Origin of the sequence: Psychrobacter sp. Sarcosine-02u-2, from assembly GCF_002836335.1 — a bacterium.
In the GTDB taxonomy this organism is placed as follows: Bacteria; Pseudomonadota; Gammaproteobacteria; order Pseudomonadales; family Moraxellaceae; genus Psychrobacter; species Psychrobacter faecalis.
Genome location: NZ_PJBX01000170.1, coordinates 1 through 46,820, shown reverse-complemented (window position 1 = coordinate 46,820; position 46,820 = coordinate 1). Strand labels below are relative to the sequence as shown.

The window sequence follows — 46,820 nt, the reverse complement described above, 5'->3', positions numbered from 1 at the left end:
AAAGGATACAGTTTTTTTTATTAGTATGAATATTAGACTCAAACTTAAACAATCTTACGATTGGTTAAAATTTTGCTCAAAGAATTCACGAGTAGCCTCAGTACAAGAAGTAGCCACTAGACCACCGTGATAGCTAGATAAAAAGCTATTGCCAGCATCGGTAACACTAGCGTTAAAGCGAGTTTGGATATTAGGAATAGTACTGTTCTGCAACCATGGATTAGCTAGGGCCGACTGACTCAAAGGTGCAATAGTAGGCACTCCTCTATCTGCCTCATCGCTATTATCAACATCTAATACCGTTATATTTAGATTAGCTGCTGAGTTATTATCGTTATATTGCTTTAAAATAGCTAACATTGACCCTGTATTTAAATCGTAATACACGGTTGGATCACGATGACCACCGCATAATAATGTTGGCACCTTAGGTTTATAACCACGAAGATCATTATCTTTTAATGCTTTACGAATATTACTTTTTGGATTGGCAGCGGGCATTCCCGTCGGTGTTGTCGACGTTAGACTATCAGGGTTTTGTAGCGCATCTGCCATGTACATAGCTCGAAAATCAGTTTTTATCAAATATTTTTCAGCAGCGAATCCTAAAAAGGCAAAAGGCAGTTCACTATCGGGTAATTGATTTAGTAAAGGGTCACTAGTAGGTTTGGCTTCAAACAAGGCAAATCTAGGAAGTTGTCCAGCTGCGACTAACTCTTCAAAACTTAGTAAACTTGGAAATTGAGTATTAGCATAATCAGCACTGAATATCTCTGATCGACTGCTATAAATATTAGGATATTTTTTCTGTAATCCTATCGCTAATAGTGGTGCAAAACGAGTTGCGCCAAGATTGACATTACCTGCAAATATAAAATCACCAAACGCTGCTAAAGCGTAAGGGCCTGATGCTGGTGCCATAGCAGTAATAGGTTTACCTTGTTGCTCTAGCTTACGTGCGGTCGCCATAGCGACGTGCCCACCTTGCGAATAGCCACTCAAAAACAGCTTACCCGAATCATCAATTTTGCTGTAATTGGCATCATTGGCGCGTTTTTTGCGTTCGATAATGCTGCGCGCGCTGTCTAGAGCATCGACCATGTCGGTTGACTGCTGCTGGGCGACCAAATAAGGATGGTAATCAAGTTTTGATTCATCGTAGCCTGCATAGTTAGGTGCGACGACGATATAACCTTGGGCGGCAAAGTTTGCGGCGATTAAGTTTGCTTCTCTTACTGCTGGGTTTTTAGCATTGCCGACTTGGGCAAAGTCGTAGCCTTTATCCGTTGTCGTGCCATGCGCGTATAATAAGACAGGACGATCACCTTTACATTCGGCCGCGTCGCCAGTCGGTAGCATCAAAGCGGCTGTAGCATTGGTATCTTCATCGGCAGCGCCTTTGGTATCATAAGTGACTTTTTCTATGGTAACACCGCACTTAGCAACAGGCGTTGCCGTACTTCCCAAACCAATACTGCTATTGATATCATTTGCCGTAAAGGTTTTTATAAATTTAGCGCTAGCAGACGGCGCTGAAACGTAATGATCATTATCATCGTCATTACAACCAACGAGCAATAAGCTACTGGCAATGGCGATCGATAATAGACCACGCGTCATGGCGGGTTTGTTTATAATGGATGAATTGGGTAAGACCATGATTGCTATCCTTAGCAGTAATAAACAGAAAATTGCCTAAAATCCTAGGCAATGGACAAGTGTAGTTTAGTTTAGATACTTTAATAAAAAACTATGCTTCAACCGTACTATTTATACGCTAAAACCCTATTAAAATCCAATAAAAAAGTTATAAAAACCATTTCAAATACCTTAGATAAGATAGAGTCCGTAATGACACAAAAAGAGAGCCAAGCAAGCAGTTCATCCATTAAGCAAGCAACTAACGAGGCAAGCAAACAAGCTATCACAGCGTCCATTGTACAATCTGATACGCGCACAGACCGCAGCTTTGACGCGATTGCCGACCACTTTGAAAAAAAGGTTTATGGCGGCTTAAAGGGTGATATTCGTCTGGCCATATTGCGCCGTGATATTTTTGTCTATTGTGCGCAGATGAGCCAAATGCTTGGGCGACCGTTACGTATTCTAGATGTCGGCGCAGGACTGGCGCAAATTGCGATTGAGCTTGCCAGTCAAGGACATAGGCTGGTTATCAATGATATTTCAGCCAATATGCTGGAGAAAGCGCAAGCAAACGCTGAAAGCGTCGAAAAGGATTTAGATATTAGGTGGTATATTTGTCCGTATCAAGAGCTTGAAGAAAAGCTCGCGAGTAACACAGAAAAGTTTGATTTGATTATGTGTCATGCGCTGCTTGAATGGTTGGCAGAACCTGCCGCGGTGATGAATTTTTTTGATAGGCACTTGAGCGCAAATGGCGCGCTATCGCTGTGCTTTTATAATCCAGCAAGTTTTGATTATCGCAATCTTATTATGGGTAATTTCAACTTATTAGATAACAGCGAGTATAAAGCAGACAATGAAAAAAGTCTCACGCCCAATCATCCGGTTGCTAAAGAAGAGGTTGAATCGTGGCTAAGGGCGCATGAGTATCAAACCATACTTGCCAGTGGCTTGCGGGTATTTCATGATTATGCGCCGCTTAAACGTGGCGGTCATAATGACCCTGATGCGGTAATACGTATGGAGCTGCGCTACTCGCAACTCGAGCCGTATAAATGGCTTGGGCGCTATTTGCATATATTGGCAACGCGTCACGCTTAACGTCTTCGTTAAACTTAAAAAGTATCCCTAAGCTTAAAACTGCTAATTATCTGATTTCTTCCACGCGCTCGGATCTATCATACTCTGACCAGGTGGTGGCATTGATGTCTTTTTCATCAAACACCACCACATGCTCGAGGATAGGCAAGATACCAATTTGCGAGCCAATCTCATGGTTATGATGACTGGCAACGAGGGACAATACGGTTTGACCGTCAGCAAGCTGTAAGCGATATAGATAGTTTGCGCCGCGAAAGACGCGTCCGACGACTAAAGCCGTCTGCGTACTTTCATCGTCATGAACGATATCATCAGGCCGTACCAAGACCTTAATCGGTGTGCCGTTTGGATAATCGTACTCGCAATATAGTGGCTGCCCTAACTCATCATAGACTTCCATACGCCGATAAATATCACCAAGTGCGGTTTCGACATGACCTTCTTTGATGATGCCATCTATCATTGCCCCCTCACCGACAAACTCAGCGACAAACGGACTGACCGGCTCATGATATAGCTCACTTGGCGTGGCCCACTGGACCAATTTACCTTTATCCATGACCCCGACTTTATCGGCCAAAGCAAAGGCTTCGTTTTGATCATGGGTGACCAAAATAGCGGTGGTATTGGTACGTTTAAGGATATCACGCACGCTCATCGCCAGTGATTCACGTAGTACCACATCTAAATTAGAAAACGGCTCATCAAGTAGCAAGAGTTTAGGCTTTGGTGCCAATGCGCGCGCCAATGCCACTCGCTGCTGCTGACCACCCGATAGCTCACTAGGACGTTTATCGGCATGTTCCGTCAATTCGACAAGTTCTAGCATTTCTTTAATACGCGCTTTTTTATCGGCCGCCGACCATTTATTAAGACCAAAAGCGATATTTTTTGCCACGCTTAAGTGTCCAAATAACGCATAATCTTGAAAGACCATGCCCATACCGCGCTTGGCTGGCGCGACCGCAAACTTGGTGCGCTCTGTCTGCTCGGTCAGACGCTGATTGCTTAAGCAAATTTTACCGCCACGACTCTGCTCCAACCCAGCAATCGCCCTTAACGCCGTGGTTTTACCGCAGCCGCTATAACCCAAAAAACAGCCTATTTCACCTTGCTTTAAATCTAACGATAAGCCATTCACGATAATCGTATCGTCATAGCCAACGATTAAGTCTTGCACGCTAAAGTAAGCGTCATCAGCACCGGTGTTGTTAGTCGATGCTTTAATAGCTTGGTTATCTTGCGATTGGCTCTGTTCTGCCGTTTCTTGATTTGAGACAGACTGATTTATAACGCTTTGATTTAAAGTGCTTTGGTTTAAAGTACTTTGTTTTGATATGCCTTGTTTTAATATATTTTGTTTTGCTGTATTTTTAGGCAAGCTTTTATCCGCTTGCAGCTTTGCTAGTTGAGCTTTGGTTAATAACGTTGTCGGTGGTTTTTTCACATGCTCCGGTCTTGGCTTGCCGCCCACCTTGACGGATTTAGACGCTGCTGGATTGGTTGAATCGTTCATCAAGTCAGTATACATAGACGGTACCAGTAAGCTGTTAGTGAATAAAACCTTTTGTTGACACGGTTTTTAATATGGCTTTTTTAATATGATTCTTTTTCAAAGAGACTGTTTAACTACTATTTAACTAGGGCTAGTTGATTAAGGCTTTTTGATTATAGCGCTTGGATTATTGTTGCTTAATGATAAATGCGCTTAACTTTGTTTATCACTTTGACGCAGCAATATCCAAACAGGAATAAGACCAACCAGTACAATCAACAAACTTGGCAAGGCAGCGCGTCCCCACATGCCTTCGCTGGTCATCTCAAACACCCTTACTGCCAGCGTATCCCAGCCTTGTCGCCGCGTCATCAAGGTAATCGGCATCTCTTTCATCACTTCGACAAAACCCATTAATAACCCAGTCAATACCCCGGGGCTAAGTACGGGTAGCATCACTTGCCGCCAGCGCTGATACGGGCTATCACTGAGTAATTTAGCTGCCGCTTCTTGATTGACGGTCAAGCGCTGTAACTGACGATCTACCGGCTGAAAGCTTACCGTCATAAAACGCGTCGATAAGGCCAGCAGCATCACAATCACACTACCGGATAAAAACTGTGCTGAAGTAATACCAAAAGCAATGAGCTGGTTATCAAGCCACGCTATCGGAATAAATATCCCAACCGCCAAGACCGTACCCGGCACCACATAGCCCAAATTGGCTAAGGTAGTCATGAGTTTGGTCGATTTATCCGGATATTGACGCTTGACCCACGCAATAATAATCGCCAAAAATGCGATAAATATGGTGGTCATACTGGCAATCATAAGACTATTGGTAACAAAATCAATATAACGCGCGTCAAAGTCTTGCTGGAAGTTTAAAGCGGTCCAATAAAGCAGCTGCAAAAATGGAATCAAAAACGCTATCAAAAATACCAGCGTACAAAGTAGCGCCATGCCCCACTTCGCAGGTTTACTGGCTTCAAAGCGCTGACTACTACCCTGCGTCACCGTATTACCACGCTTGGCTTGCCAATATTGCTCAAACAAGACGACGATAAAAACCACGCCGATTAATAACGCGGCCAACTGCGCGGCAGTGGTTAGACTAAAAAATCCAAACCATGCTTTATAAATCGCCGTCGTAAAAGTATCGACATTAAAGACCGACACCGCACCAAAATCTGCCAGCGTCTCCATGCTAGCAAGCAGCAAACCACCAATGACCCAAGGCAGCGCTTGTGGTAATGCCAGCCGAAAAAACACCTTACTACGACTTAAGCCAAGCATCTGCCCCGCTTCAATCGCGCGCCTGCCTTGCGATAAAAACGCTTGGCGTGCCAGCAAATAAACATAAGGATAAAATGCCAACGACAATACCAAGCCTGCGCCCCAGACGTTACGTACCGATGGGATAGCGGTGGTAAAACCAAACTCCCTTAACGCCGTTTGCAGGGGGCCACTAAAGTCAACGATACCGACAGTGACAAATGCTAAGACATAAGCGGGCATCGCTAATGGCAGCATCAGCGCCCAGGCAAAAAACCGCTGTCCCGGGAAGCGGTACATACTGGTCACCCACGCAAGTGCCGTGCCGATCACGCCAGAAATCAGTGTCACCATCAGCAATAAAATGACGGTATTTTTTAACACTGGCGGCAACACATATTGACGCATGTGCGTCCAAATATCAGCGACCGGCTGCGTCCATGATAATAGTACGATTAAAATCGGTACGAGCATAAACAACGAAATCAGTCCTAAGACTGATTTCGAGATAATACGTTTGCGGACGACATGGTCTTGACTGATAGACGAGCTATTATTGTCGTTATTAGCTTCATTGACAGTATTGTCTTGTTTAGCAGACGCTTCTGGCGTTGTTATCATAAGTTGTTACCGTGTCATACGCATAATGACGCGATTAGATGCTAGATGAATAAACATCTAATCGCTAAAAACCAACCGCTCAGCGACTTGTAGCTTGTTATTTATAACCCGCTTTATCCATCATTTGAATGGCTTGGGTTTGTAGCTCACCAAACTTCTGCACGCTGATACTATCTTGTTTAAACGGACCCCAAGATCTGAGTAGCTCTGACTCATCGATACCTACTTTTACAGGATACTCTTTATCAGAACTGGCATAAAGACCTTGCGCCTCATCAGAAGATAACCACTCCATCAATTTAAGCGCACCATCTGGATTGTCTGAGTTAGCGATAACCCCAGCGCCAGAGATGTTGACATGAGTACCAGTCGTGCCTTGGTTCGCCCAAAATATTTTTACAGGAAAATTTGGTTTTTCATCAAGCAGGCGACCATAGTAGTAACTATTGGCAATACCCACTTCACACTGACCAGCGGCAATCGCCTCTAACATGCTAGTATCATCACTAAAGACGTCTGTTGCTAAGTTAGCTACCCAACCACGAATAATTTCTTCTGTTTTTTCTTCGCCCAGATTTTCCATCATGCTTGCAACCAATGATTGGTTATAAACAGCTTTTGATGAACGCAGACAAAGTTTGCCTTTCCATTTTGGATCGGCCAAATCTGCATAAGTAGATAGTTGGTCGGCGCTAACTTTGCTTGGATCATAAAAAATCGTACGAGCACGTAATGACAGACCTGTCCACTGACCTTTTGGATCACGGTATTTAGCAGGAACATTGGTTTCTAAGATAGTAGAAGACACAGGTTGCAATAAGCCCTGCTCCGCTGCTTGCCATAAGTTACCCGCGTCAACGGTTAATAACATATCCGCAGGCGTGTTTTTACCTTCCGCTTGCAAACGCGCCATCAATGGACCAGTTTTATCGGTGACCAGCTCAATTTTAACACCTGTTTTTTCGGTATATTTATCCAATAACGGTTTAATCAACTGCTCATTACGTGATGAGTAAATCGTAACCGTTTGCCCACCAGCGGCCGTTGCGTCATCATTTTTCGCCACTTCTTGCTCAGCGCCAGATTGTTCAGCAGTGGTTGTAGTGTCAGCATCTACGTTTTCTTCTGGCGTCGATGAGTTACTACAGCCCGCAAGACCTAACATCATGCCAAATACAGCAATGGGTAAAGTAAGCTTACTAGAAGATAGATTTGCACTGATAGCAGTTAATGACATGGCATTCCCCATAATGGTGCTACGGATAAGTGAGATAAGGCGACATTAAAATTATTAATAAATAATTGAATAGCGGGATAACGGGATTAATAAGACCTTAATGTCTAAGACACATTATACTAATAGAAATGAGATTAATTATCAATAAATTTATCTAGCCCTGCTGTGCCGATAAACTGGTCTAATTTTTAACAAGATATCAATGATTTATGTATCTGCCTGAGCTTAATCCTGACCTTCTAGTAACCACTGCCCTAAAATGACATTGACTGCGGCTTCGGTACGTAAGATGCGTGGCCCGATATTAACTGGCGTACATCCTTGCTCAGCAAGCAACTCAATCTCATAATCAATCCAGCCACCTTCAGCACCGATAAATACCATACTTGGTAAAGTCGATTCATGAGCTGCCTTAGGTTTTGCCAGTGGTTGCTGGACGTATTGCGCAAATGACAGCGCGCTATAAGGATGAGCAACGATAGCGCGACTGGTCATTAAGCTTGCAAGCTTATCTTCTACAAAGGGTTTAAAGCGTTTTTGCAGGCTAATACGCGGCGCAATTGTGTCCACGCCTTGTTGCAGACCTTCTAACACAAACTCGTCAAGGCGAGCTAGCATTGGACTTTGCCAATAGCTTTTTTGCGTACGGTAGCTGTTGATAAGAATGATATCGTTAACGCCAAGCGCCGTCATATCCATGATTAAACGCCGCAATACCTTTGGCCTTGGCAATGCCAACACCACTATAAGGTTAAGCTTTGCTGGCGGATTGTTATTCAGCTGTATATCGCTTAGTTGAATACTATCGGAGGTAATGGTTTTAATGATAGCGCTACCGAGCTTACCGCCAAGCTGACCAATTTTTAACCTATCGCCTACTTGGGCATTTAGCACTTTATTCACATGAGCAATTTGCGCTAAATCATTGATATACGCAGACGCGTTATCATGTTGAAAGTTGGTCGCTGGCAATAATATACAGTTCATAGCGTCACTTATATCCGCTGTTAATTCACGTCTTGGCTCAGGTCTTGCTCAAAAGATGGTTTAGCGTATTGTTCAATAACACCTTCAATCATCGATAGCTGACGATGTAAGACTGCTTGCTGTTGCTCAGTCATTGCTGCACCTGCTTGCCCTGCCTGTTTTGCTAAGGTTAAATGGCTCAGCCAATACTTTAGCTGCTGATAAAGAAGATTGTCACCATCATCTGAAGAAGATTGCTTACCATCAGAGTGACGCGGCTGAGAGACTTGGCCATTCGCATTAATCGCGCTATAAAACGCATTGTTTGGCTGATATAACGCCCCGACGCTAGCAAGCTTATCAACCACGCTTTGGCAAGACTGGGTATAAGCACCCATCAATACTGGCGTTGCTACGCTTGCCGGCTCAACGGGGTTGTGCCCGCCAATATCGACCAATGAGCCGCCTACCAATGCCACATCGGCAAGCGCATACCAGCGCATCAACTCACCCATACTATCAGCGAGATAGACTTGAGTATTTGCGCTAATGGCATCTTCAGCACTACGCCGCGCCATCGCCAATCCTGATTTTTCAATCAGCTCTGCCACTTCATCAAAACGCTCTGGATGTCTTGGCACGATAATCAGCAAACTATTAGCTAACAAAGGGTTAGATAGGATTTGCTGCTGCCATGATAATACGATCTCTCCCTCACCGCTATGCGTGCTTGCTGCCACCCAAATCGGACGATCTGCTATGCCTGAATCTAAGTCCAAGTCTGCGCCATCGCTTCCTATGTCAGCTTTTTTAACATCATCATTGTCATTTTTTGGCTTTGGCGTATTGATTACCCATTTTAGCGAACCTGCCACCCGGATTTGCGCGCTATGAGCGCCCAATTGCCGAAAGCGTTTTGCCGATTCGTTATCCTGCGCAATAATCAAACTCAAATTCTTCATCATACTGGCACTGACAGCGCCAATTTTTTGATAGCTTTTAAAAGAAGACGCCGACAGCCGTCCATTGACCAAAACACTTGGGATATGATGTTCGGACAATTTGGTTAAGATATTGGCCCAAAGCTCGGTTTCTACAAACAGGGCGGCGACGGGTTGTACATGTCCTAAAAATGTCTCGATAACCGCAGGACTGTCGACTGGAACGTAACTATGGCTTAAGCGACCTTGGGCAATATCATCGGCAAAGCGGCTGGCACCGCGCGCATATCCAGTCTGCGTGGTATTGGTCAACCATATCTGATAGCCTTTTGCCAATAGCGCATCCAGCAAAGGCGCGACAGTATTGGTCTCGCCTAAAGAGACCGCATGGCACCAGATGACCTTTTTGCTATTGCACTCTCTATGATTGCCATTTTCGATGGCAGTCGCATTAGATTGAATATTTGCATTAGGTACAGGCGGCGCAGGATAGCGCTTACCAAAACGCTGCTCGACTTCTTGCTGGTAATTATCACGCTTATGCGAGCGGCGCCATACTTGCAGACGATAGAGCGGTTTTAGCAACCCAATCGTCACCTGATAATAAATAGGTGGTTTATAAACGGCTCGGCTTTGTATCGGCTGAGTCGACTTATCAAAAGAAGGTAAGGAATTATCAGAAGATGGCATGAAGAAGCCCAGATTAGTAATGGATCGGACGATAGGAGATGACGTTATAAAATGACAATAAGAAATGCCAATAAAAAACGCGCCAATTCTACCTGAATTTAATGCTAAACAATAGTTTTAAAGCACTTGCGATTAGAAACAAAGATTTAAAAATCAGAATTTAAAACTAGAGTTTTACATAAACAGCTAGACAATAATGAAGATTAATATAGCGACGACAATAATTACCGCAAACAATAACTGATAACGTTTGAGACTATACTGTTCTTGTTTTTGTGTGCTAATCAACGCCTGCGCTTGCTGCCATTGACTGACCAAACTGGCCGCTTCTACATGACCGTTTTCGGACGCTTGCTCAAGCCAATATTTGCCATTGGTCATATCTTGCGGTACGCCAAAGCCTTGATAGTAGAGCTTACTTAATAAACGCTGGGCACGGCTGTCGTTTTTGCTCGCTGCTTGCTTCACCCATTCAACGCCTGCTTCCATGCCAGCTACTTTATCCGTATTTATTCCTTCACCAAGCAGCTCATACATTGCCAAACGTAGCATCGCCGCGCTATTACCTGCATGGGCAGCGTCTTGCAATCTTGCTAGAGCTTGCTGCTTTGCTGCCAAATGCTGCTGTGAAAAGGCAACTTGCGCGCGCGGTTTCTCTTGCTTAGCAATATACTGCTCAAATTGATCCAAGACTTTACGGGCTTGCTCGTATTCTGTTTTGCCAGCGCTTTGGGCGACGTCTATTTCATCAAGCTCTATCAGCAATTGAGTAAAAAGCTCTGGAGTTGGCGCGAATTTTGTTGTTGGTTTTACTGCAACTTCTTTTAACGCTGCTTGTGAAGATACTACTGACGTAGTTTCTGCCGTTATAGTTTGTACAGGGGGGCTTTCTAATGAAGCCGTCGATAAATTAGCTTTTGCTAATACAGTATCTGCTTTAACAGGTTCAGGTGTTGATTGCAGCTCATGATGAGAATAACTATTATTAATGGCGTTTGGCACTCTTGCAGTTACTGCTTGGTATAGTCCACTTGCCACCTGACCGCCTTGCACTGCTTGAAACGCTCTATCAATATGACCAAACAGCCGCATTCCTATCGGCTCTAAAGCAAAAAATAGCGACTCAGTCGTATTAAACTGATTATTAACCTCACTATCATCGCGATAAACCACGGCCATATGCTGATAAAAGTCATCGGTCAGTAGCGGCAAGGTAGGATAGCGCTTACGTAGCTCAAACTCTCCGAACCAATGCGGCGTATACTGCCATTGCTGTGCCAATACGCGCCCGGTATAAAATGCCAAAAATACCATAAAATTACGATAGCGCTCATCTATTAATAGCGCCGCTTCATCCCAGCTGCCCGACTTAACCATGTCACGGCGTATCTGCGACAGCAAAGTATCTACGCGCTGTAAACTTGCCAACGATTCATCGAGTGTGCATCGATGCAATTCCGCTTCATAAGCCATGCCGCCGGCAACAAAACGGCCGGCTAAAAAATCTTGCCAATAGCCTGCTGCGATATAATCAAGGGGCGTTAAGGGCGATGCAGACATAAGGCGAGCCTATCCTTTAAAAATTGAGCGTTTTGAAAACAAACATTTCAAATAATAATAAAAATAAGATGGTAATAAAAATAAGTAGTTTACCTTAACCTAAAATCAAAAGCGCTACAATAAAGGACTAAATAAGCGCACTACATTATCAAATAAGCGCTCTGCTCCGTGGCGCTCTTGCCATTCTTCTAAACGTAAAAACCGACAACTCTGCAAGTAAACCTCTTGGCAATCCGCAACCTGAGCGACCATTTCTGGCGTATAAATCGCTAAGCTGACCTCCATATTTAAATAAAAACTGCGCATATCAATATTTACCGTACCAAACAGACAATAATCATCGTCAATAACCACGGTTTTAGCATGCAGCAGTCCACCTTTAAATAAAGCAATGCTCACCCCGGCTTCGAGTAGCTCTTGATAGTACGCTTGCGAGGCATGCTGCACCAAAAATGAATCCACTTTTTCGGGCACAATAACCGTCACCTCGACCCCTCGTTTGGCCGCGGTGGTCAGCGCCCCTGATAACGCTTCATCGGGGACAAAATACGGCGTGGTAATACGAATACGTTTATTGGCACGATGTATCACCGTCACCAACGTATTATAAATCACATGCGCCGTCACTTGCGGCGCCGAAGGTATTAGCTGCGCCAGCACATCCTCAACGACTGGCATACGCGGTATCACAATCGATGTCGACCCAATCTCGGGTAGCTCATCTGTATCGCTAATCTCGTCTAACACTTTAACGCGACTATTGATATCATTAATAGTCGGATTCATGACATAAAGCTTACGCGTATAGTTATTCACGCGGTGATTGAGCGCATCGAGATTGTCTTTATTTTCCGCGCCAATATCGGTGACCACCACTTTTGCCATCGCCGTGGCAATATTTATCGGTTGTTGGCTGACGCTACGTATCGCCACATCAATCCATTGACCGACATTTTTGTTTTGTTTAAAAAACTTCGGGTCAACCAAGTTAAAGCTACCGATATAGCCTATATGTTCGTCAATGACGATAATCTTGCGATGATTACGTAAATCTGAGCGTTTAAATAGCGTCTTAAACAAACCAACCGGCAGCGACTGGTGTACAAAAACCCCAGCCTCTTCTAACATGCGATGCTGTTTGCTATTAAAAAAGCTAAAACTGCCCACACTATCCGCCAAAATATGACACTCGACACCGCGCTGTACCGCTGCCATCAACGCGTCCATGACGTCGAGTATCTGACCTTTTGGATAAATGATATAGAACTCCATCAGAATAATGCGCTGAGCGGCATTAATGTCTTCAATCAAGCGCCCAAAGATAGCACTCGGCGTGGTCAATAATTGCATTTGATGATCAGGAAACACTCCAAACCCTGTCCAACGTGTGCCTATTTTACTGACACCGCGATAATTATCGGGTAGCAGCTCTTGTCCTTCATCAAACACCATTTGCTCACGCTTGGCCATATCATTCATCAGTAGCCGCGCCTGATTCATACGCGCACGATAACGCCGCCCAATCATTGGCTCACCCAATAAGATATAAGCGATAAAACCAACCAAAGGCAAAGTATAAAGCACAGCAACCCAAGCAATCGATACCCCAATATTGCGCTGCACCGAGACGATACGCAGGGTCATGACGATCATCAAAATCACGTGCAATACCAAACCCAATCCAGCAAAGTCTCCTACCGACCAGGTAGTAAAGTAGTCTTCAATAGACAGAGCTTCTATATTAAAATTATCTATGCTCACCTCCATGACCCTATATCACTCAAATCATTCATCTATTTATTAGTTATTAGCCCGCTGTTTTATTAAGTAGACGCCCTATAAGTAGACGTCTTGTTCGTTAGATGCAAAAAGCCTTATCAGTATAGTGACTTTTAGCAAGCACGCAATAGCCAGCAATATAGCGGCTATATAGTCTATCATCACCCTACTTACAGCTTAGTTTGAGCGGTAAGTAAGTTTATTAGCCATAATTTTAAAAATACTTAAAATAATATTTGACAGTCATGTGTAAATGTATATAATACACACCCACAGAGCGAGGCTTTAGTTAGTTCTCTTCTGTTGAAAGCTATTTAAAGGGTGACAGCTTTGAATGTTGAAGCTTTCAGGAAATCCTATTTAAAGGATTTCCCTTGCGAAGCTAAAATTGCAGTGCAATTTTTTAACGCTTCTCAGGGTGATTAGCTCAGTTGGTAGAGCGTCTGCCTTACACGCAGAATGTCGGCGGTTCGAATCCGTCATCACCCACCACTCATTTAGCGAGTGGGTCTTTTAGAAAACGAAATGCTAAAGACGACCTAAGCAGCGGTAGTTCAGTTGGTTAGAATACCGGCCTGTCACGCCGGGGGTCGCGGGTTCGAGTCCCGTCCGCTGCGCCATATTTAAAACTTGGTTTTTAATAAAATTATTAAGTACAAAGTTTCAACCTCAAGTATTCATTTACTTGAGGTTTTTTTGTGTTTGTTGATTTGTATTAGCTATTAATTGCTACTTAGCCTATATCATTTTATCTAAAAACTTCTCTTTAAAATCCCGTACGGAACAGCGTACCAACCACGACGAACGCCACTGAAAATAACGTCACCAGAATAATATTGATGGCAAACCCATTCAAATTATTAGCGGATAAGCGTGGTATGACCCAAAAGCGCGCATGCATCGCGACTAGTGCCGTCAGTAATAACAAACTCAGCTTTATACCAATCAAGACACTGATGTCATTATCAAAGGCAAACCACATCTCTATGTTAGGTAATATCTTATATGCCATCCATAATCCAGTGATGATTTGAATGGCTAATGCCGGCATACCAATTTTTTCAAACTGACCTTCAAATTGTAACAATGCGTCTAAATTACGTGAAGATAGCACTTTTGGCAACACCACTAATGCTAGTATTAAATGACCACCTGTCCAAATTGCAGCCCCGAGTAAATGCAAAATTAAAAGATAGTTAAACATAAAATATGACTCCAAATAATGAATCAATCATGACTTCTCGAAGCATTAAGGTATTTAATTATGAAACGCGCCAATCAATTGCAGCCGCTGTCACGCCAGCACCATCTTGGGCTTAATCTGTCTCGCCATGCCAAAGAAAGCTTGGATAAACCCGAAGAGATTGCCAAACATTGGGACAATCTTACCTCTTATATTAATGATATGGCTTACCACTTCCAAATTGAAGACAATTTAATCGCTAATGCCTTAGAGCCGTACCGCGCTACTGAATCTGAGGTGGCGTCAGTACTCGATACCCTTGATGGACAGCATAAGCAATTACATCAACTGATAAATACGGTCGAACAATCACAAAAATCTGGCAATAAAGGGGTCAGCGTGGCACAAGTTCATGAGCTTGGCACTCTATTATACGACCATATTCGCTTTGAAGAGCGCGAGTTATACCCGACGGTAGAAAAATATTTAACGGAAGCAGAATTAGATGCGGTTTATGAAGCCAGCTCTGATAGCATTAAGCGGCCTGATGAGGGTCGCTAATATACTATTAAAGGATTATCCAATAAGAGTTAATTAAAAATATCACTGAAACAAAAAGTCCGCCAAGAAACGAGCCATATCTTGGCATTCGCTTCTTTGACGGGCTTTTTATTTGTTCTTAAATGGTTATTTCTAAAGATTGATTTCTAAGACATCAATCTTTGAACATGACGTTAAGGCATCAACTTAAAGAAATGCTGACGATAATGTTTTAGTTCACGAATAGAATCGCGAATATCATCTAAGGCTAAATGGCTGCCGCCTTTTTCAAAGTTCCTTAAAATATCTGGACGCCAGCGGAAACACAGCTCTTTAATCGACGACACATCAAGGTTGCGATAATGGAAGAAGCGCTCAAGCTCGGGCATTTGGCGGGCTAAAAAGCGGCGATCTTGGCAGATTGAGTTACCACACATCGGCGACTTGCCACTATCGACCCATTTATTCAAAAACTTAATGGTTTCCGCTTCTGCTTCCGCCAAGGTCACCGTACTACGGCGCACACGGTCCACCAAGCCTGACTGCCCATGCTGCTTGGTATTCCAGTCATCCATTTTATTTAATATTTGATCGGATACTTTAATGGCAAACACTGGCCCTTCGGCAAGGACGTTTAAATCCTCATCGGTCACCACGGTCGCAATCTCGATAATCTCATCATTTAAGGTATCAAGTCCGGTCATTTCTAGGTCAATCCACACCAACCCTTTTTTACCTTGGTTTTTGATTTTAATTTTATTGGGATGGTCGTCGGTACTCATAAAATATCCTATGGTCAATAAACTTTGGCACAGCTTGTGAGCCTTGTTAATCAATTAAACTGACTCTAAATAGTCAGGCTAAAATCATATGCTTTGCACTTGGTTGGCTATAATGCCTAATAAAACGAAAACATTACAAAACCACTATCTGCTAGCGGCGCTTTAGGCTGTATGTTAGCAAATTTTCACGCTACACTTAGCAATATTTTTCTAATAGGTCACAACCCATGGCATTAATCCGGCAACGCAAACTGACTAAACAACAGATTCGTCGCATCGACAAACAACAGCTCGATAGCCAAGACAGCATCGATGACAGTTTGATGGATGGCGTGGTCATGGCGCATTATGGTAAGCAGCTAGAAGTACAAGTGACCAGCTTGCCGGCAGTAATTCCTGTGCAGCCGGAGATTGCGCCCGATGACCCTGAGCCATTTTGGCAGGAATTAACGTTAGGCGATATTTGGCGCTGTCATGTGCGTACCAATCTACCTATGCTAGCAGCGGGCGACCAAGTACGCTGGACTGCCGATCCTAATACCGGCTTTGGACGTATCGAATCAGTCAAGCCTCGCACCTCGCTCGTTTCGCGTCCTGACCGTTATCATAAGCTCAAACCCGTCGCTGCTAATGTTGATATTTTGGCCATTGTATTTGCGCCCTTGCCTGCCGCTGCGCCGACATTGATTGATCGCTATTTGGTCGTTTGTCATCATGCGGGCGTAAAGCCATTATTGGTACTTAATAAAGCCGATCTACTGGCGCAAGAAAACAGCGTCGATACCAGTGAATTATTGGCACAATACGCGGCCCTTGGTTACGAAAGCGTACTGACCTCGGTTGCATGCCCTGAAAACATCGCTGATAGCGATGAGCAAATAGGGCTTGATGAGCTAAAGCGCTACATCGATAAGAAACTGGTCATTTTTGCTGGTCAGTCAGGCGTCGGTAAAAGCAGCTTAATTAATGCCTTATTACCTGAATCAGCACAAAGCGTCAATATTATCTCTGAAAACTCAAAGCTCGGTCAACATACCACCACCACCAGTCGCTTATTACCATTTAATCCAGATGACTTAACCCAAGGCGGCATTGTCGACACCCCTGGTATTCGTGAGTACGGTATTTGGCATTTAACGCCTGATGATATTATCTCAGGCTTTATCGAGCTTGCGCCACTGGCAGGTGATTGCCAGTTCCGCGATTGTCGCCATACCCATAACAGTAAAGGCTGCGCCTTATGGCAAGCGGTTGCGGACGGCGAAGTATTGCAGCGCCGTGTTGAAAACCTTGTGACGTTAACAGAAGAGGCGGATACTAAGCCTTATTAGCAGATATGCCTAAAGGTTACTGATAAAGGAACGACGAGATAAAGTAACGACCAAGCCATCGCCCGTTTACTATAGATGACCTTATCGGTATAATAGCGCCTTGTTCACCATCGTTGGGCTGTTATCTCAGTTTGACCGAACACTTATATTTTTGGAGGTATGGTTTGGATCGTGCGCTGGAATTTGTGGGCAACCACCCGTTTTTATTTGGTATATTAGCCGTGCTTGCCGTGCTGTTTTTTGCTATTGAAAACAAACGTAGTGGCAGAAAAATATCGCCCAACACCTTGGGTATGATGGTCAACTCGCAAAATGCGCAGCTGATCGATATTCGCGCCAAAAAGAAATTTGAAACTGGTTATATCCAAGGCAGCCGCAACATACCTTTTACTGAGCTTAAAGACCGCATTGAGGAAATTCGTGCGATTGAGCAGCCAGTCATCATCGTCTGTGATATGGGTATCCAAGCAGGTGCTGCTGTCCAAATGATTGGTAAAGACAATGTCTATCGCCTAGAGGGCGGTATCGGCGGCTGGCAAGGCGCTGGTATGCCATTGGTTGGGTTAAAAGATGCTAAATCTAAAAACAAAGGTAAAGCCAAGCCAAGTTTGCATAAGTAAGACAAATCCTATTAGCTGGTCTTATTAACCAGCAGTGCCAATCAAAAAGACACCTCTTTATCAGGTGTCTTTTTTATGCGCTAATAATGCTACCGTCAGCGCTTTTTAACCAACACTGCTTGAATTTGCTATAGCCATCCCCACTTTATACGGAGGAGCAGCAAATATAGGGGTTATTTACGTATTGATAACGGATTATATTAATGACTACCCTATAATTTTTTTATCTTACTATTTATCCTATTACTTATAACAAAATTGCTCCCCCATAAATTTATAAATAAGGAATGACCATGACTGTTTCTGTACAAGTTTATACCACTCCAATGTGCCCATACTGCTCAAACGCTAAGCAATTATTACAATCTAAAGGCGTTGATTACGAAGAAATCGGCATGCACGATATCAGCCGCGAAGAGCGCCAAGCTTTGATGCAAAAGACCAATAACTATCGCACTGTGCCGCAAATTTTCATCGGTGATACCTTTGTCGGTGGTTTTGACGAGCTTAACCAAATGAACCAACAAGGCAAGCTTGACGAGCTATTAGCTGGTTAATTTGCTATTGTCCTTTTCTGTCTATTTTTATTGTGTAAAAATAGACAGCGATAAAAATCAAGCGTTGTGATAAAAAACATTTAAAAAAACTGCGTAAAAGACCTTGAGATAAATCTCAAACCTTAGTCTGCATTTATATTACAATGATATGTTGTTACAATGACAATCTGCCCCATTATTTGATTAACTTTTAGAGGAATGACCATGGCTGAAGAACAAGCACAACCACAATTGGCACTAGAACGCATTTATGTAAAAGACATGTCACTTGAAGTCCCAGGCGCCGCTGTATTTACTAAAGAGTGGAACCCTGAGCTTGATATCAATCTATCAAGCAACGCTGAAAAGCTTGATGACGATCATTATCAAGTGGTATTGACAGTCAGTGTCAACGCCAAAAACGCTGAAGAAGCGGCATTTATCGCCGAAGTGCATCAAGCGGGCATTTTCTTATTAAAAGACATTCCAGAAGATCAAATCGGTCAAATCTTGGGTGCTTATTGCCCGAACGTATTGTTCCCGTATGCGCGCGAAGTGATTAGCGACATCGTTACGCGTGGTAGCTTCCCGCAGTTATTGCTTGCACCAGTCAACTTTGACCAAGCATATGCGCAAAGCCAACAGCAAGCGCAAGTTGATGCCCAAGGTAACGCGTAAGTTTTAATCTGCTAAAGTATTAGCTAAGCTACATTTAAACAATAGTAGCTAAAAGCCGTTTACTGAATTTAAGTAAGCGGCTTTTTTATGGACGTTTTTTAGTATTTGCTTTTACGCACTAAAAAACCCTGCTGCTCGTGATTACAAATGGCAGGGTTTTGAATATAACGGTTAATCAACACGTCTATCGGCGACGTTTAAAAAGCTTTAGCCTTTTAGTGCCGATAAGATTTGCTGCTTAACGTCATCAATGCCTTGGGTGCCATCGAATTTGTCATATTTAGGGGCATCGCCGCCCTCAGCTGCTTTTTCTTGATAGTAACCAACCAAAGCAGAGGTCTGCTGTTGATAGGTCGCTAAACGATCACGAATGGTCGCTTCTTTATCGTCCTCGCGTTGAATCAACGGCTCGCCCGTCACATCATCGATACCTTCGACCTTAGGTGGATTGTGGTCGATATGATAAACACGCCCAGAACCAGCATGCTGACGACGGCCTGATAGGCGCTTAACGATTTCATCATCAGGCACACTGATTTCAATCACATGGTCAATCGCTACGTTGGCATCAGCAAGCGCTTGGGCTTGTGGAATGGTACGCGGAAAACCATCTAAAATACAGCCGTTGACACAATCAGGCTTGGCGATGCGTTCTTGCACGAGGTTAATGATAAGATCATCAGAAACCAAACCACCAGCGTTCATCACATCTTTTGCTTGTTTACCAAGTTCAGTACCTTCTTTGATGGCGGCACGTAGCATATCACCTGTTGAGATTTGCGGGATATCATACTCTTTAGAGATGAACTGGGCTTGGGTACCTTTACCGGCGCCTGGTGGACCTAGCAAAATAATACGCATCATTATACGACTCTCCTTAATAGATAGGATTTTGGGACTAATAAAACTTAGGGATTGGTGGGTTGCAGAGCTTACCTTACCTTGTGGCTTTCAAAAGCTCAAGTATTTTTAGTCTTGATGCGGCAAGTTACGATGACTTATCTGTTCATGAGATAAGATTGTGCGGATTGTGCGCCGTCAAAAATATGACGGCGCACATTTACTAAGTATTCAATTTTTACAATATATATATATCAAGGAACTTGTTGATTAATCGCCACATTGACCTGATTTTGGTCGGCGCTAATGACAACAGGATTACCGGTCAAATCACCGGATTCAGCATCGGCGGTGCCGCTATGGCTAATACGCGCAATGACAGCAAGCTGGACTTTATCGCCTCGAGCAGACGCAAGCGTACGTTCAGGCATCATGGCGTCTAAATCACTTAGGCTAATAGTCGCCTCTCCCTGTTTAATGACGCTAATCGGTAAACGTTTGGCAGCGAACGGTGGCCCACCTTTGACATCACGAATAGCGACAAACAACACGTCATCTGCTTTTACTAACGGTAGCAAACTTGCATTAATAGAGACGGTGACCTCAACGCCCTCAGATGCCTGCTGCTGCTGCGCGCTGACGTTGGCACTCAATTCATCAAGGCTTGCCAGCGCCTGGCTATGGTCGCCCGGTTTGGCGGCAATACTGGCGCGCAAACGCTTAATCCAGCCTTGTGCCTGCTCAAAGTTATTGCCACGCGCCTCGCCCATTGCCATCAGCATTTGAGCGCCTTCGTGCTTTGGATTTTTTGCTAGTACGTCTTGTAAGACGCGGCGGCTATTGGCATCGAGCTGGCCTTTATTGGCAAAAAAGCTGATTTGCGCATAAGTGGTGGCAATCTCTTCATTGCCTGGCGACAAACGATAAGCACGCGATAAAGCTTCAAGCGCTGAGTCGGTTGCTTCTAATGATAAAAACAGCTCAGACAGACGCATCCAGCGATCAGGATCATCAGCATGACGATAGACGTTGGTCTGCATAGCACTGATTAGCTGCGTACCATCTTCAATCGCCCAAGCAGGCGGCTGATCGATTTTACCAGTCAATAAGTCATCTGCCACTTGTCCGACTTTATCTTCAGCCACCCATAAGTCAAATACTGACGTACGGTCACTGATTAAAAAATAAGCCAATCCTGCCAATACCGGCACCCATATCATGATAATCAAACGACTTTTGTAACTTGGCACTACCATGGGCGTGACTGTGCGCTGCGCGTCCAGTAATTGGCGCTCAAGCTCAAGCTTTTGATTGCGGTAATGGACGTCATCGATGGTGCCACTGTCTTTGTCTGTTTTTAGCTCTGCCAGACGCTCGCGAAACACCGCCACGTTGATGTCTAGCAGTTGGTTGTCAACAGGCTTGTCGCGCAAGCGTGAGGCGCGTAGCCATGGCATGATAGCGATAACAGCCAGTAGCAGCGCAATAAACAAGCTTAGGGCAATAAATAAGCCAAAAGTAGAAAATAGGGTCATTTTTTGTCCTCTGTACTGGTGATAACAGCTTCGCTTTTAGCATTGCTATTGCTATTGCTATTGCTACGAGACAATAAACGATCAAGCTCCGCTTTTTCTGCCGCCGATAACGCTGCGGCGCTGTCTATATTAACCGCACTTTCACCGCGCGCCACGCGCTGACTACGTTTACTTTGCCAAAACCAGCCAATGATTAGCACAATCAATAATAATGGCGGAAAAAACCACAGTATCCAGGTCGATGGGCGCACAGGCGGCTTGTAAGTAATAAAGTCGCCATAACGCTCTTGCATATATGCGCGTATTTCCGCATCACTACGACCCTCTTTAATCATGTCGTACGTTTTTTGCTTTAAATCTTGTGCGATGGGCGCATCAGAACCTGCCAAATTTTGGTTTTGGCATTTGGGGCAACGCAGCTCCTCGATAAGTCCGCGATACTGCGCTTCTTGCTGCGGCGAATCGAAGTCATAAACGTCAATGGCAGCATGCGCACTGAAACTGAGGATAAAACTAAGCAAGCACGCAAGCATTAAGCCGGCTAACTTTATTATAAAATTTGCTGGTTTTATGCTTTGTGCTGACAGGCTTTTTGATGACGTGCTTTTTGATGACATCACTGTTAAAGGTATGGCGTTCATTTACACACCTCCTGAACCTGACTAGGATCGGGACTGACATTTTTCTTATCCGCTTCATTGAGCACCATCAGACAGGGCATGATGCGGCTTTGCCAGTTGCTTTCATTAATCTCACCAACAATATGCTGACGAATAATACCTTGCCCATCAACCACAAAGGTTTCAGGCGCGCCAGTTAAGCCTAAATCTAAAGCAAATTGCCCAGATAAATCCTGAATAGACATGGAGAATGGATCGCCGCCACGATTTAAATATCCTAGCGCATCACCGATGTCATCTTTGTAATTAACGCCAACCAAATTGACCCCGCGTTCCTCTAATTGCATTAAAAAAGGATGCTCAATGATACAAGTTGGACACCACGAGCCCCAAATATTCATCAAAAATGGTTGTTCGGGCAAATTGTCATTGGTCATCATACGGCTAGTATCGGACAATAATGGCAACTCAAATGACGGTACCGGCCGCTCAAGCGCAGTATTGGTGACGATATCCGTCGGCTGACCCAAACGCAGGTACAGCATAATAATAAAACCAACAAACACAATCAGCGGAATCAAAAACCATATCTTTATTTGGCTTTTTTTCATGGTCTTGGTCGTTTTGTGGTTTGCATCACCTTTATTGTCAGGCGCTTTTTGGGAAGAATTATTTGACTGACTCATGTTACTTCTCCCCTACGTGAGCTTCGGTAATAAATCCTGCTTTGTTGGCTGCCGTTTGCGTTGATGCCTTAGCCTTTTTAAAACGATAACGGCTATCGAGCATACTTAGCAGACCGCCTAAGGCCATGATAATCGCCCCAAGCCATATCCAGCGCACCAGCGGCTTGACATAAATACGTACCGCCCACTTATTACTGTCTTCTGCGATAGGCTCGCCCAGCGCTACATAGACATCACGCATGAGACTGGCATCAATTGCCGCCTCGGTCATTGGCATACCACTAATAATATAAGTACGTTTTTCCGGATACAAAGTTGTCACCGCGCGACCTTCTTTGGTCACCTCAACCTGTGCTTGCATACCATCAAAATTACTGCCCCTGACTTCATGAAAATCTTTGACCTCAAAGTCGTAGCCTTGTACGTGCACAGTTTCATTTTCACCCAATGCCACATCGCGCTCGACACTCAAGGTGCTGGTAAACGCCACCCCGATGACGGCGACGATTACGCCAATATGAGCAGTTTGCTGCCCCCAGTAGCTCAAACGTAGCTGACGTAGTCCTTTAAAGAAACTTGGGGCGTTTTTGGTTTTGTCTTTAAAATCGACTGCCATCCAAAGTAAAACCCAAAAGCTAACCGCCAGCGTCACGCCAATATTTAACATATCAGACGGGCTAACAAAGTAGGCAATAATCGCTGCTAATAATAAACTGCTGACCGCAATGACCATACCGGCGCCTAAGAGCGGACGGCTGTCTTTTTTCCAGCGAATATTAGAACCCATGCCCATCGCTACTAATAACAGCCAAGCCAAAGGTACAAATAGCGCATTAAAGTACGGAGGACCAACAGAGACCTGACCTAAATTAAAGGAGTCAGCGATGATAGGATATAGCGTACCAAGCAGTACGACTAAGGTTGAGATTAAAATAATCACGTTATTAATGACTAAAAATGATTCACGCGATATCAGCTGATACTGACTTTCAACCGTCAGACGCCAACCGCGTACGGCAAACATCAACAGCCCGCCACCGACGATAATACCCAGAATGACTAAAATAACCAGACCGCGCGTTGGGTCGGCAGCGAACGAATGCACCGAAGTAATGACGCCTGAGCGCACAAGGAAGGTGCCCAAAAGACTCAAGGCAAAAGCAAAAATGGCCAGCATAATGGTCCACGCTTTAAAGACCCCGCGCTTTTCGGTCACGGCTAATGAATGCAGTAAAGCTAAGCCAGCTAACCAAGGCATCAATGAGGCGTTCTCTACTGGATCCCAAAACCACCAACCGCCCCAGCCAAGCTCATAATAAGCCCACCAAGAACCAAGTGCGATACCAACGGTCAAAAAGCCCCATGCAGCCAGTGCCCATGGACGCGACCAGCGGGTCCAGACAGCGTCCAAACGTCCTTCCCATAATGCTGCCATACAAAATGCAAATGGCACAGCCATACCCACATAGCCCATATACAGCATCGGCGGGTGGATAACCAAACCAAAATCCTGTAGCAGAGGGTTTAAATCGGCGCCATCGACGGGTAAATTTGGTAAAGTGCGATCAAACGGTGATGAGGTAAAGATTAACATCGCCAGCATCATCACTTGCACGCCAGCCAATATTACCAGTACGCGGGCGCGCATGGTCAATGGTAAGCCACGGCTAAAGTAGGAGACCAGCGCACACCAAGTGGCCATAATGGTCATCCATAGTAGCAGCGAACCTTCATGTCCGCCCCACGTCGCCGACAATTTATAATACCAAGGTAACAAGGTATTAGAGTGCTGGGTGACATAAACCAAGCTAAAATCATTAAAATAAAAGCCTGCCATCAATGACCCAAACGAGACAATCATGGCCGCAAACTGCGCCCACGCTAAACTCGGAGCAAGGCGCTGCCAGGCAACGTGGTCGTTCATGACACCCATGGTTGGTAATACCACCTGCAAAATCGCCAATACAAAGGCGGCCAGCAAGGCAAAATAACCCAATTCTGTGATTAACATACGGTCTAACCTTGTTTACCTTAATACGGTCATTGTTTATTTTAGAAAGCAGTATTTTTAATGCGTCTGAGAATAGTCAATAGTCGTTACTTTTAGACATTACGCCGTCATTGTCATGCTTTTTTCTGCATCTGTAGCTATCAGCCATTGTAGCTTAGAAGACTTACAGCATGGTACATTAGCGTCAACTTGTCACGTTTCTGTATCCACTCTGTAGGCGATATGTGTAAAGAACATAAAAACCCTTTCTCACTGCATGGCAGGGAAAAACACCAAGACCAGATGCAACCAACCTGCCAAGAAACCTGTCAAACCGCCGAGTATAATCAGCGTCATCTCATCTTCGCGAAAAGCGGGACGCAATAGGTTTTGAAACTCATCAGGGGATAGCGCGCGAATACGATCGCGAAATAGCCCAAATATTTTACTGGCACGGCTTTCATTAAGTTCAGGGTCTCGCAGTGGCACCATAGTCGCGACGATGGATTTGTCGATAATGGTATTTTTCAATTGCCCAAACTCGCGGCGACCCAGTCCAACCCGCAATGTGGTACTAATGACCGGCGATTCTAACACTTTATACAAATGCGATTTCATCAACTCACGCGTTTCGGCGGCGCGGTCACCATACATCATCTCATTCATGATGTTTTCTAAAGTGACCAAATCTTTGACCACAATCTCAGCAAAAACCTCAGACACTTCCTCTTGGCGCTTCATAAAACCGCCTTGGAAACGGTACTGCGCGATATGCGGCAGTTGCGGCTTAATAAATGGGAAACGGCTTTGTAGCACAAAAAACTTCACATACGGAATAAAACGTGGCTCAACTGGGTTAAACACCATCCAAATCGCAATCCAGTTGGTCAAAAATCCCCAAATAGCGGCAAAAAACGGTACCGTCCAATGCTGCGGTACCACCAAAAATATAAACATTTGGATAATACCGAATACAAGGCCAATCAAAGCACTGATATGCCAGATAAAATCAATCTCTTTTTGCCCAACTTTTAAAAACATATTGACCATCAAACGCCGGTCACTTTCCATTTTATTGACAATCATTTTGCGCATATCGACCAAATCTTCGACGTGATAGGTCAAATCGGTCACCAAGGATTGCATGATATTTGGCAACTCTTGATGCGCTTGGGCATAGACGCGGCGCTTTAACGCATAAGGCAGATTGCCCCACAGCGCTGGCGAATGGTCAAGCATAATCTCATCAATCAAACTCTCAAGGTTTTCATCGACCGTATCGGTGATAAATACCGCCATCTGTTCTGGCTCCATCGCCTGAAAAAACTCATCGAGCGAACCCAGCTTTGAGAGCGTCTGATCAACAATCACGCCCGATATCTTGCCTGCCTTACGTGGCACAATCCCTTGCCAACCCAATCCCGGCAAACCAAAGAATGGAAAGTTTGGAATCCGAATACCCCAAAATTTAATCGGATAAAATAGCATCTTGAGTGCCATCCACACGTGTATCCAAGTGACAAATGCAGTCACTGGTGGAATGGTCAACATAGCAAAAAACTCGGGGTGTTCCGCTATCGTCTGCCACAATGAATTTGCATCCATGACTCTAATTATCCTTGAGGTGATGATGGTCGTTGTTAAGCAAATATCCTTAGTCGATTAAGAACGCTCAATAAAAACGCTCTATCCTCAATAACCACTAAATTAAATAACGCTATAGATGCGATAAGTGGCTAAAATAAATCGCCTGATTTTAGCATACTTGCTATTTATTAGCACATATCAAGCCTTGGCAAGTTGTGACTAGCGATGACACGTTTTGCGCCCTACTCACCACCCTAAACCTTTACTATCATTTAATGATGTTAAAAATGGCTAAAGAACACTGTCGATCATGGCAATAACGATCCTCACAAAATAGACGACTGCCTACTGCGCGCAAGTGTTTGTTCTGTTATAATTTGCGGTTGCTTAATGCTACTGGCTAGCTGAAGACGGTAAGTAAATTATTTGACCTTTTTATTGATAAATCATCGCGCTATGTTATTGAAATACTTTGTCTTATCCTTTATGCTCACCCCGCTTTAGATAAACAAAAAAATGACTGTATCTTTCTTGGCTTTATTTATCTGTGCTTAATCAACCATCACTTTATCAACGACCGTTTTACTGATCGTCTGGGTACTGACTTTATATGAACAAACCGCTCGCGTCCGATACTGAACAGGTCAATCGTATTTTTACCAGCCGCATTATTATCCTTGGACTGTTTATGTTTGTGGGCTTGTTGGGTTTGATCGCGCGGTACGGTTATCTGCAAGTGTATGCTCATGATAAGTACACTACCCAAGCCGATAACAATCGCATCAAGCTCATCTCTGCGCCGCCCAGTCGCGGTTATATTTACGACCGTAACGGTGTGATTCTCGCTGACAATCAGCCCGTATTTACCGCTATGCTCAGCCCTGACGAAGTCGAAGATCCAGAGCGCACGCTAAATCTGCTCGCGCCCATTTTTGATCTTACCGAAAAAGACATTACCGATATTTTGGCCCGCGTTAGCAAAACCAAAAATGACCCAGTGACAATCAAAATTGATTTGACCGAAGCGCAATTGGCGCAGTTTAGTGAACGTCAGCCTTTTTTTCGTGGCATCAGTATTCAGAGTAAACTCACGCGCTCGTACCCTTACGATGAGCTATTTGCCCATGTGATTGGCTATGTCGGACGTATTAACGATAAAGAATCCAAGCAAATTAATAAGGATCGCTACGCAGGTACTGATCTTATTGGTAAAATTGGTATTGAAGATTTTTATGAAGATATCTTGCTCGGACAGCCCGGTTATCAGTCAGTAGAGACCGATGCTCATGGCAATATTCTACGTCAACTTGATACCAAAGCGCCCATTGCGGGCAATGACATCACGCTTAGTCTAGATTATGGCTTGCAAACCATTGCGCAGCAGCAGCTTGATGGTCGCCGCGGCGCGATCGTCGCTATCGACCCAAAAAACGGCGATGTTTTGGCTTTTGTTAGTAACCCAAGCTACGATCCCAATCCTTTTATTTCGGGTATCTCTTTTAAGGACTACGGCGCTCTGCGTGATGATGTCGATCAACCCCTTTATAACCGCGCGCTACAAGGGACGTATCCGCCCGGCTCAACCATTAAACCTTTTGAGGGTTTGGGCGGTATTCATTACGGCCTACGAGATTGGGAAACGACCATTTATGACCCGGGTTATTTCAGTCTACCCGGCGATTCGCATCGTTTTCGCGACTGGAAACGCGGTGGTCACGGCACGGTAGATTTAAAGAAATCCATCATGATGTCGGTAGATACCTATTATTATAAGTTGGCGTATGAGATGGGGATTCAGCGCCTTCATGACTGGATGGTGCGCTTTGGTTTTGGTGAGCAGACCGGTATTGACTTACCCAATGAAAAATCAGGCGTTATGCCGTCACCAAAATGGAAAAAAGACACCTATGATAAAGGTTGGTTACCAGGTGAAACCATCTCTGTCAGTATCGGCCAAGGGTATTTTTTAGCCACGCCATTACAGATTGCCAATGCCACCGCCATGACCGCCAACAAGGGTTATCACATCACCCCGCATTTATTAAAAAGCAGCGATGGCGCGGCGGCCGTTAACGTGATTAGCAAGCCTGATGGCAAAATTGACTACAATGGTAAACCGTCAGATTGGACGCGTATGCACGATGCGATGGAACAAACGGTTAAGGCAGGTACAGCGCGTGGCATTTATACACCGCGCTATCGCATCGCTGGTAAAACCGGAACGGCGCAGGTCAAATCTATCGCTCAAGGTAAAAGCTATAATAAAGCGGCACTCGATAAACGTCACTGGGATCATGCTTGGTTTAATGGTTTCGCGCCTGTAGAAGAGCCAGAAATCGCCCTTTCAGTACTGGTCGAAAATGGCGGCGGCGGTAGTGCCGTTGCAGCGCCTATTGGTCGCGCCTTATTTGATTATTGGATGCTGCAGCGTAAAACCGACCCTATTTTGCCGCCAACCGCCGATGAACTAAGGGCCATCAAACGCCAAAAGGCTTTTGAAAAGGCCATGCGCGACGCCTTACGTGATAAAGAGCAAGCGCTAGCGGAAAAAGCCGAGGCGCAAGGTGCCGAGAACGCAGCCACATCTGAATAAAATATATAAAACGAAATGCACCGAATAAAAAGCTGTAGATAAGAGACACTATGAAGAAACTCTCAAATGGTCGCGAACAAAAGAAAAATCATAAAGCAAAAAACGCAGTAGCGGGAGACGTACGTATCATCGGCGGGCAGTATAAACGCCGTATCGTCAGCTTTATCGATGCCGAAGGTTTGCGCCCGACTCCTGACCGCCTGCGCGAGACCTTGTTTAATTGGTTGATTGCCGATATTCATGACGCCAAAGTACTTGATAGCTGCGCTGGTAGCGGCGTTTTAGGCTTTGAAGCCTTATCACGTGGCGCGGCTCATACAACCTTTATTGAAGTAAGTTCAGCGCAAGTCACTATGCTGCGCCAAAGCGCCGAGCAATTACGCTTAGATGCCAGTAACTATCAGATTATTCAAGGCACCGCCGAGCAGGTACTGACGCAAAACCAAACGATACAGCGGCATTTTGATATCGTCTTTATCGACCCGCCGTATGCGCAAGATTTATGGCAGCCGATTTTGACAGCACTTATTAAACAGTCTTTAATCAACACAGAAACGCTGATTTATTTAGAGGCGGATAAAGATTTAACCCTGCAACTGGACCAATTGGTAGCAAGTATTAACGAAAGCGCTGAGCCGCTAGCAGATATAGCGCAAAGCCTAATACGTTTTGAATGCTTAAAACAGACCAAAGTTGGGCAAGTTGTCGCTGGACTTTATCAGCTTTCAGCGTCATAATTGTCAGGTTAATAAAAGCCATTAACAAATTTTGAAAATGTTTAAAACCGCTAAAAAACTGGCCAACGCTGCAGTTTAATGTATATAAGGCGAAAATAAACCCCAATGCAGCTTGCAAGCGTAGGCGCTACTGCTTATAATGTGCAGTCTGTTTTTTGAGAGCCCCGTTCCCAGCTAAACTCTCAACGAATTCTAATTTTAAGGTTTTATCATGAAAACACTTAGTGCAAAACCAGCTGAAGTGACCCATGACTGGTATGTCGTAGATGCTGACGGCAAAACCCTTGGTCGCTTAGCTACTGAAATCGCTAGTCGCTTACGTGGCAAGCACAAGACTTGTTACACGCCGCACGTAGATACTGGTGATTTTATCGTTGTTATCAACGCAGAAAAAATCGCGGTAACGGGCAAAAAAGCGCAAGACAAAAAGTACTATCGTCACAGTGGTTACCCAGGTGGTATTAAAGAAACCAACTTCACCAAGCTGATTGCACATAAGCCTGAAGATGTTCTACATAAAGCGGTTAAGGGTATGCTTCCAAAAGGTCCTCTTGGCTACGCGATGATCAAAAAGCTGAAACTATATGCGGGTACAGAACATCCACATGAAGCTCAGCAACCTAAAGAACTAGACATCTAAGGATATACTTATGGAACGCAATTACGGAACTGGTCGTCGCAAAACTTCTACCGCTCGTGTCTTTTTAGCGAAAGGTACTGGTAGCATCGTTGTTAACGGCAAACCACTTGATGAGTACTTCAGCCGCGAAACATCGCGCATGGTTGTTCGTCAGCCTTTAGAACTACTTGAATCACCTACTGCTTATGACCTATACATCACTGTAAAAGGTGGCGGTATCAGTGGTCAAGCGGGCGCAATCCGTCACGGCATCACGCGTGCATTGATTGAGCTTGACGAAGCCAACAAACCTGCTCTAAAAGCAGCTGGCTTTGTTACTCGTGACTCACGTCAAGTTGAACGTAAGAAATTGGGTCTACGTAAAGCACGTAAACGTCCACAATTCTCAAAACGTTAATCAAAGCTATCTCTTCTCTTTTTACGACTGCCTTCTTTTTCTCAGAGTCGCTGCAGCAGTATTAAGCAAAAGAGTAGATTTGCAAAACCTTATAAGCTGGTCTCAGTTTATAAGGTTTTTTTATGGCTATTTTTTAGCGCTGCTGTTTTAACTCTATAGTGAGTGAAAAGTAATATCGATACATCACGCACTGCTGATATCCATTTTTCTTGCTTGCTGTGCCTGCGCAGACAGAGGCTACAAAAAATTGATATCAGCAGTACCGTAGTGTTTTTAGGATATTTTGACTATATTGTTTAAATGCCTAATAGTTTAAAGTCCTTAGCTCTCGTTGTCGTTAGTTTATTAAATCCTGCTTGCAAACTTAGCCGTGCTCCCCCATCATAATAATAACTTTTATTACACTGTGCTCATTATGAAAGCCCCCGAACAATACGATCCTAGTAACCCATCAAAAACGGATATGCCGCCGCCTACAGGTAAGCATAATAAACAGAGTGAAATGGTTAAGTCGCCCGCCATTCCTGCTGGCATGCCTACAATTACGCAAACGCATAAGCAAACGGCGCAAGCAGAAAAGAAACCCTTTCAGTGGCAGTTTTTATTACCAAAGTATTGGGGTATCTGGCTGTTATTGGCAATTATCATGCCGATGATATATCTGCCACTGCGTTGGCAATTTTGGTTGGGTCGTAAACTGGGTATTTCAATCTATAAACTAGCCGGCTCGCGCAGACGTGATACCTTAATTAATTTAAGATTGGCTTTTCCAGAAAAGCCCGAAGCTGAGCGCGAACTGATGGCAAAGCAAGTTTTTGTCAATCAAGGTATTGGGGTGTTCGAGACCTTATGCGCTTGGTATCGTCCTAATATTTTTACCCGTACGGTTTCTATCTCGGGCTTACAGCACCTAGTGAATGCCCAAAACCAAGGTCGACCTGTGATTTTACTTGGGGCCCATTATACGATGCTCGATCTTGGCGGCATGCTCTGCACGCAGTTTTTTGCCACCGATTGTATGTACCGCCCGCAAAACAATCCGCTTCTTGATTGGTTCATTTATAACGGACGTACTAAGATTTTTGGCAAGCAGATTGCCAGCCGTGACATGCGTAGTCTTGTTAATTCTATTAAAGCTAAACATGTGATTTGGTACTCACCTGACCAAGATTATGGTCTTAAGCAAGGTGTCATGGCGCCGTTCTTTGGTGTGCCCGCTGCTACTATTACTGCTTCTCGGCGGATGGCAAAATTGGGTGACAAGCAAAACCCACCGGCAATCATGGCCCTGCATACTTATCGGCAAACGCCTGATAACCTACCAAAGGGCAAACGTCCGCATTATCATTTGACCATTACGCCAGAGCTAGAGAACTATCCGAGCGATGACGAGGTTGCCGACGCGACCCGCATTAACGAGGTGCTAGAAGGCTTGATTCGTATCGATCCGACCCAATGGATGTGGTTCCATCGTCGCTTTAAAAACAGCCCTAACGGTCGTACCGATATTTATAAGTAGGTTTTGATTCCCCAAAAAATAGCTGCGAAATTTGCTATACTTTGCAGCTGATATTTTATCAGCTCTATTATTTACCTCGATAACTTATCTATTTTAATAACTCACTCATATCAATAACTCACCTGCATAAATAACGATGTGAGAAATAAAATAACGGATTTTTCATGAGTACTCAAACTGACACAGCTGTAGACAGTTCTAAACAAGAAAGTAAACGTATCCTAACCGGCATCAAACCGACGGGCATTCCTCATTTAGGTAATTACGTTGGCGCCATTCGCCCAGCCATTCAATCGATTCAAGACAGTGATGATGAGGCTTTTTTCTTTTTGGCCGATTATCATGGCATTATCGGCTGTTATGACCCTGCTGTCATTCATGAATCGACCAAAATCATTGCCGCGACATGGATTGCCTGTGGTCTTGACCCTGAACGTGTGACCTTTTATCGTCAATCTGATGTGCCAGAGATTCCAGAGCTTGCATGGATTTTAAATTGCTCATGCGCCAAAGGGCTGATGAACCGCGCGCACGCTTATAAAGCGGCTGTCGATATCAATACCGAAAAAGCCGACGTTGATCCAGATCAAGGGATCAATATGGGTCTATTTGGCTATCCAGTGCTGATGGCGGCCGATATCTTGATGTTTAATGCGACTCATGTACCCGTCGGTCGTGACCAAGTACAGCATATCGAGATGGCACGTGATATCGCTGGTACATTTAACCATCGTTATAAACCTCTCTTTACGCTACCATCAGCGGTTGTTGATGAAGATATCCCGCTATTGACAGGACTTGATGGTCGCAAAATGAGTAAGAGCTATGGCAACACCATTCCTCTATTCGGTGACCCTAATCCACAAGTCAGTCCTGAAAAGCAAATGCATAAAGCCATCATGAAGATTGTCACCAACTCACAACTGCCTGCTGAACCGAAAGACCCTGATGATTCTGCCCTTTTTGAGATTTATAAAGCCTTTGCAACGCCTGCGGAGATTGCTGATATGCGTGATCAATATGCAGCTGGTATTGGCTGGGGCGATGCCAAGCAAGCATTGTTTGATAAAATCAATAGCGAGATTGCCCCATTCCGTGCTCGTTATGAGGAACTGATGGCCAATCCAAAAGAGCTAGAAGAAATCTTACAAATGGGCGCAGAAAAAGCCCGTCGCCATAGCCGTAAACAGCTCGATAAGACGCGCCGCGCTATTGGTATTCGCCCCCTTGCTAAGCTTAAGTAAGTCTTTGATTACTTTTACTCACAGTAATCAGGGCGGATGCTAAAGGTGCAGACAGTATTGAAAAATGAAACAGCGGCTTTACCAAAAGCCGCGTTTTCCGTAAGCCTGCATAAAAACGCTAAGTTTATGGATAACAATGGCAAACATCGTATTTCAATCAATAATGATATGGCGCTGCGTATTTATCAGACGCCAGTGCAGCATCTACCAGAAGATCTCTATGTACCACCGCAAGCCTTTGCCATTTGGCTTGAGCAATTTGCTGGACCCTTAGATTTTTTATTATATCTGGTCAAAAAGAATAATGTCGATCTCACCCAAATGCCGATATTGCCGATTACTGAGCAGTATTTGGCTTATATTAGTGAGCTAGATACCGAGCATTTTGAATTGGCCGGTGACTATCTGCTGATGGCGTCGACCTTGATTGCCATTAAAACCGAGCTGCTACTACCAAGGCCTGAAACGCCAAGCGATGAGCGCGACCCAAAAGCTGAGCTGATTGAACGCCTTGAAGAATATGCGCAAATCAAAGTGGCCAGTCAACGTTTGGACAATCTGGTACGTCTCGAGCGCGATGTATTTTTGGCGCTGGTCAGTGTGCCAAGTCTAGACGTTATGAATGCCGAACTGCCCAATTATTCGCCAAACCTTTTGATTGATAGCTTATTTAAAATGCAGTTACAGCCCGACTATCAAATGCATAATATCAAAGTTGATGCCGTGCCTCTTTCTGATCGCATCGCTAGTATTAGCAGACAACTAAGCACGGATGGTGCACGCTCGTTTTATGAGCTACTGGATAAATCCCAAGGTAAGATAGGCGTCGTAGTCAGTTTTGTCGCGGTACTTGAGCTAATGAAACGGCAGTTGGTTGGTGTCGTGAATAATAAGCCAGAAAGCCAGTCAGCTGCCCATAATGAAACCGCAGCAGACCGCCATATAGGACAATTAACGTTACAGTGGCTAGCTTAATGGTTTTAACAGAGAATACGTGCAATGACAGATAGGCAAAATCAAGATTTAGAAGAAATCAGCAAGCATATCGAAGTACTCCTGCACGCTTCAGAAGCGCCCCTGACTGCCAGTATTTTAAAAAAATATCTGTCATTAAACACTAAAGAGCTTACGCAAGCGTTAGCGCTATTACAACAACGTTTGGATACTGGTGTGCTGACCTTACATGAAACGGCTAGCGGCTATCGACTGCAAGTTGCCGACGACTATAGTGCATTAATCCAGCGTGTCTTTCCTCAGCGTCAAGAGCGCCTGAGCCAAGCCCTGCTTGAAACCTTGAGTGTCATCGCCTATAAGCAGCCGGTGACCCGTAGTGATATCGAGCACGTGCGCGGTGTGACGCTATCAAGTAATATCTTGCGTCAACTGTTTGATAAAGGCTGGATTGAAGAGAAAGGTTATAAAGAAACCTTGGGACGCCCTGCATTGCTACATACCACAGCGCAATTTTTAGATGCGTTTGGATTGACCAATTTAGATGAGCTACCGCCACTGCCCGATATGGAAGCCATCAAAGCTTTGTCTTAGTACCAAGTCGTTATTTCCTATTGATTAAAGTAATACCAATTCTAAAAAATAACACTCAAATCATACCACTCCCGCTGAGTGATAGACCTAATTAAGTTAGTCTCATTACACAGTGCATTCCAAGCGTCACATGCCGCATTGACAATCGCATCATAACTCTCAAAACAGCGATTAGATAACCAATGCTGTTTAAGGTACTGCCACACCTGTTCAGCAGGGTTAAGCTCAGGTGAGTAGGGAGGCAATTTAAGCATGGTCACATTGTCTTGATCCAAACTTGGTTGGTGCCATAACGCTCCATCCATGACCACCACGGCATGCCGACCTTCAGGAACAGCTTTACTAATTTCCTCCATATGCAATGCCATGGCTTGCTTATTCACATAAGGTAGAACAAGTCCAACACTCTCACCTGTCGCCGGATTAAAGGCACCAAACAGATAAGTCGATTCAAACTGCTGTTGCCTGACTACTCGGGGTCTTTGTCCTTTATAGTGCCACACCCTTGTGATAGCGCCTTGTTGGCCAATACGTGTTTCATCCTGAAACCATATATCAACTTGCTTGATATCAACACCATCAGGTAGAACTTGCTTTACATGCTCAAGGAAGTTTTTTTATATGCCTCCATGACTTTAGGATCCGCCTTAGGATGCTGACTACGCGCAGATATCCAGCTCATACCAATACGTTTCATGAGAGGGTAGATCGCTTTAGGGGTATAGTTGGCGTTAAATTGTTCCTTGGCGATTTGTGCGATGTCTTTTGCGGTGAGCCTGCCACCACCTCTTTGCTGCTGAGCTTCTACTATCGCTTGTTTGAATGGTTCTATGTCTTGTTCTGCTAAAAGACTCTTTCTGCCTCTGCCAGATGAGTCATAGACACTAGTGATACCATGCAACCAGTATTTCCTTCTTATGGTATAGACGCTTCTAGGGTTATAGCCAAAGTTCTCTGCTACGGTCGCTATAGGATGACCTTGACTCAGTTGATGCAGCATGAGCAGTCTGATTCTAGCTCTGGCATTGCCTTCTGTTTTAGACAATTGCAGAAAATCGTGGTCTGTGAGTTTATGATTTCTAGGGGTCTTTTCCGGCATATGATTCTATTATGTTTTTGAGGTGATTATATTGTATATTATTTTGTGGAATTGGTATAAAATCTGTATATCTTGGACTTATAGCAATAAAAAAGGACAGGCTTTATAAGCGTGTCCTTTTTTTATAGGCTCAATCCGTAAAAGAATTATTGATTAATAATATCAACGCCCTTTGGCGGCGTGAATTTAAACTGACTGCTATTGATACTTGGGTTCATTTTAATACCGCTAAACTTAATCGTCGTGATTTGTCCTAGCGTATCATTCAGCACCATCATCACAGGTTTGCCACCACTAAAGCTCATCGATAAGCTCTTAAAGCTGGCGCTATCTGATTTTGGATAGAGCACATAGTAGTTTTTATTGGCATAAGGCTGGGTGATTTTAAAGTTTTTATCAATCTTGCTTGGGTCGCCTGATAACAATAACGCTGGCGTGTTACCTACCTGGCTATCGACATTTTGCTTGGTCGCTTGTTCCAAGTCTTTGTCATAAACCCACATTGAGCTGCCATTCGCTACAATAAGCTGCTCTGACGGTGATTTGGTCTCCCAGCGAAAGTTATTTGGACGCTGAACACTCATGGTACCGCTAAAAGTACCGCTATTCGCGCCTTTGGTGGTTTGACTAAAGTTAGCGGTCATGCTTTTGGTGTTGCTTAACAGCTTATTTAAGCGTTTAGCGGCCGTTAAATTATCCGCAGGAGCAGCGCTTGCCGTTTGGGTCAATGCTACCATCGGCGCTGCCACCCCAAGCGATGTCATCAATACGCCCGTTAAAGCGCCGCCCATCAATTTTTGTTTTAAAGTGGTTTTTTTTGATAATACAGTCATTATAAATCCTCTCTCAAATGCAAAATAGCATAAAAATAATACGTGTTAATTAAAATTTTTGTTTTCAATAAGTGCTTATCTCGTGCCAAAAAAACGACGTCAGTAAACAATGCAGACAGTGTGCCAGTTTTTTTATTACGCGCCTAGTCATGATTTGCAATCATTACTACCGTTGCCATACGCGCTTGTAACCAACAGAGTTACACGGCATATAGCGTTGTTTATTCTTTACTTTAGCTGTTTTTCATGTAAATGAGCGCCATAAAAAAGCCCTTACTACCAAAGGGTAATAAGGGCTTTTTTAGTCATCGGATTATGTTAGTTAATAACTACATAACCTAGATGGGCAACTATGCGCTTTCAACCATAACATAACGGCGGTTGAATTTACCTTTGGTCGCAAACTTTACCACACCGTCATTTAATGCAAATAAAGTATGGTCACGACCCATGCCAACGCCTTCGCCTGCGTGGAATTCTGTACCACGTTGACGTACGATGATGTTACCAGCTGTGATAGCTTGGCCACCAAAGATTTTAACGCCTAGCATTTTTGGGTTTGAATCACGACCGTTACGGCTCGAACCGGCAGCTTTTTTATGTGCCATGAGAAAATCTCCTTGTTAATGTGACTTATCGCTAATGCGACAACTCTTAAGCATTTAGTGCGCTATTTAGCAGTAATTGCTAAGTGAATAATTAGGCATTAATCGCTTTGATTTTTAACAAGGTATACCATTGGCGGTGACCTTGCTCTTTGTGATAATGCTTACGACGGTTGTGTTTGATGATACGGATTTTTTCGCCGCGACCATGCTCAACTACTTCAACTTCTACGCTAGCGCCTTCAACGATAGGTTGACCGATTTTGACAGTTTCACCGTCAACAACCATCAATACGTCTTCAAATTTGATTGTTTCGCCTTTTTCTGCTTTTAGTAATTCAACTTTTAAAAGCTCATCGACCACAACACGGTGCTGTTTACCACCAGTTTTGATTACTGCGTACATTGTCTGACTCCGTTTAACCCGTGTGCCGTGGCTGATATTATATCAACGCTTCAATAACGAACACGACAGGGAAAAATTAAAGGCAAGATTTTACGGCTTTTTGCTCATAAAAGCAAGCCGCGCCTCTTGTTTTTGCAAGGTGGTAATAACAATCATAGCGATTGATATACGTCTCTAAAAAAGCGATAGATTTCACTGGCAAAGGTAGTGACTACCGATATTAAGATAAACCGCTCTATGTAGATACACTATATCAAACGCGAATGGGTTAAAATCCAACAGCCGCTATTATAGCTTATATAATCAGTAACTTACAGTTTTTTGTAAATATAAACCTTATTAACGATTATTATTAATAAAATATTGCTAATATAAGTGGCTCATTAAAAAAATCTAACCAGTTAACTTTTAAAAATGATAGAAATCAAAAGGACAACACGTCGCTATATTAAAAGTCCTAACTTACTTTCTGCTATACTTAAATCAACCATTGACCTAAACAGCTATGCTATTATGCGTCAAACGCTAGCCTAACTATTATTTGCTGCAAGCATTATTATAAATAGACCGCTATCTAAACTCATTTTTCATTTTTTTCATTTTTTTCATTGGTATGACGACTCATTATGACCAGTAATTCTTTATCGAACGCCGCCGCAACCTCAACCACGCCATTAAACGTTCTAACCAGTACGCCAAGCTCTGCCGATACGCTAAGCTATGCTGATATCCAAAGTATCGTTGCTAACGATTTTGAGATTATGGATAAGCAAGTCTTTGGCAGCTTGAATTCTAAAGTCCAATTGGTGATGAGCGTTTCGCAGCATGTGATTAATGCTGGCGGCAAACGTATGCGCCCGCTGATTACCTTATTGTGCGCGCGCATGTTTAACGACGAGCCATCGCAGCAAGCGATGCATCTGGCGGCGATTACTGAGATGCTGCATACGGCAACCTTGGTACATGATGATGTGATTGATGAGTCAGGTCAACGCCGAGGCAAACCAACGGCTAATGCTACTTGGGACAACGCCACTGCTGTGCTGGTCGGCGACTATTTAATCGCCCGCGCTTTTAACTTGTTGGTTGGTTTTCAAAGCTTGCCGTTATTGCAGGTATTCTCCGATGGTACTTGTGATATCGCCGAGGGCGAAGTCTTACAGCTACAGCATCAGCATAACCCTGCAGCCACTGAACAAGACTACCTAAATATCATTGATGGCAAAACCTCACGCTTATTTATGATGGCGACCCAAGGCGCGGCTATCTTGCAAAATAGAACGGAGCATCTGCAAGCATTGGCTGATTTTGGTCAACACTTCGGTAACGCTTTTCAAATCGTCGATGATGTACTCGACTACAGTGGCGATAGTGAAGTGATGGGCAAGAATTTGGGTGATGATTTGGCAGAAGGCAAACCTACGCTGCCAACCATCAAGGCGCTTGAATTATTAAAAGACAGCGATAAAGCAGGCTATGAGCAATTACGCCTTGCGGTGCAAACGGGTAAAACGCCAAACGCTGAGCAGCTTATCGAGCTCGTCCGTCAGTCAGGTTCGCTTGAATACTGTAAAAAGCGTGCTTTGGAAGAAACCAAACTGGCACAGCAAGCGCTAAGCAGCTTACCTGATAACCGCTACCGTCAAGGGCTATATCAGCTGACTGAGCTTGCTAGCGCGCGGTTAGTGTAAATATTGCTAGCCTATTATATTATAGATGCTTAAAAATATTATTGATGCTTAAATGTTTAGGCATCAATAAAAAAGTATGTGACTATTTAATTTTTAGTTAAGTTTTACTTTATAATAAAAAATAAATAAAATGAGAAAACAAGGTTGCTATACACGCAGTTTTCTCATTACCCATCACTTTCTTCGTTCAATTGCTCTTATTTTTCCCTGAAATTTTAGCGTTCACACTTAAGTATTGCTAAAACACCGTTTTTCTGTACATGCCATTTTCTACTGTATTTTTATATGGTTTTCTTGCTACTATCTCTGAATCGTATTTAAAAAAACAAAATTTAACAATATTTTGGCGCTGTATTCATTACCAATCTTACAAAGTATTTAGAAGGTTACGCTTGTATTATCAATGGTTGTTAGATTTTTATTGAGAAATGAGCTTATCACAAGGTAGATGAAGGTTTTTTTGCATCTTGACTGTGGGGTATACCCTATAGTTTATAATCATGCATTACTTTAAATCTGCTTAGCCGATTGTTCTTTGTTTAGTTATTATATTATCTATTTAGTAATGAACTCTAACAGCGGTAAAGACATATTACGTTTCATATTTACTTCGTTAAGATTTATCCCTAAACTTTTTAAACTGTAATTATTATATGATATTTATATTGCCGAGGACATTGATGAAGCACTCTACTCTTGCGCTTGTAATAGCATCTGTACTATCTGGCGCTGTATTGGTCGGCTGTGATAAAAATGAGGACGCAGCTGGGGCAGCGGCGCAGCAGCAGATGCCACCTGCCGTCGTCAACGTTCAGACTGTCACTCTAGATACCGTACCGCAAGTACAAACCTTTGCTGGACGTACCGCCGCTTACCAAACCGCCGACGTTCGCCCACAGGTAAACGGAATTATTGACGAGGTGTTGTTCCGCGAAGGCAGCAACGTCAAAAAAGACCAACCTTTATACCGTATCAATACCGACAACTACGCGACGTCTATCACCAGTGGGCAGGCGGCCATTCAACAAGCTGAAGCCAATTATCAGACGGCGTTAGCAAACAACGCCAATGCCAAAGCTGAGCTGGTCAGTCGCCAAGCGTCTTTATCGCAAGCGCAAAATGACTTAAATCGCTTGCAAGGCTTGATCGAAATTGACGCCATCTCAAAGCAGCAATACGACCAAGCGGTTACCCAAGTTCGCACCGCACAAGCAGCAGTCGAAAGCGCGCGTGCGGCGATTGGGCAAACCGAAGCTGGTATTGAGAGCGCTAAAGCTGGTATCCAAACAGCAAAAGCAAACTTACAAGCCAGTACACTAGATCTCAACCGTACTATCGTACGGGCACCGCTCGCAGGTCGTACTGACCGCTCTAGCGTTACTGCTGGTACCTTGGTTAGCGCCGGACAACCAGATCCTTTAGTGACTATCTCGCGCTTAGATCCTATCTATGTCGATATCAGCCAGTCATCCTCTGAGCTGCTTAAACTACGCCAGCAAATTTCTGCTGGTAAAGCACAGGCGGGTATGAATTCGGTTGAGTTGGTATTAGAGGACGGCTCAACGTATCCGGTACGTGGCGAGCTTGCATTATCAGAAGCAAAAGTTGATGAATCAACCGGTGCGGTGACCTTACGCGCGGTCTTCTCTAATAAAAACAATATCTTATTGCCTGGTATGTATGTCAGCGCCCGCTTAACCCAAAGCGTCATTACCAATGCCGCCTTGGTACCGCAAAGTGCCGTGATGCGTACATCTAAGAGTGAAACCCAAGTTTACATCGTTGATGAGAACAATAAAGTTCAAGTACGTCCTGTCACTATTAATGGTACCTATCAAGGGCAATGGGTCATCACAGACGGCCTACAAGCAGGGGATAAAGTGGTGGTTATCGGCGGTGCAAAAGTGAAGCCTGAGCAAGAGGTGGTCGCCAAACCATTACCAGATGCCAATGCAGCCCCTGCTAAGCCAGGTGCACCTACTGCCCAAACGCCGCAGCAAGCTGCAAAAGCGATGGATAAGCCAGCTAGTAAAGATGCCGCTGCTAAAAAACCTGCAGAATCTACCGCTAACTAATTCCATTCAAAGATAGGAAGACTAGGGATATACTATGTCACGTTTTTTTATTAATCGCCCTATTTTTGCATGGGTGATGGCTATTTTGGTCATGCTCATCGGGGTGATATCGGTCATTAACTTGCCGATTGAGCAGTATCCACGTATTGCACCACCAACGATTTCGGTTAGCGCAAGCTATCCTGGTGCCAACGCTCAAACCGTTGAAGATTCCGTTGTGCAGATTATTGAACAACGTATGAAGGGTCTTGATGGTCTGATGTATATGTCATCGTCAAGCTCGTCAAACGGTGGCGCATCAGTAACCTTGACCTTTGAAAACGGTACTGATTCTGATACCGCACAGGTACAGGTACAGAATAAACTTCAAGCCGCCATGAGCTCATTACCTGAGTCGGTACAGCGTCAAGGCGTCAACGTCAATAAATCCTCTAGCAGCTTTTTAATGGTGCAAGGTTTTATTTCTGAAGACGGCAGCATGGATCGCGCAGATATCGCCGATTATATCAACTCAAACGTTGTTGACCAGTTAAGCCGTGTTGAAGGTGTGGGTGAAGTGCAGGTGTTTGGTTCGGCTTATGCGATGCGTATCTGGCTTGACCCTTCTCTGTTGCGTAGCTATAACATGGTGCCATCTGATGTGGTGAACGCTGTACGCTCGCAAAACGCGCAAGTGTCTGCCGGTCAGCTAGGACAAGCGCCTGCTGATACCGATCAACAGGTTATCAACGCTACCGTGACGGTGCAAAGCTATCTACAAACCCCTGAAGAATTTGAAAACATTCTCTTAAAAACCGATACCTCTGGCGCAAAAGTTCGCTTAGGTGATGTTGCAAAAGTTGAAATTGGTAGTGAAAACTATAGTGTTATTTCACTATATAACGGTAATGAAGCAGCCGGTCTGGGTATCTCATTGGCCGGTGGTGCAAACGCGCTGGAAACTCGCGAAGCGGTTGGCGCACGTATGGCCGAGCTGGAAGCAAACTTCCCAGCGGGTCTGGTATCAGTAGTCCCTTATGACACCACGCCGTTTGTACGTTTGTCTATCGAGCAAGTGGTCAAGACGCTGATTGAAGCAATTGTCTTGGTATTTATCGTCATGTTCATTTTCTTACAGAACTGGCGTGCGACCATCATTCCGACCCTTGCCGTTCCTGTGGTTTTATTAGGTACCTTTGCGGTACTCTATATTGCAGGCTTTAGTATCAACGTCTTAACCATGTTTGCCATGGTACTGTCCATTGGTCTACTGGTCGATGACGCCATTGTGGTGGTAGAAAACGTCGAGCGTATTTTGGAGGAAGACCCTCATATCTCCATTAAAGACGCTACCCTACAATCGATGCGCGAGATTAGTAAAATCGTTATCGGTATTGCCTTGATTCTATCAGCGGTATTCGTACCGATGGCCTTCTTTGGTGGTTCAACTGGTGTGATTTATCGTCAGTTCTCAATCACCTTGATTACTGCCATGGTCTTATCGGCATTGGTCGCGCTTATCTTTACCCCTGCTCTGTGTGTGACCTTGCTCAAACGTAGCAAAAGCCATGACAAAGCCTCGACAGAAGAGAAAAAAGGCTTCTTTGGTTGGTTTAACCGCTCTTTTTATAAAGTCAGCCGTAGCTATGAAAACTCGGTTGGTAAAAGCTTCCGCTTTAAATGGTTATACTTAATCGGCTATGCTGCCATCATCGGTATTATGGCAGTGGTATTCTTACGTATCCCCGGCTCGTTCTTACCAGAAGAAGACCAAGGTATTATGTTTACCTTAGTTCAGCTTCCTGCTGGTGCGACGCTGGATGAAACGCAAGATGTACTCGATAAAGTCAGTAATTATTATGATACCCAAGAAGGCGATAATATTGCCTCTGTCTTTACCATTGCAGGTTTCAGTTTTGCCGGACAAGGGCAAAATATGGGACTGGCATTCGTACGTTTATCTGACTGGGCTGATCGTCCCGGTGCAGAAAACACCGCAAAAGCGGTGGCCGATCGTGCCATGGGTTACTTCTTTACCCAGTTAAATGAAGCCCAAGTATTTGCGATTGTACCGCCCGCGATTACCGAACTTGGTAACGCCAGTGGTTTTGATTTAATGATTCAGGACACCGGCAACCTTGGGCATGATGGGCTACTTGAAGCTCGTAATATGCTCCTCGGTATGGCGGCGCAAAATGACAAAGTCGCAGGCGTTCGTCCGAACGGTCAAGAAGATGCACCACAGTTAAAAATTAATATCAACCAAGAACAAGCTGCTGCTTATGGTTTGTCATTGGGTAATATCAATAGCGTCATCTCTACCGCTTGGGGTTCAAGCTATATCAACGACTTCGTCGACCGCGGTCGTATTAAGCGTGTGTTTGTCCAAGGTGAGCCAAGCAGCCGTACCAATCCTGATGATATCGGTAAATGGTTTGTCCGTAACGATACCGGTGATATGATTTCATTCGATGCTTTCTCTAGTAGCGAATGGCAATCAGGCTCTCCGCGTCTGACCCGTTATAACAGCTTACCGTCGATGAATATTCAAGGTAGTGCCGCGCCCGGTTTAAGTACGGGTGAAGCAATGAGCTCCATGGAAGCCATAATGGAGAAGATGCCTGAAGGTGTTGGCTATGAGTGGACAGGTATGTCACTTGAAGAGCAAAAGTCAGGTGCCCAAGCGCCGATGCTTTATGCACTGTCAATCTTAGTGGTATTCTTATGTCTAGCCGCCTTGTATGAAAGCTGGTCTATCCCCTTCTCTGTCCTATTGGTTATCCCACTTGGGGTGCTAGGTGCGGTGATATTTACTTGGCTACGCGGCTTTAATAACGATATTTACTTGCAAGTTGGTCTACTGACGGTGGTTGGTCTATCGGCCAAAAACGCCATCTTGATTATTGAGTTTGCAAAAGAACACCAAGAAGAAGGCTATAGTCTAAAAGAGGCGGTCATGACAGCGGCGCGTCAACGTCTGCGTCCGATTATTATGACCTCACTTGCCTTTGGACTCGGTGTTGTGCCATTATTCATCGCCACAGGTCCGGGCTCGGGCAGTCAAAACGCCATCGGTACTAGTGTGGTTGGTGGTGTTGTCACCGCGACTATCTTAGGTATCTTCTTTATTCCGATGTTCTATATTTGGGTACGTAGTATGTTCCCGCATAAATATGAGAACAACAAACCAAACGATAGAGATGATGGCAATGACGGCACACCTGGCCCGCAAAACCCAACGCCTTCTGACCCAATGCCTTCTGAGAGTTATCAGCCTGTAAGCCTTGGAGATAATACACAATGAGTGCTCAAAAAAACATTACCTTAAGCTCAGCAGTGGTAGCAAACATTGCTACCACTGCGCAACCGGCGCTTGCAGTACTGCGCAAAAATGGCGGTCGTCTAATCGGCTTGACTGCTTTAGCGTTAAGCATGGCGGCTTGTAATACCATTCCAAAAGCGGATATGCGCCCTGTCCTTGCTGAGCCGAATATCCCTATCGGACAAACTTATGGCGCGTTTGATAAAGAAACCGTGAGTAGCGCTGATCAGCCAAGTATCGCCGGTCAACGCTGGCAGAATTTCTATAGCGACGAGCGCCTAAAAGGTCTGATTGCCCTAGGTTTAGAGAACAACAAAGACTTTGAAAGCGCCCGCTTAGCGATTGAAAAAGCACGTGCGCAGTATCAAATTACTGATCTCAATGACCTGCCTAGAATTGATGGTAGCGGTGGTTATACGCGCCAAGCGCAAAACAGAACGGATAAAAACCCTAACAGCTCATATAATGTCAATCTTGGCTTGGCCAACTATGAGTTAGACTTTTGGGGTAAAATCGCCAGCTTAAAAGAGCAGGCGTTACAGAACTTTTTAGCGACTACCGCAGCGAAAGACACCACCCAAATCAGCTTGATTAGTAATATCGCTCAAAGCTATGCCAATTTGAGCTATAGCCTTGCGCAGTTAAAACTGGCTGAAGCGACGGTCGAAAGCCGTGAGAAGTCTCTATTTATCGCTGATAAACGCTTTGAAGCGGGTATAGATCCCAAACTGCCGTCTTTGCAAGCCAGTGCGTCACTAGAGAATGCCAGACTTGCCGTTTTACAGGCGCAAAGCAGTATTTTAAGATCGCGTAATGCGCTGCAGTTTTTGGTCGGTGGACCCATTCCAACCAATCTTATTCCAGCACCTGCGGTCAGCAATATCACAAGCCAGCAGATATTTAGCGCCGGCTTACCAAGTGAATTGCTGCGCTATCGCCCTGATGTATTGGAAGCAGAGTACAGTCTAAAAGCCGCTGGTGCCAATATTGAAGTGGCGCGCGCCTCTTACTTCCCATCTATTAGCTTAGCCAGTAGCGTGGGTGTGAGTAGTGGCAGTTTGGATGATTTATTTAAGAGTGGTTCGGTTGGCTGGTCATTTGGTCCAAGTATTAGCGTGCCTATTTTTGATGCGGGCCGTTTAGATGCCAATTATGATGTGGCGAAAATTGAGCGCGAACAGACGCTGGCAAACTACGAGCGCTCTATTCAAACCGCTTTCCGTGAAGTATCGGACGTCCTAGCGACACGCGCGACATTGGGCGACCAGTTGGCCGCGCAGTACCGTCTGCAAGACAACTTTGAACAAACGTATCAGATTGCCGATGCGCGCTTTAAAGCGGGTATTGCCAACTACCTAGATGTACTCGATGCGCAGCGTTCGCTATTCTCAACGCAGCAAGGTATCTTGGACTTAGAGCTACAAAAAATTATCAGCCAAGTTGAGCTCTACCAAGTGCTAGGTGGCGGTGCCAACCTTGATGTACCAACGGTCATTCCTGTACCGCATAAAAACTTGGTGCAATTGGTCAATCTACCGGCCAATAGCAATAAAGCAAAAGCAGCCGATGCTATCGAAGCTGTCAGCTCTGCTCGCGTGGCTTCTGCACAAGAAGCGCAAGCAATTAAGCAGGCACAGCCAATAGAGAAAGCAACTTTTAACCCAACAGCTGTTGTCGATGTCAATAACGATGGCAAAACAGACGCTGCCGTCGGCGTGGTCACTGAACAGACCATTACGAAAGAGGCCAATGTTGAGCAAGTACCGGTCACGCAGATTAATGAGCGTTAAGTAGCTGTAAAGGTTGTGGGAAAATTTTCCTCACCTTGATAGTCGATATCTACAATCAGCCCTACCGACTTGGTAGGGCTTTTTGCTTTCGATAGTCACTATTGGTTA

39 protein-coding genes and 2 tRNA genes are annotated in these 46,820 nt (G+C 44.4%); 20 read left to right on the top strand and 21 right to left on the bottom strand.

Annotation, left to right across the window (positions count from 1 at the left end):
• Window positions 1-54 precede the first annotated feature (54 nt).
• Entirely contained in the window at window positions 55-1,659 is a 1,605-nt protein-coding gene (locus CXF58_RS09905; RefSeq protein ID WP_102077385.1) for an alpha/beta hydrolase family protein, read from the bottom strand.
• A 192-nt stretch (window positions 1,660-1,851) separates the two neighbouring features.
• Between CXF58_RS09905 and CXF58_RS09900 the strand changes: the two genes are divergently transcribed.
• Window positions 1,852-2,745 carry a methyltransferase domain-containing protein gene (locus CXF58_RS09900; RefSeq protein ID WP_102077384.1) on the top strand — a complete coding sequence of 298 codons (894 nt, stop codon included), beginning with the start codon at window positions 1,852-1,854 and terminating at the stop codon, window positions 2,743-2,745.
• A gap of 46 nt (window positions 2,746-2,791) precedes the next feature.
• On the opposite strand, the gene CXF58_RS09895 is transcribed toward CXF58_RS09900, so the two are convergent.
• The 7 genes from CXF58_RS09895 to CXF58_RS09865 form a co-directional block, all read right to left on the bottom strand.
• Window positions 2,792-4,276: an ABC transporter ATP-binding protein gene (locus CXF58_RS09895; protein ID WP_228706596.1), complete on the bottom strand. Its 1,485-nt coding sequence runs from the start codon at window positions 4,274-4,276 to the stop codon at window positions 2,792-2,794.
• A gap of 177 nt (window positions 4,277-4,453) precedes the next feature.
• On the bottom strand, window positions 4,454-6,136 hold the full coding sequence (locus tag CXF58_RS09890) for an ABC transporter permease (protein WP_102077383.1): 1,683 nt from the start codon (window positions 6,134-6,136) through the stop codon (window positions 4,454-4,456).
• A gap of 97 nt (window positions 6,137-6,233) precedes the next feature.
• Window positions 6,234-7,373 (bottom strand): Fe(3+) ABC transporter substrate-binding protein, encoded by a 1,140-nt coding sequence (locus CXF58_RS09885; protein ID WP_102077382.1) that lies wholly within the window; start codon window positions 7,371-7,373, stop codon window positions 6,234-6,236.
• Window positions 7,374-7,598: 225 nt separating this feature from the next.
• On the bottom strand, window positions 7,599-8,360 hold the full coding sequence (locus CXF58_RS09880) for a 16S rRNA (uracil(1498)-N(3))-methyltransferase (protein ID WP_102077381.1): 762 nt from the start codon (window positions 8,358-8,360) through the stop codon (window positions 7,599-7,601).
• A gap of 20 nt (window positions 8,361-8,380) precedes the next feature.
• Window positions 8,381-9,970 carry a 3-deoxy-D-manno-octulosonic acid transferase gene (locus tag CXF58_RS09875; RefSeq protein ID WP_102077380.1) on the bottom strand — a complete coding sequence of 530 codons (1,590 nt, stop codon included), beginning with the start codon at window positions 9,968-9,970 and terminating at the stop codon, window positions 8,381-8,383.
• 186 nt (window positions 9,971-10,156) lie between these two features.
• The gene (locus tag CXF58_RS09870) at window positions 10,157-11,530 is read right to left on the bottom strand and encodes a tetratricopeptide repeat protein (RefSeq protein WP_102077379.1); all 1,374 of its coding nucleotides are present in this window, start codon (window positions 11,528-11,530) and stop codon (window positions 10,157-10,159) included.
• A gap of 114 nt (window positions 11,531-11,644) precedes the next feature.
• On the bottom strand, window positions 11,645-13,297 hold the full coding sequence (locus CXF58_RS09865; RefSeq protein WP_102077378.1) for a cardiolipin synthase: 1,653 nt from the start codon (window positions 13,295-13,297) through the stop codon (window positions 11,645-11,647).
• A gap of 428 nt (window positions 13,298-13,725) precedes the next feature.
• Between CXF58_RS09865 and CXF58_RS09860 the strand changes: the two genes are divergently transcribed.
• Together CXF58_RS09860 and CXF58_RS09855 are read left to right on the top strand one after the other, a co-directional pair.
• Window positions 13,726-13,801 (top strand) — tRNA-Val (locus CXF58_RS09860).
• Window positions 13,802-13,852: 51 nt separating this feature from the next.
• Window positions 13,853-13,929, top strand: a tRNA-Asp gene (locus CXF58_RS09855).
• A 146-nt stretch (window positions 13,930-14,075) separates the two neighbouring features.
• Here the strand turns inward: CXF58_RS09855 and CXF58_RS09850 are convergent.
• Window positions 14,076-14,513 carry a CopD family protein gene (locus CXF58_RS09850; protein ID WP_102077377.1) on the bottom strand — a complete coding sequence of 146 codons (438 nt, stop codon included), beginning with the start codon at window positions 14,511-14,513 and terminating at the stop codon, window positions 14,076-14,078.
• Between the two features lie 60 nt (window positions 14,514-14,573).
• Here CXF58_RS09850 and CXF58_RS09845 point away from each other — a divergent pair, with 60 nt between their 5' ends.
• Window positions 14,574-15,053 (top strand): hemerythrin domain-containing protein, encoded by a 480-nt coding sequence (locus tag CXF58_RS09845; protein WP_102077376.1) that lies wholly within the window; start codon window positions 14,574-14,576, stop codon window positions 15,051-15,053.
• 173 nt (window positions 15,054-15,226) lie between these two features.
• Here CXF58_RS09845 and orn read toward each other — a convergent pair whose 3' ends face one another.
• Entirely contained in the window at window positions 15,227-15,814 is a 588-nt protein-coding gene (gene orn / locus CXF58_RS09840) for an oligoribonuclease (RefSeq protein ID WP_102077375.1), read from the bottom strand.
• 227 nt (window positions 15,815-16,041) lie between these two features.
• Between orn and rsgA the strand changes: the two genes are divergently transcribed.
• The 4 genes from rsgA (at window position 16,042) to secB (ending at window position 18,979) form a co-directional block, all read left to right on the top strand.
• The gene (rsgA, locus tag CXF58_RS09835) at window positions 16,042-17,145 is read left to right on the top strand and encodes a ribosome small subunit-dependent GTPase A (RefSeq protein ID WP_102077374.1); all 1,104 of its coding nucleotides are present in this window, start codon (window positions 16,042-16,044) and stop codon (window positions 17,143-17,145) included.
• Between the two features lie 164 nt (window positions 17,146-17,309).
• The gene (locus CXF58_RS09830) at window positions 17,310-17,765 is read left to right on the top strand and encodes a rhodanese-like domain-containing protein (RefSeq protein ID WP_102077373.1); all 456 of its coding nucleotides are present in this window, start codon (window positions 17,310-17,312) and stop codon (window positions 17,763-17,765) included.
• Between the two features lie 293 nt (window positions 17,766-18,058).
• Window positions 18,059-18,322 carry a glutaredoxin 3 gene (gene grxC, locus CXF58_RS09825; RefSeq protein WP_068407436.1) on the top strand — a complete coding sequence of 88 codons (264 nt, stop codon included), beginning with the start codon at window positions 18,059-18,061 and terminating at the stop codon, window positions 18,320-18,322.
• Window positions 18,323-18,526: 204 nt separating this feature from the next.
• Window positions 18,527-18,979 carry a protein-export chaperone SecB gene (gene secB / locus CXF58_RS09820; RefSeq protein WP_068407439.1) on the top strand — a complete coding sequence of 151 codons (453 nt, stop codon included), beginning with the start codon at window positions 18,527-18,529 and terminating at the stop codon, window positions 18,977-18,979.
• Between the two features lie 207 nt (window positions 18,980-19,186).
• On the opposite strand, the gene adk is transcribed toward secB, so the two are convergent.
• The 6 genes from adk to CXF58_RS09790 form a co-directional block, all read right to left on the bottom strand.
• Window positions 19,187-19,843, bottom strand: coding sequence for an adenylate kinase (gene adk, locus CXF58_RS09815; protein ID WP_068407441.1), 657 nt, complete (start codon window positions 19,841-19,843; stop codon window positions 19,187-19,189).
• 230 nt (window positions 19,844-20,073) lie between these two features.
• Window positions 20,074-21,354: a c-type cytochrome biogenesis protein CcmI gene (gene ccmI, locus CXF58_RS09810; RefSeq protein WP_102077372.1), complete on the bottom strand. Its 1,281-nt coding sequence runs from the start codon at window positions 21,352-21,354 to the stop codon at window positions 20,074-20,076.
• The gene (locus CXF58_RS09805; RefSeq protein ID WP_228706597.1) at window positions 21,351-21,905 is read right to left on the bottom strand and encodes a cytochrome c-type biogenesis protein; all 555 of its coding nucleotides are present in this window, start codon (window positions 21,903-21,905) and stop codon (window positions 21,351-21,353) included. Before CXF58_RS09805 ends, ccmI begins: the two co-directional genes overlap by 4 nt.
• Before the next feature lie 86 nt (window positions 21,906-21,991).
• Window positions 21,992-22,660, bottom strand: coding sequence for a DsbE family thiol:disulfide interchange protein (locus tag CXF58_RS09800; RefSeq protein ID WP_102077371.1), 669 nt, complete (start codon window positions 22,658-22,660; stop codon window positions 21,992-21,994).
• Window position 22,661: 1 nt separating this feature from the next.
• A complete protein-coding gene (locus CXF58_RS09795) occupies window positions 22,662-24,671 on the bottom strand; it encodes a heme lyase CcmF/NrfE family subunit (protein WP_102077370.1) in 2,010 nt (669 codons plus the stop codon).
• Between the two features lie 249 nt (window positions 24,672-24,920).
• A complete protein-coding gene (locus tag CXF58_RS09790) occupies window positions 24,921-26,255 on the bottom strand; it encodes a DUF445 domain-containing protein (protein WP_068407450.1) in 1,335 nt (444 codons plus the stop codon).
• Window positions 26,256-26,847: 592 nt separating this feature from the next.
• Here CXF58_RS09790 and mrdA point away from each other — a divergent pair.
• From mrdA to scpB, 8 genes are all read left to right on the top strand, one after another.
• Window positions 26,848-28,830, top strand: a complete 1,983-nt coding sequence (mrdA, locus tag CXF58_RS09785; RefSeq protein ID WP_068407453.1) for a penicillin-binding protein 2 — start codon at window positions 26,848-26,850, stop codon at window positions 28,828-28,830.
• Between the two features lie 50 nt (window positions 28,831-28,880).
• The gene (gene rsmD, locus CXF58_RS09780; RefSeq protein WP_068407456.1) at window positions 28,881-29,567 is read left to right on the top strand and encodes a 16S rRNA (guanine(966)-N(2))-methyltransferase RsmD; all 687 of its coding nucleotides are present in this window, start codon (window positions 28,881-28,883) and stop codon (window positions 29,565-29,567) included.
• A 211-nt stretch (window positions 29,568-29,778) separates the two neighbouring features.
• On the top strand, window positions 29,779-30,207 hold the full coding sequence (gene rplM, locus CXF58_RS09775) for a 50S ribosomal protein L13 (protein ID WP_068407459.1): 429 nt from the start codon (window positions 29,779-29,781) through the stop codon (window positions 30,205-30,207).
• A 10-nt stretch (window positions 30,208-30,217) separates the two neighbouring features.
• Window positions 30,218-30,604 carry a 30S ribosomal protein S9 gene (gene rpsI, locus CXF58_RS09770; protein WP_068407462.1) on the top strand — a complete coding sequence of 129 codons (387 nt, stop codon included), beginning with the start codon at window positions 30,218-30,220 and terminating at the stop codon, window positions 30,602-30,604.
• A gap of 415 nt (window positions 30,605-31,019) precedes the next feature.
• Complete coding sequence (locus CXF58_RS09765) at window positions 31,020-32,123, top strand: LpxL/LpxP family acyltransferase (protein WP_068406077.1); 1,104 nt, start codon at window positions 31,020-31,022, stop codon at window positions 32,121-32,123.
• 164 nt (window positions 32,124-32,287) lie between these two features.
• Complete coding sequence (locus tag CXF58_RS09760) at window positions 32,288-33,367, top strand: tryptophan--tRNA ligase (RefSeq protein ID WP_068406074.1); 1,080 nt, start codon at window positions 32,288-32,290, stop codon at window positions 33,365-33,367.
• 126 nt (window positions 33,368-33,493) lie between these two features.
• Window positions 33,494-34,342: a segregation and condensation protein A gene (locus tag CXF58_RS09755; protein WP_102077387.1), complete on the top strand. Its 849-nt coding sequence runs from the start codon at window positions 33,494-33,496 to the stop codon at window positions 34,340-34,342.
• A 24-nt stretch (window positions 34,343-34,366) separates the two neighbouring features.
• The gene (gene scpB, locus CXF58_RS09750; protein ID WP_102077369.1) at window positions 34,367-34,912 is read left to right on the top strand and encodes an SMC-Scp complex subunit ScpB; all 546 of its coding nucleotides are present in this window, start codon (window positions 34,367-34,369) and stop codon (window positions 34,910-34,912) included.
• A 41-nt stretch (window positions 34,913-34,953) separates the two neighbouring features.
• Here the strand turns inward: scpB and CXF58_RS09745 are convergent, their stop codons facing one another.
• From CXF58_RS09745 to rplU, 5 genes are all read right to left on the bottom strand, one after another.
• Window positions 34,954-35,466 (bottom strand): IS630 family transposase, encoded by a 513-nt coding sequence (locus CXF58_RS09745; protein WP_323807199.1) that lies wholly within the window; start codon window positions 35,464-35,466, stop codon window positions 34,954-34,956.
• A gap of 41 nt (window positions 35,467-35,507) precedes the next feature.
• Window positions 35,508-36,011 carry a winged helix-turn-helix domain-containing protein gene (locus CXF58_RS09740; protein WP_102077367.1) on the bottom strand — a complete coding sequence of 168 codons (504 nt, stop codon included), beginning with the start codon at window positions 36,009-36,011 and terminating at the stop codon, window positions 35,508-35,510.
• Window positions 36,012-36,157: 146 nt separating this feature from the next.
• Window positions 36,158-36,844, bottom strand: coding sequence for an outer membrane lipoprotein periplasmic chaperone LolA (lolA, locus tag CXF58_RS09735; protein WP_102077366.1), 687 nt, complete (start codon window positions 36,842-36,844; stop codon window positions 36,158-36,160).
• Window positions 36,845-37,194: 350 nt separating this feature from the next.
• Window positions 37,195-37,452: a 50S ribosomal protein L27 gene (gene rpmA, locus CXF58_RS09730; RefSeq protein WP_055123782.1), complete on the bottom strand. Its 258-nt coding sequence runs from the start codon at window positions 37,450-37,452 to the stop codon at window positions 37,195-37,197.
• Window positions 37,453-37,543: 91 nt separating this feature from the next.
• Window positions 37,544-37,855 carry a 50S ribosomal protein L21 gene (rplU, locus tag CXF58_RS09725; protein WP_025652795.1) on the bottom strand — a complete coding sequence of 104 codons (312 nt, stop codon included), beginning with the start codon at window positions 37,853-37,855 and terminating at the stop codon, window positions 37,544-37,546.
• 761 nt (window positions 37,856-38,616) lie between these two features.
• Between rplU and CXF58_RS09720 the strand changes: the two genes are divergently transcribed.
• The 4 genes from CXF58_RS09720 (at window position 38,617) to CXF58_RS09705 (ending at window position 46,712) form a co-directional block, all read left to right on the top strand.
• A complete protein-coding gene (locus CXF58_RS09720) occupies window positions 38,617-39,546 on the top strand; it encodes a polyprenyl synthetase family protein (protein ID WP_219621729.1) in 930 nt (309 codons plus the stop codon).
• A gap of 680 nt (window positions 39,547-40,226) precedes the next feature.
• Entirely contained in the window at window positions 40,227-41,621 is a 1,395-nt protein-coding gene (locus tag CXF58_RS09715) for an efflux RND transporter periplasmic adaptor subunit (protein WP_102077365.1), read from the top strand.
• A gap of 34 nt (window positions 41,622-41,655) precedes the next feature.
• Window positions 41,656-44,904, top strand: coding sequence for an efflux RND transporter permease subunit (locus CXF58_RS09710; RefSeq protein WP_102077364.1), 3,249 nt, complete (start codon window positions 41,656-41,658; stop codon window positions 44,902-44,904).
• Window positions 44,901-46,712: an efflux transporter outer membrane subunit gene (locus CXF58_RS09705; protein ID WP_102077363.1), complete on the top strand. Its 1,812-nt coding sequence runs from the start codon at window positions 44,901-44,903 to the stop codon at window positions 46,710-46,712. Before CXF58_RS09710 ends, CXF58_RS09705 begins: the two co-directional genes overlap by 4 nt.
• Window positions 46,713-46,820: the final 108 nt, after the last annotated feature.

Excerpts from the sequence above, each read along its gene's own strand:
- CXF58_RS09905 (WP_102077385.1), bottom strand. The coding sequence starts at position 1,659 with ATGGTCTTACCCAATTCATCCATTATAAACAAACCCGCCATGACGCGT.
- CXF58_RS09900 (WP_102077384.1), top strand. The coding sequence starts at position 1,852 with ATGACACAAAAAGAGAGCCAAGCAAGCAGTTCATCCATTAAGCAAGCA.
- CXF58_RS09895 (WP_228706596.1), bottom strand. The coding sequence starts at position 4,276 with ATGTATACTGACTTGATGAACGATTCAACCAATCCAGCAGCGTCTAAA.
- CXF58_RS09890 (WP_102077383.1), bottom strand. The coding sequence starts at position 6,136 with ATGATAACAACGCCAGAAGCGTCTGCTAAACAAGACAATACTGTCAAT.
- CXF58_RS09885 (WP_102077382.1), bottom strand. The coding sequence starts at position 7,373 with ATGTCATTAACTGCTATCAGTGCAAATCTATCTTCTAGTAAGCTTACT.
- CXF58_RS09880 (WP_102077381.1), bottom strand. The coding sequence starts at position 8,360 with ATGAACTGTATATTATTGCCAGCGACCAACTTTCAACATGATAACGCG.
- CXF58_RS09875 (WP_102077380.1), bottom strand. The coding sequence starts at position 9,970 with ATGCCATCTTCTGATAATTCCTTACCTTCTTTTGATAAGTCGACTCAG.
- CXF58_RS09870 (WP_102077379.1), bottom strand. The coding sequence starts at position 11,530 with ATGTCTGCATCGCCCTTAACGCCCCTTGATTATATCGCAGCAGGCTAT.
- CXF58_RS09865 (WP_102077378.1), bottom strand. The coding sequence starts at position 13,297 with ATGGAGGTGAGCATAGATAATTTTAATATAGAAGCTCTGTCTATTGAA.
- CXF58_RS09850 (WP_102077377.1), bottom strand. The coding sequence starts at position 14,513 with ATGTTTAACTATCTTTTAATTTTGCATTTACTCGGGGCTGCAATTTGG.
- CXF58_RS09845 (WP_102077376.1), top strand. The coding sequence starts at position 14,574 with ATGAAACGCGCCAATCAATTGCAGCCGCTGTCACGCCAGCACCATCTT.
- orn (WP_102077375.1), bottom strand. The coding sequence starts at position 15,814 with ATGAGTACCGACGACCATCCCAATAAAATTAAAATCAAAAACCAAGGT.
- rsgA (WP_102077374.1), top strand. The coding sequence starts at position 16,042 with ATGGCATTAATCCGGCAACGCAAACTGACTAAACAACAGATTCGTCGC.
- grxC (WP_068407436.1), top strand. The coding sequence starts at position 18,059 with ATGACTGTTTCTGTACAAGTTTATACCACTCCAATGTGCCCATACTGC.
- secB (WP_068407439.1), top strand. The coding sequence starts at position 18,527 with ATGGCTGAAGAACAAGCACAACCACAATTGGCACTAGAACGCATTTAT.
- adk (WP_068407441.1), bottom strand. The coding sequence starts at position 19,843 with ATGATGCGTATTATTTTGCTAGGTCCACCAGGCGCCGGTAAAGGTACC.
- ccmI (WP_102077372.1), bottom strand. The coding sequence starts at position 21,354 with ATGACCCTATTTTCTACTTTTGGCTTATTTATTGCCCTAAGCTTGTTT.
- CXF58_RS09800 (WP_102077371.1), bottom strand. The coding sequence starts at position 22,660 with ATGAGTCAGTCAAATAATTCTTCCCAAAAAGCGCCTGACAATAAAGGT.
- CXF58_RS09795 (WP_102077370.1), bottom strand. The coding sequence starts at position 24,671 with ATGTTAATCACAGAATTGGGTTATTTTGCCTTGCTGGCCGCCTTTGTA.
- CXF58_RS09790 (WP_068407450.1), bottom strand. The coding sequence starts at position 26,255 with ATGGATGCAAATTCATTGTGGCAGACGATAGCGGAACACCCCGAGTTT.
- mrdA (WP_068407453.1), top strand. The coding sequence starts at position 26,848 with ATGAACAAACCGCTCGCGTCCGATACTGAACAGGTCAATCGTATTTTT.
- rsmD (WP_068407456.1), top strand. The coding sequence starts at position 28,881 with ATGAAGAAACTCTCAAATGGTCGCGAACAAAAGAAAAATCATAAAGCA.
- rplM (WP_068407459.1), top strand. The coding sequence starts at position 29,779 with ATGAAAACACTTAGTGCAAAACCAGCTGAAGTGACCCATGACTGGTAT.
- rpsI (WP_068407462.1), top strand. The coding sequence starts at position 30,218 with ATGGAACGCAATTACGGAACTGGTCGTCGCAAAACTTCTACCGCTCGT.
- CXF58_RS09765 (WP_068406077.1), top strand. The coding sequence starts at position 31,020 with ATGAAAGCCCCCGAACAATACGATCCTAGTAACCCATCAAAAACGGAT.
- CXF58_RS09760 (WP_068406074.1), top strand. The coding sequence starts at position 32,288 with ATGAGTACTCAAACTGACACAGCTGTAGACAGTTCTAAACAAGAAAGT.
- CXF58_RS09755 (WP_102077387.1), top strand. The coding sequence starts at position 33,494 with ATGGATAACAATGGCAAACATCGTATTTCAATCAATAATGATATGGCG.
- scpB (WP_102077369.1), top strand. The coding sequence starts at position 34,367 with ATGACAGATAGGCAAAATCAAGATTTAGAAGAAATCAGCAAGCATATC.
- CXF58_RS09740 (WP_102077367.1), bottom strand. The coding sequence starts at position 36,011 with ATGCCGGAAAAGACCCCTAGAAATCATAAACTCACAGACCACGATTTT.
- lolA (WP_102077366.1), bottom strand. The coding sequence starts at position 36,844 with ATGACTGTATTATCAAAAAAAACCACTTTAAAACAAAAATTGATGGGC.
- rpmA (WP_055123782.1), bottom strand. The coding sequence starts at position 37,452 with ATGGCACATAAAAAAGCTGCCGGTTCGAGCCGTAACGGTCGTGATTCA.
- rplU (WP_025652795.1), bottom strand. The coding sequence starts at position 37,855 with ATGTACGCAGTAATCAAAACTGGTGGTAAACAGCACCGTGTTGTGGTC.
- CXF58_RS09720 (WP_219621729.1), top strand. The coding sequence starts at position 38,617 with ATGGATAAGCAAGTCTTTGGCAGCTTGAATTCTAAAGTCCAATTGGTG.
- CXF58_RS09715 (WP_102077365.1), top strand. The coding sequence starts at position 40,227 with ATGAAGCACTCTACTCTTGCGCTTGTAATAGCATCTGTACTATCTGGC.
- CXF58_RS09710 (WP_102077364.1), top strand. The coding sequence starts at position 41,656 with ATGTCACGTTTTTTTATTAATCGCCCTATTTTTGCATGGGTGATGGCT.
- CXF58_RS09705 (WP_102077363.1), top strand. The coding sequence starts at position 44,901 with ATGAGTGCTCAAAAAAACATTACCTTAAGCTCAGCAGTGGTAGCAAAC.